51 protein-coding genes (2 of these 51 cut by a window edge) are annotated in these 57,671 nt (G+C 67.8%); 15 read left to right on the top strand and 36 right to left on the bottom strand.

Going from position 1 to position 57,671, the window contains the following annotated elements; translation table 11 throughout:
* From ACYVN4_RS40670 to rpsH, 10 genes are all read right to left on the bottom strand, one after another.
* Window positions 1–484: the beginning of a hypothetical protein gene (locus tag ACYVN4_RS40670; RefSeq protein ID WP_460728824.1), read on the bottom strand. It extends 1,277 nt beyond the left edge of the window; 484 of the gene's 1,761 nt are visible here — the first part of the coding sequence; the start codon lies at window positions 482–484; the stop codon falls past the left edge of the window.
* Window positions 485–672: 188 nt separating this feature from the next.
* Window positions 673–1,473, bottom strand: coding sequence for a type I methionyl aminopeptidase (map, locus tag ACYVN4_RS40665; protein ID WP_460728822.1), 801 nt, complete (start codon window positions 1,471–1,473; stop codon window positions 673–675).
* Window positions 1,474–2,019 carry an adenylate kinase gene (locus ACYVN4_RS40660; RefSeq protein ID WP_379353885.1) on the bottom strand — a complete coding sequence of 182 codons (546 nt, stop codon included), beginning with the start codon at window positions 2,017–2,019 and terminating at the stop codon, window positions 1,474–1,476. It abuts the gene before it with no gap.
* The gene (gene secY, locus ACYVN4_RS40655; protein WP_460728819.1) at window positions 2,016–3,338 is read right to left on the bottom strand and encodes a preprotein translocase subunit SecY; all 1,323 of its coding nucleotides are present in this window, start codon (window positions 3,336–3,338) and stop codon (window positions 2,016–2,018) included. The genes ACYVN4_RS40660 and secY overlap by 4 nt, the downstream gene beginning before the upstream one ends.
* Window positions 3,339–3,501: 163 nt before the next feature.
* Complete coding sequence (rplO, locus tag ACYVN4_RS40650; RefSeq protein WP_460728817.1) at window positions 3,502–3,951, bottom strand: 50S ribosomal protein L15; 450 nt, start codon at window positions 3,949–3,951, stop codon at window positions 3,502–3,504.
* Window positions 3,948–4,133: a 50S ribosomal protein L30 gene (rpmD, locus tag ACYVN4_RS40645; protein ID WP_460728815.1), complete on the bottom strand. Its 186-nt coding sequence runs from the start codon at window positions 4,131–4,133 to the stop codon at window positions 3,948–3,950. The genes rplO and rpmD overlap by 4 nt, the downstream gene beginning before the upstream one ends.
* Window position 4,134: 1 nt before the next feature.
* A complete protein-coding gene (rpsE, locus tag ACYVN4_RS40640; protein ID WP_379353893.1) occupies window positions 4,135–4,785 on the bottom strand; it encodes a 30S ribosomal protein S5 in 651 nt (216 codons plus the stop codon).
* 31 nt (window positions 4,786–4,816) lie between these two features.
* Window positions 4,817–5,224, bottom strand: a complete 408-nt coding sequence (gene rplR / locus ACYVN4_RS40635; protein ID WP_460728813.1) for a 50S ribosomal protein L18 — start codon at window positions 5,222–5,224, stop codon at window positions 4,817–4,819.
* 3 nt (window positions 5,225–5,227) lie between these two features.
* Complete coding sequence (gene rplF, locus ACYVN4_RS40630; protein ID WP_460728811.1) at window positions 5,228–5,767, bottom strand: 50S ribosomal protein L6; 540 nt, start codon at window positions 5,765–5,767, stop codon at window positions 5,228–5,230.
* A gap of 14 nt (window positions 5,768–5,781) precedes the next feature.
* Window positions 5,782–6,180 (bottom strand): 30S ribosomal protein S8, encoded by a 399-nt coding sequence (rpsH, locus tag ACYVN4_RS40625; RefSeq protein WP_460728810.1) that lies wholly within the window; start codon window positions 6,178–6,180, stop codon window positions 5,782–5,784.
* Between the two features lie 307 nt (window positions 6,181–6,487).
* Between rpsH and ACYVN4_RS40620 the strand changes: the two genes are divergently transcribed.
* Window positions 6,488–7,027 carry a hypothetical protein gene (locus ACYVN4_RS40620; RefSeq protein WP_460728808.1) on the top strand — a complete coding sequence of 180 codons (540 nt, stop codon included), beginning with the start codon at window positions 6,488–6,490 and terminating at the stop codon, window positions 7,025–7,027.
* A gap of 7 nt (window positions 7,028–7,034) precedes the next feature.
* On the opposite strand, the gene ACYVN4_RS40615 is transcribed toward ACYVN4_RS40620, so the two are convergent.
* Window positions 7,035–7,814, bottom strand: coding sequence for an LppU/SCO3897 family protein (locus tag ACYVN4_RS40615; protein ID WP_460728806.1), 780 nt, complete (start codon window positions 7,812–7,814; stop codon window positions 7,035–7,037).
* A 186-nt stretch (window positions 7,815–8,000) separates the two neighbouring features.
* Here ACYVN4_RS40615 and ACYVN4_RS40610 point away from each other — a divergent pair, with 186 nt between their 5' ends.
* From ACYVN4_RS40610 to ACYVN4_RS40590, 5 genes are read left to right on the top strand one after another with little or no spacing between them, the layout of a single operon-like run.
* Window positions 8,001–8,354, top strand: a complete 354-nt coding sequence (locus ACYVN4_RS40610) for a YbaB/EbfC family nucleoid-associated protein (protein WP_460728804.1) — start codon at window positions 8,001–8,003, stop codon at window positions 8,352–8,354.
* A 23-nt stretch (window positions 8,355–8,377) separates the two neighbouring features.
* On the top strand, window positions 8,378–8,671 hold the full coding sequence (locus ACYVN4_RS40605) for a hypothetical protein (protein WP_460728802.1): 294 nt from the start codon (window positions 8,378–8,380) through the stop codon (window positions 8,669–8,671).
* Window positions 8,668–9,915: a DUF6973 domain-containing protein gene (locus ACYVN4_RS40600; RefSeq protein ID WP_460728800.1), complete on the top strand. Its 1,248-nt coding sequence runs from the start codon at window positions 8,668–8,670 to the stop codon at window positions 9,913–9,915. Before ACYVN4_RS40605 ends, ACYVN4_RS40600 begins: the two co-directional genes overlap by 4 nt.
* Before the next feature lie 4 nt (window positions 9,916–9,919).
* Window positions 9,920–10,417, top strand: a complete 498-nt coding sequence (locus ACYVN4_RS40595; protein ID WP_460728798.1) for a hypothetical protein — start codon at window positions 9,920–9,922, stop codon at window positions 10,415–10,417.
* Window positions 10,414–11,034 carry a hypothetical protein gene (locus tag ACYVN4_RS40590; RefSeq protein WP_460728796.1) on the top strand — a complete coding sequence of 207 codons (621 nt, stop codon included), beginning with the start codon at window positions 10,414–10,416 and terminating at the stop codon, window positions 11,032–11,034. The genes ACYVN4_RS40595 and ACYVN4_RS40590 overlap by 4 nt, the downstream gene beginning before the upstream one ends.
* A gap of 79 nt (window positions 11,035–11,113) precedes the next feature.
* Here ACYVN4_RS40590 and ACYVN4_RS40585 read toward each other — a convergent pair whose 3' ends face one another.
* From ACYVN4_RS40585 to rplN, 4 genes are read right to left on the bottom strand one after another with little or no spacing between them, the layout of a single operon-like run.
* Window positions 11,114–11,299 (bottom strand): type Z 30S ribosomal protein S14, encoded by a 186-nt coding sequence (locus ACYVN4_RS40585; RefSeq protein ID WP_029923637.1) that lies wholly within the window; start codon window positions 11,297–11,299, stop codon window positions 11,114–11,116.
* 3 nt (window positions 11,300–11,302) lie between these two features.
* Entirely contained in the window at window positions 11,303–11,866 is a 564-nt protein-coding gene (rplE, locus tag ACYVN4_RS40580; RefSeq protein ID WP_452401306.1) for a 50S ribosomal protein L5, read from the bottom strand.
* A 1-nt stretch (window position 11,867) separates the two neighbouring features.
* Window positions 11,868–12,182, bottom strand: a complete 315-nt coding sequence (gene rplX, locus ACYVN4_RS40575) for a 50S ribosomal protein L24 (protein WP_067574588.1) — start codon at window positions 12,180–12,182, stop codon at window positions 11,868–11,870.
* A 2-nt stretch (window positions 12,183–12,184) separates the two neighbouring features.
* Window positions 12,185–12,553, bottom strand: coding sequence for a 50S ribosomal protein L14 (rplN, locus tag ACYVN4_RS40570; RefSeq protein WP_379353923.1), 369 nt, complete (start codon window positions 12,551–12,553; stop codon window positions 12,185–12,187).
* A 313-nt stretch (window positions 12,554–12,866) separates the two neighbouring features.
* On the opposite strand from rplN, the gene ACYVN4_RS40565 reads away from it, so the two are divergent.
* Together ACYVN4_RS40565 and ACYVN4_RS40560 are read left to right on the top strand one after the other, a co-directional pair.
* On the top strand, window positions 12,867–14,903 hold the full coding sequence (locus tag ACYVN4_RS40565; RefSeq protein WP_460728793.1) for a M13 family metallopeptidase: 2,037 nt from the start codon (window positions 12,867–12,869) through the stop codon (window positions 14,901–14,903).
* A 113-nt stretch (window positions 14,904–15,016) separates the two neighbouring features.
* Entirely contained in the window at window positions 15,017–17,071 is a 2,055-nt protein-coding gene (locus tag ACYVN4_RS40560; protein WP_460728791.1) for a M13 family metallopeptidase, read from the top strand.
* 6 nt (window positions 17,072–17,077) lie between these two features.
* Here the strand turns inward: ACYVN4_RS40560 and ACYVN4_RS40555 are convergent, their stop codons facing one another.
* Entirely contained in the window at window positions 17,078–18,502 is a 1,425-nt protein-coding gene (locus tag ACYVN4_RS40555; protein WP_460728789.1) for an aminotransferase-like domain-containing protein, read from the bottom strand.
* Window positions 18,503–18,566: 64 nt separating this feature from the next.
* Between ACYVN4_RS40555 and ACYVN4_RS40550 the strand changes: the two genes are divergently transcribed.
* Window positions 18,567–18,893: a cupin domain-containing protein gene (locus ACYVN4_RS40550; RefSeq protein ID WP_460728787.1), complete on the top strand. Its 327-nt coding sequence runs from the start codon at window positions 18,567–18,569 to the stop codon at window positions 18,891–18,893.
* A gap of 9 nt (window positions 18,894–18,902) precedes the next feature.
* Here ACYVN4_RS40550 and ACYVN4_RS40545 read toward each other — a convergent pair whose 3' ends face one another.
* Both ACYVN4_RS40545 and ACYVN4_RS40540 read right to left on the bottom strand, forming a co-directional pair.
* On the bottom strand, window positions 18,903–19,238 hold the full coding sequence (locus ACYVN4_RS40545; protein ID WP_460728785.1) for an MmcQ/YjbR family DNA-binding protein: 336 nt from the start codon (window positions 19,236–19,238) through the stop codon (window positions 18,903–18,905).
* A 39-nt stretch (window positions 19,239–19,277) separates the two neighbouring features.
* Entirely contained in the window at window positions 19,278–20,261 is a 984-nt protein-coding gene (locus ACYVN4_RS40540) for an ABC transporter substrate-binding protein (RefSeq protein ID WP_460728783.1), read from the bottom strand.
* Between the two features lie 177 nt (window positions 20,262–20,438).
* Here ACYVN4_RS40540 and ACYVN4_RS40535 point away from each other — a divergent pair, with 177 nt between their 5' ends.
* A complete protein-coding gene (locus ACYVN4_RS40535; protein WP_460728781.1) occupies window positions 20,439–21,539 on the top strand; it encodes an AMP-binding protein in 1,101 nt (366 codons plus the stop codon).
* On the opposite strand, the gene ACYVN4_RS40530 is transcribed toward ACYVN4_RS40535, so the two are convergent.
* Window positions 21,524–21,859, bottom strand: a complete 336-nt coding sequence (locus tag ACYVN4_RS40530; RefSeq protein ID WP_460728779.1) for a hypothetical protein — start codon at window positions 21,857–21,859, stop codon at window positions 21,524–21,526. The genes ACYVN4_RS40535 and ACYVN4_RS40530 overlap by 16 nt on opposite strands.
* Window positions 21,860–21,944: 85 nt before the next feature.
* On the opposite strand from ACYVN4_RS40530, the gene ACYVN4_RS40525 reads away from it, so the two are divergent.
* Both ACYVN4_RS40525 and ACYVN4_RS40520 read left to right on the top strand, forming a co-directional pair.
* Window positions 21,945–23,249 (top strand): glycosyltransferase family 4 protein, encoded by a 1,305-nt coding sequence (locus ACYVN4_RS40525; protein WP_460728982.1) that lies wholly within the window; start codon window positions 21,945–21,947, stop codon window positions 23,247–23,249.
* Window positions 23,239–25,362, top strand: a complete 2,124-nt coding sequence (locus ACYVN4_RS40520; protein WP_460728777.1) for an amylo-alpha-1,6-glucosidase — start codon at window positions 23,239–23,241, stop codon at window positions 25,360–25,362. Before ACYVN4_RS40525 ends, ACYVN4_RS40520 begins: the two co-directional genes overlap by 11 nt.
* Before the next feature lie 10 nt (window positions 25,363–25,372).
* On the opposite strand, the gene ACYVN4_RS40515 is transcribed toward ACYVN4_RS40520, so the two are convergent.
* From ACYVN4_RS40515 to ACYVN4_RS40470, 10 genes are read right to left on the bottom strand one after another with little or no spacing between them, the layout of a single operon-like run.
* Window positions 25,373–26,137, bottom strand: a complete 765-nt coding sequence (locus ACYVN4_RS40515) for an ABC transporter permease (protein ID WP_460728776.1) — start codon at window positions 26,135–26,137, stop codon at window positions 25,373–25,375.
* On the bottom strand, window positions 26,134–26,916 hold the full coding sequence (locus ACYVN4_RS40510; RefSeq protein ID WP_460728774.1) for an ABC transporter permease: 783 nt from the start codon (window positions 26,914–26,916) through the stop codon (window positions 26,134–26,136). Before ACYVN4_RS40510 ends, ACYVN4_RS40515 begins: the two co-directional genes overlap by 4 nt.
* On the bottom strand, window positions 26,913–27,887 hold the full coding sequence (locus ACYVN4_RS40505) for an ATP-binding cassette domain-containing protein (protein ID WP_460728772.1): 975 nt from the start codon (window positions 27,885–27,887) through the stop codon (window positions 26,913–26,915). Before ACYVN4_RS40505 ends, ACYVN4_RS40510 begins: the two co-directional genes overlap by 4 nt.
* Before the next feature lie 40 nt (window positions 27,888–27,927).
* A complete protein-coding gene (locus ACYVN4_RS40500; RefSeq protein ID WP_460728770.1) occupies window positions 27,928–32,523 on the bottom strand; it encodes an amino acid adenylation domain-containing protein in 4,596 nt (1,531 codons plus the stop codon).
* Window positions 32,524–32,537: 14 nt separating this feature from the next.
* The gene (locus tag ACYVN4_RS40495; RefSeq protein WP_460728769.1) at window positions 32,538–38,492 is read right to left on the bottom strand and encodes an amino acid adenylation domain-containing protein; all 5,955 of its coding nucleotides are present in this window, start codon (window positions 38,490–38,492) and stop codon (window positions 32,538–32,540) included.
* A gap of 34 nt (window positions 38,493–38,526) precedes the next feature.
* Window positions 38,527–41,667 (bottom strand): nocobactin polyketide synthase NbtC, encoded by a 3,141-nt coding sequence (gene nbtC / locus ACYVN4_RS40490; RefSeq protein ID WP_460728767.1) that lies wholly within the window; start codon window positions 41,665–41,667, stop codon window positions 38,527–38,529.
* Entirely contained in the window at window positions 41,660–42,970 is a 1,311-nt protein-coding gene (locus ACYVN4_RS40485; RefSeq protein ID WP_460728765.1) for a beta-ketoacyl [acyl carrier protein] synthase domain-containing protein, read from the bottom strand. The genes nbtC and ACYVN4_RS40485 overlap by 8 nt, the downstream gene beginning before the upstream one ends.
* Window positions 42,971–42,975: 5 nt before the next feature.
* Entirely contained in the window at window positions 42,976–43,731 is a 756-nt protein-coding gene (locus tag ACYVN4_RS40480; RefSeq protein WP_460728764.1) for a thioesterase II family protein, read from the bottom strand.
* A gap of 12 nt (window positions 43,732–43,743) precedes the next feature.
* The gene (locus ACYVN4_RS40475; protein ID WP_460728762.1) at window positions 43,744–44,685 is read right to left on the bottom strand and encodes a methionyl-tRNA formyltransferase; all 942 of its coding nucleotides are present in this window, start codon (window positions 44,683–44,685) and stop codon (window positions 43,744–43,746) included.
* A gap of 57 nt (window positions 44,686–44,742) precedes the next feature.
* Window positions 44,743–46,032, bottom strand: coding sequence for a SidA/IucD/PvdA family monooxygenase (locus tag ACYVN4_RS40470; protein ID WP_460728760.1), 1,290 nt, complete (start codon window positions 46,030–46,032; stop codon window positions 44,743–44,745).
* Between the two features lie 207 nt (window positions 46,033–46,239).
* On the opposite strand from ACYVN4_RS40470, the gene ACYVN4_RS40465 reads away from it, so the two are divergent.
* On the top strand, window positions 46,240–46,707 hold the full coding sequence (locus ACYVN4_RS40465; protein ID WP_460728758.1) for a hypothetical protein: 468 nt from the start codon (window positions 46,240–46,242) through the stop codon (window positions 46,705–46,707).
* Between the two features lie 66 nt (window positions 46,708–46,773).
* Here ACYVN4_RS40465 and ACYVN4_RS40460 read toward each other — a convergent pair whose 3' ends face one another.
* The 3 genes from ACYVN4_RS40460 to ACYVN4_RS40450 all read right to left on the bottom strand — a co-directional run bounded on the left by ACYVN4_RS40460 (window position 46,774) and on the right by ACYVN4_RS40450 (window position 51,357).
* Window positions 46,774–48,510, bottom strand: coding sequence for an ABC transporter ATP-binding protein (locus ACYVN4_RS40460; protein WP_460728756.1), 1,737 nt, complete (start codon window positions 48,508–48,510; stop codon window positions 46,774–46,776).
* On the bottom strand, window positions 48,507–50,492 hold the full coding sequence (locus tag ACYVN4_RS40455) for an ABC transporter ATP-binding protein (protein WP_460728754.1): 1,986 nt from the start codon (window positions 50,490–50,492) through the stop codon (window positions 48,507–48,509). The genes ACYVN4_RS40460 and ACYVN4_RS40455 overlap by 4 nt, the downstream gene beginning before the upstream one ends.
* Window positions 50,493–50,586: 94 nt before the next feature.
* On the bottom strand, window positions 50,587–51,357 hold the full coding sequence (locus ACYVN4_RS40450) for a DUF4190 domain-containing protein (RefSeq protein WP_460728752.1): 771 nt from the start codon (window positions 51,355–51,357) through the stop codon (window positions 50,587–50,589).
* A 95-nt stretch (window positions 51,358–51,452) separates the two neighbouring features.
* On the opposite strand from ACYVN4_RS40450, the gene ACYVN4_RS40445 reads away from it, so the two are divergent.
* Window positions 51,453–52,385: an RluA family pseudouridine synthase gene (locus ACYVN4_RS40445; protein ID WP_460728750.1), complete on the top strand. Its 933-nt coding sequence runs from the start codon at window positions 51,453–51,455 to the stop codon at window positions 52,383–52,385.
* 46 nt (window positions 52,386–52,431) lie between these two features.
* Window positions 52,432–53,214 (top strand): CPBP family intramembrane glutamic endopeptidase, encoded by a 783-nt coding sequence (locus tag ACYVN4_RS40440; RefSeq protein ID WP_460728748.1) that lies wholly within the window; start codon window positions 52,432–52,434, stop codon window positions 53,212–53,214.
* 123 nt (window positions 53,215–53,337) lie between these two features.
* Here the strand turns inward: ACYVN4_RS40440 and ACYVN4_RS40435 are convergent, their stop codons facing one another.
* The 4 genes from ACYVN4_RS40435 to ACYVN4_RS40420 all read right to left on the bottom strand — a co-directional run.
* Window positions 53,338–53,748, bottom strand: a complete 411-nt coding sequence (locus ACYVN4_RS40435; RefSeq protein WP_460728746.1) for a hypothetical protein — start codon at window positions 53,746–53,748, stop codon at window positions 53,338–53,340.
* Between the two features lie 201 nt (window positions 53,749–53,949).
* Window positions 53,950–56,136: an MMPL family transporter gene (locus ACYVN4_RS40430; protein ID WP_460728744.1), complete on the bottom strand. Its 2,187-nt coding sequence runs from the start codon at window positions 56,134–56,136 to the stop codon at window positions 53,950–53,952.
* A gap of 52 nt (window positions 56,137–56,188) precedes the next feature.
* Window positions 56,189–56,719, bottom strand: a complete 531-nt coding sequence (locus ACYVN4_RS40425) for an EXLDI protein (RefSeq protein WP_460728741.1) — start codon at window positions 56,717–56,719, stop codon at window positions 56,189–56,191.
* Window positions 56,720–56,934: 215 nt separating this feature from the next.
* Window positions 56,935–57,671: the 3' portion of a LysR family transcriptional regulator gene (locus ACYVN4_RS40420; RefSeq protein ID WP_460728739.1), read on the bottom strand. The gene runs 205 nt beyond the window's last position; 737 of the gene's 942 nt are visible here — the last part of the coding sequence; the start codon falls outside the window, past its right edge; it ends in the stop codon at window positions 56,935–56,937.

The raw sequence follows: 57,671 nt of genomic DNA, 5'->3' as shown, positions 1-57,671 counted from the left end.
GGGGCGCGATATCGCCGTGCACCAAATCGTTGCGCTCCAACGCCTCGAAGAGTTCGCAGAACCGGATCGCCACCGCGACACGGTATTCCGCGTCGATCGGCTGGTCGGACGCGTAGAGCTGGTCGAGCGTCGTGGGGGTGCGGTCGGATCGTAGGAACTCGCCCGGGACCGCGGGCAGGATCACCCCGGCGAGCGCACCGTCCTGCCACACCGCATCGATCGGCCAGCTGATCGTCACCGGCGAGCCGTCCGCCCGCGCTTCCGCACCGAGCACGATCCCGCGCCCGGTGGCCGCCACCTTCGCGACCCGATCGTGCTCCTCGGGATCGGTCAGCGGCAGGGTGTAGGCCCGATACAACCGTTCCCGGCCACCCTGATCCCGGCATTCGTGCAGCCACGCGCGGCCGTAGCCGACGCTGACCGCGGCACCGGCGACATCGTAGACATCCCCCGACGAGCCGCTGACCCGAAATCGATCCTCCACCCGAGATTCCGAGGGAGCGTTCGAATACGCACCAGCATCACGATCGGCCACGGTCCCCTCCAACTCCATCCCGCTCGCGGCCCACCGTATCGGGCACCCCCCGTACCACGCCAACCGAGCCATCGGGCCGAAACGACCGCACCCGCCCCAGCCAGGCTGGAGCGGGTGCGAAAAGCGTTGTGCGGAGGCTACTCCGGGCGCAGGGTCAGGATGCGCGGGCCGTCCTCGGTGACCGCGACCGTGTGCTCCCAGTGCGCGGCACGGGTGCCGTCGTCGGTGACGACGGTCCAATTGTCGTCCAGCTCATGGGTTTCCGTGGTGCCGAGGGTGAGCATCGGCTCGATCGCCAGCACCGAACCGACCACCAGCTGCGCGCCCTTGCCGGGTGCGCCCGCGTTGGGCAGGAACGGATCCATGTGCATCTCACGGCCGATGGCGTGGCCACCGTAACCGGAGACGATGCCGTACTTGCGGCCGTGCAGCTTCTCCGCGGCGTAGGTGCCCTGCTCGATGGCGTGCGAGACATCCGTGAGCCGGTTGCCGGCGACCATGGCGGCGATACCCGCCTCCATGGACAGGCGGGTGGCCTCCGACAGCAGGCGGTCCGCCTCGATGATGTTGCCGACGCCGAAGGTCCACGCCGAATCGCCGTGCCAGCCTTCGAGAATGGCGCCACAGTCGATGGAGACCAGGTCGCCCTCGACCAGCACATCGTCCTTGGACGGGATGCCGTGCACCACACGGTCGTTCACCGACGAGCAAATCGAACCCGGGAACCCGTGATAGCCCTTGAACGACGGAATCGCCCCGGCCCCACGAATCACCGACTCGGCCACTTCATCCAATTCCAGGGTGGAGACCCCGGGCTTGGCGGCAGCCCGCACAGCCACCAGCGCCTGACCGACGATAGCGCCGGCCGCCGCCATGGCGTCCAGTTCACCGGCGGTGCGGAAGGGCACCACCTTCTTGCTCTTACGGCCGAAGACCATTCAGCGCCCCAGCGCCTTCAGCGCCCGCGTGTTGACCTCGTCGATCTCGCCGACGCCCTCGACGGAGACGACCTGACCGTCGTAGTGCTCGAGCAGCGGCTCGGTCTCCTCGCGGTAGACGCGCATGCGGTTGCGGATGACCTCTTCGGTGTCGTCGCCGCGGCCACGGGCCAGCATGCGATCGACCACCACGTCCTCGTCGACCACGAAGGACAGCACGGCGTCGAGAACCTTGCCCGACTCCTTGAGCATCTTCTCCAGCGCCTCGGCCTGATCCACGGTGCGCGGGTAGCCGTCCAGGATGAAGCCGTTGACAGCGTCGGGCTCGCCGATGCGCGCCTCGACCATGCGGTTGGTCACGTCCGAGGGCACCAGGTTGCCGGCGTCGAGGTACTGCTGCGCCTCACGGCCCAGCGCAGTCTGCTCCGCGATGTTGGTGCGGAAGAGGTTCCCGGTGGAGATGTGCGGAACACCGAGCTTTTCGGACAACAGTTCGGCCTGCGTGCCTTTACCGGCGCCGGGCGGTCCGAGCAGTACGAGTCTCACTTCAGGAACCCTTCGTAGTTACGGTTCATCAACTGGCTCTCGATCTGTTTCACGGTATCGAGGCCGACGCTCACAATGATCAGCACGGAGGTACCACCGAACGGCAGGCTCGTCATCCCGCCGCCTCCGGAACCGATGCCCAGCAGCAGGTTCGGCAGCACGGCGACCGCACCGAGGTAGATGGAGCCGGGCAGGGTGATCCGGCTCAGGACGTAGTTCAGGTAATCGGCGGTCGGCTTGCCCGGGCGGTAGCCGGGGATGAAGCCGCCGAACTTCTTCATCTCGTCCGCGCGCTCCTCCGGATTGAAGGTGATCGCGACATAGAAGTAGGTGAAGAACACGATCAGGGCGAAGTAGATGGCCACGTAGATCGGGTTCGTCGGGTTGACCAGATACTTCTGGATCAACTCCTGCCACTTGGCGGTGTCGCCCGAACTCTTCCGGGTCAACTGCGCCAACAGGTTCGGCAGATACAGCAGCGAGGACGCGAAGATGACCGGGATGACACCCGCCTGATTCACCTTCAACGGCAGATACGTCGAGGAACCGCCGTACATCTTGCGGCCGACCACGCGCTTGGCGTACTGCACCGGAATTCGGCGCTGGCCCTGCTCGACGAAGATGACACCGACGATGACAAGCAGCGCGGCGAAACCGACCAGGATGGTGGTCATCAAGCCACGGCTGTCGTAGATCTGCTTGCCCTGCGCAGGCATTCGCGCCGCGATACCCGCAAAGATCAACAGCGACATACCGTTACCGATGCCGCGCTCGGTGATCTGCTCGCCGAACCACATGACCAGGGCCGCGCCCGCGGTCATGACCAGCACGATGATGATCATGCCGAAGATCGAGGTGTCGTCCAGAATGGGCTTGTGGCAGCCCTGCAGGAGCTGACCGCGGGAAGCGAGCGCGACCAGACCGGTCGACTGCAGCACCGCCAACGCGATCGAGAGGTACCGGGTGTACTGGGTCATCTTGTTCTGACCCGCTTGACCCTCTTTTCGCAGTTCCTCGAACCGCGGGATGACGACGGTCAACAGCTGGATAATGATGCTCGCCGTGATGTACGGCATGATGCCGATCGCGAACACGGACAGCTGCAGCAGTGCGCCACCGGAGAAGAGGTTGATCAGCTGGTAGATCCCGGCGGAGTCCCCGCCGTTGACCAGGTTCACACACTCTTGAACGTTCTTGTAACTGACGCCCGGCGAGGGCAGCGAAGCACCGAGCCGGTAGAGCGCGATCAGTCCCAGCGTGAAGAGAATCTTCCGCCGTAAGTCCGGGGTCCGGAAAGCCGACACGAAGGCGGAAAGCACAGATCCTCCTGGCTAACGACATGGGTCAGGACACGGATTCAGCGATGGGGCTGGGTTAGCCACAATGAGCCGAGAACCATGACGGTGTTGGCAGACAACACTTGAACTCTAACAGCGACACCGGGCGAGCTCGCGACTCGCCCGGTGCCATTGCTATTTCAGGTTACCGTCCGGCCAGAACGGTGGTGCTACCACCGGCGGCGACGATCTTCTCCGACGCGGAGCCGGAGAACTTGTCGGCCGAAACCTGCACGGCGACAGCGATATCGCCCTCGCCGAGCACCTTCACGAGCTCGTTCTTGCGAACGAGACCCTTGGCAACCAGCTCGGCCTTGCCGATGGTGCCGCCCTCGGGGAACACCCGAGCGATGTCACCGACGTTCACGACCTGGTATTCGGTGCGGAACGGGTTGGTGAAGCCCTTGAGCTTGGGCAGACGCATGTGAATCGGCATCTGACCGCCCTCGAAGCGGACCGGGACGTTCTTGCGAGCCTTCGTACCCTTGGTACCGCGGCCCGCGGTCTTACCCTTGGAACCTTCACCGCGACCCACACGGGTCTTCTCGGTCTTGGAACCAGCGGCAGGACGCAGGTGGTGAATCTTGATGGTCATGCGGAAACCTCCTCAACAGCAACGAGGTGGCGCACGACGTTGATCAGGCCGCGGTTCTGCGCATTGTCCTCGCGCAGCACGGTCTGGCGGATCTTGCGCAGCCCGAGGGTGCGCAGCGAATCCCGCTGGTTCGACTTGGCGCCGATGCTGGACTTGATCTGGGTCACTTTGAGCTGTGCCATATCAGTGCGCTCCCTGTCCTGCACGCGCACGCAGCATGCCCGCCGGAGCCACATCCTCGATCGGCAGACCGCGACGCGCGGCAACCTCTTCCGGACGCTGCAGCATCTTCAGGGCAGCAACGGTGGCATGCACAACGTTGATGGCGTTGTCGCTACCGAGCGACTTCGCCAGAACATCATGGATACCGGCACATTCGAGCACCGCGCGGCACGCGCCACCGGCGATCACACCGGTACCGGGCGAAGCCGGACGCAGCATGACGACACCGGCAGCCGCCTCACCCTGAACCGGGTGGGTGACCGTGGAGCCGATCATCGGAACGCGGAAGAAGTTCTTGCGAGCCTCTTCGACGCCCTTCTGGATGGCCGCGGGAACTTCCTTGGCCTTGCCGTAGCCGACGCCGACGAGACCGTTGCCGTCACCGACGATCACGAGGGCGGTGAAGCTGAAGCGACGACCACCCTTCACGACCTTGGAGACGCGGTTGATCGCGACGACGCGCTCGAGCTGGTTCTTCTCGGCGGCATTGTCCCGACGATTGTCGTCGCGACGGCCACGGCCGCCACCACGCTGATCGCGGTCGTTACCACCGTTGTTGTTCTGTCCGGCGGGACCGTTGTTTCCGCCGTCACGCCGCTGACGTCCCGGCATCAGACGTTCCCTTCGTTCGCAGAGTTGATCATCAGAACTTCAGCCCACCTTCACGGGCGGCGTCGGCGAGGGCCGCGATACGGCCGTGGTAGTCGTGACCACCACGGTCGAACACGACCGCATCGACGCCGGCAGCCTTGGCGCGGGCGGCGATGAGCTCGCCGACCTTGGCGCCCTTGGCGGACTTGTCACCCTCGACGGCACGCACATCGGCCTCGATGGTCGACGCGGCGGCAATGGTCTTGCCGACGGAATCGTCGATCAGCTGGGCGTGCAGGTGACGCGAGGAGCGGTTGACCACCAGGCGCGGACGCTCGGTGGTGCCGACGACCTTCTTGCGCAGACGGAAGTGACGACGCGTCTTCGACAGACGACGCGCGGTCGAGACGTCCTTACCGACCGGCTTGCGGGCGAGCTTCTGCTTTTCGGTTTGTGCCATGGCTTACTTACCCGTCTTTCCGACCTTGCGGCGAACGACCTCGCCGGCGTAGCGGATGCCCTTGCCCTTGTACGGATCGGGCTTACGCAGGCCGTGGATCACCGCGGCGATCTGGCCGACCTTCTGCTTGTCGATGCCGGACACCGAGAACTTGGTCGGGGACTCCACCGCGAAGGTGATGCCCTCGGGAGCGTCGACCGGAACCGGGTGGCTGTAGCCCAGGGCGAACTCGAGGTTCGAGCCCTTGGCCTGCACGCGGTAACCGACGCCGAAGATTTCCATCTTCTTCTCGTAGCCCTTGGTCACGCCCTCGATCATGTTGCTGATCAGGGTGCGGGTCAGGCCGTGCAGCGAGCGGTTCTGACGCTCGTCGTTCGGACGAACGACCTCGAGTTCACCGGACTCCGCCTTGACGACGGTGATCGGCTCGGCGACAACGTGGGACAGAGTTCCCTTGGAACCCTTGACCGACACGTTCTGGCCGTCGATGTTCACCTCGACGCCGGCGGGAACCGGGATCGGCTTCTTACCGATACGCGACATTGTTCCTACCTCCCTTACCAGACGTAGGCGAGGACTTCGCCGCCCACGCCCTGCTGCTTGGCCTGACGGTCAGTGAGAAGACCCGAGGACGTGGAGATGATCGCCACGCCGAGGCCGCCGAGCACCTTGGGCAGGTTGGTGGACTTCGCGTAAACCCGGAGGCCCGGCTTCGACACGCGACGGACGCCCTGGAGGGAGCGCTCACGCGAGGGGCCGTACTTCAGGTCGACGATCAGGTTCTTGCCGACGGTGGCATCTTCGATGCGGAAGTCGGCGATGTAGCCCTCGCGCTTGAGGATCTCGGCGATGTTCACCTTGATCTTCGAGTGCGGTGCCTTCACCTGATCGTGGTACGCCGAGTTGGCGTTGCGCAGACGGGTCAAGAAGTCTGCGATCGGATCAGTCATGGTCATGTTTGACCGTTACCTTTCTCGCCGCGGTTCCCATTCAGCACCGTCAGTGATCGGCGGTCGTGGGCCTACGACAATTCGGGGCGGTTCCAGCCGGGAATGCCCGACCGGAGTTAGCGCTTGCGCCCAGGGCAAAAGACAGAGCTGTGCCCGGGCAACCGGTCTAGTGTAGACAACCCCTGATCAGCGACCAAATCGAGGTCCGGGTCACAGTGCCGCGGATGCCGCCGGGTTCGGTATCGTGCGAACAAGATCTTTTCACCATTCCTGCCTGATGCCATCCGCGAGAGCTACAGGTAAAGGGGCAAGCGTGAATCGTCGAGTCGCCGCTATGATCTCCGCGCTGGCCGCCGCGGCCACCGGACTCACCGTCGTGGCCTGCGCCAGCACCATCGACGGCACGGCCGTCGCCGATCAAGCCGAGGTGACGACCTACCGATCCTCGGTCGCCGCCGCCTCCAGTTCGGCCGCGGCCGCCACCTCCGCCGCCCTGGTCACCCACCAGAACGCCGTCTGCGGCGTTTTCGTCGCCGACGCCCTCGATGTCGCGGGCAAGATCCACACCGCCAACCAGCGCATCGACGACCACGACATCACCGCCGCCCGCACCGCCATCACCGACGCCGCCAACGCACTCAACAGTGCGGGCACCGAGGTCTCCGACGCCCTCGCCAAAAACCCCACCCCGGCCGACTTCGCCGCCGCACTCACCGAATACTCCAAAGCCGCAACGGCTTTCGGCGGCCAAATGACCAGACTCGGCCTGGGCACCAGCAACGACGCCGACTTCGACCCCGCCCAGGACCGCTACTTCACCGCCAAGGACGCCGCCCTCACCCAGTGCTCGTGAACGCGGATCAGCGGGCGGAGCCGAGGCAGAAGGCCTTGGGCATGATTTCGCCGGGCTGTTGGTAGGAGTAGGTGGCGATGGAGCCGGAGACGTGGTCGCACAGTGACGTATCCAGCTGGGAGCTCAGGATTTTGTATTCGGCGTCGGGGCTGGAGCAGGCGGTGATCTCGACGTCTTCGGCGCCGGACTTCTTCAGGCAGTCACCGATCTTGGCGTTGTCGATGGTGAGGGTCGGGTCGGAACCCTTTGCGATCAAACAGAACACGATGCCGGTGCCGAAGGCGCCCATCCCCTTCTTGGCCTTCAGCAGGTAGCTGTAAGTGGTCTGGGTGCCCGCAACCTTCTTGCAGGCCGCGTCGGGCATGAACTCGGTGGTGTCGAGGCGGTCCAGCACCCGATAGACGGCGGTGGCGTCACCACAGTCCGCCTTCAGCGGATTGTTGCCCTTGGTATCGGTGAGGCAGTCACCCTTCTGCGCAGCATTCGCCGCATGCGCGGGATCAACCCCCTTGATCCCCACACAGATCGACCCCTTGCCACTGTCGGTGTAGACGTACTCCGTCCCCGCCACATCCACACACCGGTCGTGCGCGTTCCCACTCCCCGCCCGATCCAGCACCACGAACCCGGCATCCGCCGACGAACACGACACCTTGTCGAACCCGTCATCCCCGGACTTCTTCAGGCAATCCCCGTGGCTCACCGCATCGGAGGAACCCCCGATCAGCCCGCACCCACTGGTGAACAAGGCCAGTAGCACCGCCGAAACCGCAACCGCCCAACGCATCCGGATCCCTCCCCCACGACCAACCAGTTCAGACGAGGCGTCACGGTAGCGTGCCGGGGAGACGCGGACCAATCGAACGACCTGTTCGGTCATCGCCGCAGTTGCCGCGGGCTTGCCGAATTCAGTAATGTCCGTTTTGTCCGCAAATAGCTGTGGGCGTGCGCAACTGGCGATAAGGGGGTCCCGTTGAACGACGGCGAGCTGTTGGCGGAGAAGGTCAGGCAGGCCGATGAGGCGATCCTTCGGATTCGGGGGCAGGCGCAGGCGTCGGAGGGGCTGGTTGTCGTGGAGTCCGATGCGTATGGGGCGATCACGGACCTGCGGATTTCGCCGTATGCCATGAGCGCGGACGCCGAGCGGCTCGCGAGCGTCATCGTGCAGTGCCATCGCACCGCCAGGCAGCGCGCCGAGGCCGAGGCCGGACGCGTGCACGCGGAGCTCGAGAAGAATGCTCGCCGCGCCGCGAGCGCCCCGCCTTCTGCTCCGGCCGCGCCGGATTGGGAAGAGCCTGCGCCGCTTCGCATTACGTTCGGGGTCTAGGCGTGGAATTCGATACCGCGAAGATGCGGCAGCTCGCCACCGACCAGCGCACCGCCGAAGGGACCATCGCCAAGCTCGCGGAGGCCGGTCCGGGAGGCCGGTCCGGCGTCGCCATCAACGATCGCGAATCGGCGCGAAACAAGTTGCCGCACTGCGACCTTGCGACCCGCACCGAGGAGTCACTGAAGGCGATGGATCGCGTTCTCGCATTGCATGCCAAGCGACTGCGCGAGTTCGCCGACGTGACCGACAGCGCGGCCAATGCGCTCGACAAAATGGAAGAGATCAATGCCGACGGATTCAAGGCGATCAAATGAGTGACGAGGACAAGCTAAAGATCTCCGAGGTCCTGGCGTGGGATCTGTCGGCGCTCAGCCTCGTGGTCGGCAAGGTGCAGCAGGCGTCGACCACCCTCGACCAGCAGGTCACCAACGCCGACGGCAAGGTTCAGCAGTCGGGCGACTACTTCGGGGAAAAGGCCGGAGAGGAGGCGCGCAAGGTCTCGACCACATTCAAAACCGATGGGCACGCGACCGCCGACTCGTACCAGAACATGGCTCGAGCCATCGACGACGCGAACCACGAGTTCGCGGTCAAGATCGCCACCCTGCGGTCGGTGGTCAAGGAGGTCGAGGAGTCGAAGTGGGATTTCACCTACAAGGACACCACCGGTGACGTGTACTCCCGCAAATCCAACTGGCAGACCGCGACCGGCACCTCGCCATACGGAGCAGCGGCGGTCGCGCTGAAGACGGCCGCACAGATGTCGTTGAGCGGCGATCTCACGCAGGCGTTCTACGACGTCAAGGAGATCGACAAGCTTGCGGCGCAGGCGGTGGCGCGCTGTCTCGAGACGCTGACCGATTCGGTGAAGCTGGCCGTGGTCCCCATGCCCGCCGACGCGGATCTGGCGCGAATCCTGAAGGAGTACCAGACGTCCGTGTCGGAGCAGGGCACCACACTTTGGCCCGACAGCACGCTGCTGAATATCCTCCGGGTGAAGTATCCCGATCTGGAACCCATCGAGATGACCGCCGAGGAGGCGGCGGCGCTGAATGATCTCGCCAATCCGCTCAACGGCGGAAACCCGGTCAATGCCTACAAGTTCTTCGAGATCAAGAACGACGCGGAGGCGTTGGGCGGCGCGAAGGATCGGATGGCGAACAAATACACGATGGAGAACAGGGATTCACATGCCGACGGTCAGGCGGACGCGCTGCGGCACTCGTATTGGAACGCGCGAATGACCCAGGAGTTCGGTGCCGAATGGACCGAAAAGTATGCGACGGCGCACGAGAAGACCGGAGGCAATCCACCGGCCCGCGAGGCGATGGATCTCTACAACAACGAACGCGGACGCATCATCGCGCAGTCCAACCCGGGCGCCAGTCCGGAACAACTGAAGACCGAGATCATCAATTCGATCGACCGGGGCGAGATGGTCGTCATCTATCAGCCCACGGAAGACTTCGTGCCTCAGCTCGCGAAAAGCAATGTCCCGGTTAAGGATACGGGCATCATCGCGGGAGCCGACATTCCCATGCCCACCGGAAAATTCTGATCTCATGAGGATCCTGCGGCTCGCGTTGATCACGCTCATGCTGTCGGCTACCGGCGCATGCTCACTCGTCTCGCACGACTCGGGCCGGGCTGCGTGCGCGGGAGAGTTCGACCTCAATAGCTTGAAGGAACCACTCGGCTCGAGTCCCGCCCTCGGTCAGGAACTTCGGCGTGCGGTGCACGACAAGAACCCGGTGCGCTTGGACGAGCTCACCGGAGCGGCCGGATGGACCGAAGACTGGGATCTCATGGCGGACGTGGCGTCGAACACCCCGGAGGCCGAACTGAACGGAATCGTGCAGACACCCGGGCATTGCTGGAAAGGTCTTCCGGCAGTGCAGACACCGGTCCCCGAGGGCTTCTACCTCTTCTTCAAGGACCGTGTTCCCGTCCAGAAAGTCGACTGGCGCGGCGATTCCAAGCCGATCAATCTCAGTTACGGTGTTTCGCTGAATCCCCAGTCCCAGTTGGTCGCCAGCGGTCGCGGGCTCGGCCCGGCATGACCGCGCCGCCGGGGCACTGGCCGCCGCCTCCCCAGATGCCGCCACCGCCTCGGAGACCATCCCGCGAGTTCGTCGTTCTGTTCGCGTCCCTCGCGCTGGTGCTGACGGTCGTGATCGGCCTCGTCGTGGCCGCCGGTCTCTACTGGAAATCCCAGCACGACCTGCACCGAAGGCCGGTGGCAGCGCCCCCGTCGTGGGGCGATTACTACAGCCTCGCGTTCACCTTCTACCCGGTGACCCCGTTGAAGCCCGACGACAAAGGCTTTGCGGGCGCGCGTTGTTCGGCCGTGGGCACCGTCACGGTGGCGCCGGGCGATCCGGTGCCGCTGCGCCAGCTCACCTGCCTCGACGACCACGACGTATCGACCTGGTTCACCGAATTCGCCGATCCCGCCGACCTGAAGCGCTATGTCGCCACGCACTGGGTGCGCGAACGCAGTCACGACAGCCCCGGCAGCACAATGGCATTGCTGCGTCCCAGTGGCCCGGCGACTCCTTACAGTCTCGCCGCGCACCCGGGCATGGAACTCGGCAAGCAAACCGTGCTGATGGAAGCCTCGGGCGACACCTTCGACCGTCTCTACCTCGACTGGTGGGTCTGGGCCCAGATCCGCTGAAACGCCGAAGGCCCCCACCGAGACGGATCTCGGTGGGGGCCTTTGGGTTTGGTGTTACGTGGTCACCAGGACCGGTGAGTCACCAGGACGACTTGTGGACGCCCGGGAGCTCGCCGCGGTGAGCCATCTCGCGCAGGCAGACACGGCACAGGCCGAACTTGCGGTAGACGGCGTGCGGGCGGCCGCAGCGCTGGCAGCGGGTGTAGGCACGCACCGCGAACTTCGGCTTGGCGTTGGCCTTGTTGATCAGAGCCTTCTTAGCCATGGATCAGTTCTCCTTGAACGGGAAGCCGAGGTGCTTGAGCAGCGCGCGGCCTTCTTCGTTGTTGGTGGCCGTGGTCACCACGGTGATGTCCATACCACGCGGACGGTCGATCTTGTCGACGTCGATCTCGTGGAACATGGACTGCTCGGAGAGACCGAAGGTGTAGTTGCCGTTGCCGTCGAACTGCTTCGGCGACAGACCGCGGAAGTCGCGGATACGCGGCAGCGCGATGGAGATCAGACGATCCAGGAACTCCCACATGCGGTCGCCGCGCAGGGTGACCTTCGCGCCGATCGGCATGCCCTCACGCAGCTTGAACTGCGCGATGGACTTGGTGGCCTTGCGGATCTCGGGCTTCTGGCCGGTGATCAGGGTGAGGTCGGCGACCGCACCGTTGATCAGCTTGGCGTCACGGGCGGCGTCGCCGACACCCATGTTCACGACGACCTTCACGACGCCCGGGATCTGCATCACGTTGGCGTAGTTGAACTCTTCGTTCAGGGCCGGCTTGATCTCGGCGCGGTAGCGCGTCTTCAGACGCGGCTGCACCTTGTCAGTCGAAGTCATCTCAGATGTCCTTCCCGTTGCGACGGGAGATGCGGACCCGCTTGCCGTTCTCATCGGTGCGGTAGCCCACGCGGGTCGGCTTGCCGTCGGAGTCGACGACCATCACGTTGGAGGCCTGGATCGGCGCTTCCTGAGTGACGATGCCGCCCGAGCTGGCGCCACGCTGGTTCGCGGAGTTCGCGACGTGCTTCTTGATGCGGTTCACGCCCTCGACCAGGACCTTGCCGGTCGCCGGGTAGGCCTGAATGACCTTGCCCTTGGCGCCCTTGTCCTTGCCCGAGACGACGATGACCGTGTCGCCCTTGTGCACCTTCATAGTTAGAGCACCTCCGGCGCCAGCGAAACGATCTTCATGAAACGCTTCTCGCGCAGCTCACGGCCGACCGGGCCGAAGATGCGGGTGCCACGCGGATCGTTGTCCGCCTTGATCAGCACCGCGGCGTTCTCATCGAACTTGATGTACGAGCCGTCAGCGCGACGGCGCTCCTTGACGGTGCGCACGACGACGGCCTTGACGACCTCGCCCTTCTTGACGTTGCCACCCGGGATGGCGTCCTTCACGGTGGCGACGATGATGTCGCCGATACCGGCATAGCGACGCGACGAACCACCGAGAACGCGAATGCAAAGGATTTCCTTGGCACCCGTGTTGTCGGCGACGCGCAGTCGCGACTCCTGCTGAATCACTTCAGCTCCTCCTAGACCTGGACGAAATGCACGCCGGATTGCCGACCCGACGGGCATGGTCAGTTGCCCTTCAAACGCACGCCTGCCAGCGGTTTCACACCAAACTGGAGATCAACCACTGTGGGTTCGCGGCCGAAGTGCGGGGCAGAGCTCCCGCAGGCAACCGGAACAGTTTAGCGAACCCCCAGGTCGGACCCAAATCGGGGTACTGGACACGCGCCCGCGGCGGATTCAGGTCTTCCTCAGTCGAGGCTACTAGCGTCGGCTCGAGCAACGTCCGAGCTATCCGATCAGCCGATATGAGGAGATCCGCGTGACGTCCGAGCGTCCTGCTCTCGACCGCCGCAAGTTCCTGATCGCCCTGGGTCTCGTGCCCACCGTGGCCGTGCTGGCCTCCTGTAACAAGAACGACAAACCCAAGCAGCTGATCGGACCGGACATGTCCGGTTCGAATCCGGCGATCCGGCCGCAGGACGACCTGTACCGGTTCGTCAACGGCAAGTGGCTCGACGAGTACCAGCTGCCACCGGACAAGGTGTCCTTCGGCACCTTCGACGAGGTGCAGGAGCGGGTCGAGCAGCAGCTCAAGGACATTATCGAGGGGATCCACAACCCCAAGGCCGGGTCGAACGAGCAGCGGATCCGCGATCTCTACGACGGCCGGATGGACAAGGACGCGATCGAGCAGCTCGGCATGACGCCGCTGCAGGATCTGTTCGATCAGATCGACAAGGCGGCGACCAAGGCCGATCTCGCGCACGTCATGGGCGGGCTACCCGGGGTCGGACTGATCGGGATCGGCGTCGGGCCCGACCCGAAGGATTCCAATGCCTATCTGCCGTCGGTGTCGCAGGCGGGGCTCGGGCTCAGCGAGCAGTACTACCGCAAGCCCGAATACGCCGACAAGCTCGCCAAGTACCGGACGTACATGCAGCGCATCGCGGCCGGTGCCGGGTTCGCCGATCCGACCGCGCTGGCCGACCGGGTGGTGGACCTGGAGACGCGGATCGCCGGATTCCATTGGGACAACGTGAAACTGCGGGACACCGATGCCACCTACAACCTGAAGACGTGGGCGGAATTCACCGCGCTGGGTCCGCAATTCGATTGGGATCCTTGGCTTTCCGGCACCACCGACCGGCCGAAGAATCTGTTCGACAAGGTCGATGTGGGTGAGCCGTCGTTCATCACCGGCGCGGCGCAGCTGTGGGCCGACGTCGATATCGCCGCCTGGCGTGAGTATTTGAAGCTGGGCCTGGTGCGCGCGTTCGCGACGTACCTGCCCAAGGCGATCGCCGATCCGAACTTCGACTTCTTCGGCAAGGAGATGTCGGGCCTGAAGGAGCGGCCGGAGTTGTGGCGGGCGGCGGTGTCCACCGTCAACGGCACGGTCGGCGAAGCGCTCGGAAAGCTGTACGTGGACAAGCATTTCCCGCCCGAGGCCAAGCAGCGGGCGCTGGAGATGGTGGGCGATCTGCGGGCCGCCTACAAGGACAACTTCACCAATTCCAGCTGGATGTCGCCGCCCACCCGGCAGGCCGCCATCGTCAAACTCGACAAGATCGACGCCAAGATCGGCTACCCCGACAAGTGGGAGGACTACTCCAAGCTCACCGTCACCCGCGGCAAGCTGGTCGAATCCCTGCGCGCCTCCGACACTTTCGACGCCAAGCGCATGTTCGACCGGCTCGGGACGCCGGTGGACAAGTCGGAGTGGGGGATGCCGCCGCAGACGGTCAACGCCTACTACAACCCGAGCGGCAACGAGATCGTGTTCCCCGCGGCGTTCCTGCAGCCGCCGTTCTTCGATCCGGATGCCCAGCCCGCGGTGAACTACGGCGCGGGCGGCGCGGTCATCGGGCACGAGATCGGGCACGGGTTCGACGACCAGGGCTCCAAGTACGACGCGGACGGCAACCTGCAGGACTGGTGGACGCCCGAGGACAAGGCGGCGTTCCAGGCCAAGACGCAGCAGCTCATCGACCAGTACAACGCGCTGGTGCCGGCCGGGCTGCCCGCGGATCAGCATGTGAACGGGGAGCTGACCGTCGGTGAGAACCTGGCGGATCTGCGCGGGCTGGAGATTTCGCTGGCGGCCTATCGCATGGTCGAGAAGCGCAAGGGGACGGCCACTCCCGATTACAAGCCGATGTTCGAGTCCTGGGGTCGCACCTGGCGGACCAAGATGACGAACGAGGCGCTGGAGAATCAGCTCGCCAATGATCCGCATTCGCCGGCCGAATTCCGGTGCAACCAGGTGGTGAAGAATCTCGGCGAGTTCTACAGCACGTATGACGTGAAGGAAGGCGACAAGGAGTACCTGCCGCCGGAGCAGCGCGTCACCCTCTGAATTGCTTCCCGCGAGCACGCTGAGCGAACTCCCAGGAACGTGACACCCCGCGCGAGGCTGCCATCCCCGGTAGCCTCGCGTCGGTATCGCAGCTTCGGGGAGAGGTAGTGCCTGTGAGTTCGTCGGGTCGTCCGGCCGGTTTGGACCGTCGTCGTTTTCTGATCGCGCTGGGTCTGGCGCCGGCGGTCGCCACGCTGGCGGCGTGCGGGCACGATACGAAGAACTCGGTCGCCTCGACCCAGCTCACCGGACCGGACATGTCCGGGTCCGATGCCGCGGTGCGGCCCCAGGACGACCTGTACCGGTTCGTCAACGGCAAATGGCTGCAGGACTATTCGCTGCCCGCCGACAAGGTCTCCTTCGGCACCTTCGACGAGGTCGGCGATCGGGTGCAGGGGCAGCTCAAGGACATTATCGAGGGCATCTCCGATCCCAAGCCCGACACCACCGAGCAGAAGATCCGCGATCTGTACGACGCGCGGCTGGATGTCGACGGCATCGAGAAGCTGGGTGTCACGCCGCTGGCAGAGATGTTCGCCGATATCGACAAGGCGGCCGGTAAGCCGGATCTGGCCAAGGTGATGGCCGCGCTGCCGATCGGCGGGCTGATCGGGCTCGGCGTCTCGGTGGATCGCAAGAACTCCAGTGCGCACATCGCCTCGGTCGGGCAGTCCGGCATCGGGTTGAGCGAGCAGTACTACCGCAAGCCCGAATACGCCGACAAGCTCGCCGGATACCGGACGTTCCTGGAAAAGATCGCCACCGGTGCGGGTTTCGCCGATCCGGTCGCCATGGCGGGCCGGGTGCTCGATCTCGAGACGAAGATCGCGGCCGGATTCTGGGACAACATCAAGCTGCACAACACCGAGGCCAGCTACAACAAGATGTCGTGGACCGACATGGTGGCGCTGGCACCGCAATTCGATTGGGATCCCTGGCTCGCCGGCACCACCGATCGGCCCAAGAGCCTGTTCGCGACGGTGATCGTGGCCGAGCCGTCCTTCATCACGGCGGCCGGAAAGCTGTGGCAGGACGTGGATATCGCGGTGTGGCGCGAGTACCTGAAGCTGTCGGTGGTGCGGGAATTCGCGCGCTTCCTGCCCAAGACGATCGCCGACGCCAACTTCGAGTTCTTCGGGACGGTGATGAGCGGGCTGACACAGCGGCCCGACCGGTGGAAGTCCGCGGTGGGCACGGTCGACGACACACTGGGCGAGCAGCTCGGAAAACTTTACGTGGACAAGCATTTCCCGCCCGAGGCCAAGCAGCGGGCGCTGGACATGGTCGCCGACCTGATCGCTGCCTACAAGGACAATTTCACCAACTCGACCTGGATGTCGCAGCCGACCAAGGACGCCGCGCTGGTCAAGCTCGGCAAGATGGGCGTGAAGATCGGCTACCCGGACAAGTGGGAGGACTACAGCGGGTTGAAGATCACCCGCGGGCAGCTGATCGAATCCCTGCGTGCCGCCAATGTTTTCGGCAACAAGAAGATGTTCGACAAGCTGGACAAGCCGGTCGACAAGACCGAATGGGGCATGACGCCGCAGACGGTGAACGCCTACTACCAGCCGGTCAACAATGAGATCGTCTTCCCGGCCGCGTTCCTGCAGCCGCCGTTCTTCGACGCGAATGCCGAAGCGGCCGTGAACTACGGCGCGGGTGGCGCGGTCATCGGGCACGAGATCGGGCACGGATTCGACGACCAGGGCTCGAAATACGATGCCGACGGCAATCTGAAGGACTGGTGGACCGCCGCGGATCGGGCCCAGTTCGACGAGCGCACCAAGAAGATCGTCGACCAGTACAACGGCCTGGTGCCGCAGGGGCTGGATCCCGCGCATCACGTCGACGGCACGCTGACCCTGAGCGAGAACGTCGCCGACAATCGCGGGCTGCAAATGGCTTTCGCCGCCTACCGCATCAACCAGAAGCGGGCGGGGGTCGAAAACCCCGACTACAAGGACATGTTCGAGTCCTGGGGTCGGAACTGGCGGGCCAAGCAGACCACGCAGTACACCGAGAACCTGATCGCCAACGACCCCCACTCCCCCGACGAGTTCCGCGCCAACGAGGTGGTGCGCAACCAGGCCGAGTTCTACGCCACGTTCGGGGTCAAGGACGGCGACAAGCTCTTCCGGCCCGAGGACCAGCGCGTCACCTTCTGATCTGGATCAGATGGCCAGCGGCGGCGGGACGGTCGGGCGGCGCGCGGGCGGGTGATAGGCCCGCCACGCTGTCGCGAGCCGATCGGCGGCCGCCGCCAGGACCTCGTCCGGGTGCCGGAAGTGCAGGCGAATACGGTCCTCGCTGCCGCCGCTCGGGTCGAGGCCGGTGCCCGCGAGAATCGCGGCGCCGTGCCGCAGGGTGGTCTGGGCAAAGGATGTGCCGTCGCCGTAGGGCAGCCGCACCCAGAGGGTCTGACCGCCGGTGACCGGCGGCACTTCCCAGTCCGGTAGTGCCACTGCGAGTTTCGTGCGCAGCAGGTCGTGGCCGGTGCGCAGGCGGGCGGCCCGCTGCGGGGCGGTGGCGTCGATGGCGGGCACCAGGCTCGTCGCGACCAGCTGGGCGGGCAGATTCCCGCCCAGGTCGTGCACGGCCCGCAGCCGGGTGAGGCGGGCGATGACCGGTTCCGTCGCCCGAATCCAGCCGACTCGCAGTCCGCCCCACAGGTTCTTGCTCAGGGAGCCGATCGAGATGACGGTGTCGGCGTCGGCGGCCAGGGGTGGCGGGTTCGCGGTTCCGGGGAATCCGAGGTCGGCGGTGATCTCGTCGGCGATCAGTGGAATATCTTGCGCCGCAGCGATATCCGCGATCCGCTGCCGTCGCAGTCCGGAAAGCACCGTGCCGGTGGGGTTCTGGAAGGTCGGGGTCAGGTAGGCCAGCACCGGCTGGCGGGCCCGCACCGCCGCCTCGAACCCGCCGAATCCGATCGGGAGGGTGGTGAGCACCGCCGACTCCTCGTGGAAGGCCTCCAATGCGCCCGGGTACGTGGGTGTTTCGACCAGCACCCGGTCTCCGGGCCGCACGAAGGCACGGGCCAGCAGCGACAGTGCCTGCTGGCCGCCATTGGTGACGAGGATGTGCTCGGGTCGCGTTGGTGCGCCCAGCCGGGTGTAGCGATCGGCGATCGCCGCCCGCAGCGGCGCGTAACCGGCCGGGTGATAGCCGATCTCGGCCGTCATGGCCGCCAGCACGGGAACCATCGCGGCGTAGGCGTCGGTCACGATCAGCGGCGGCGCTTCCGGTGCGGCGCAGGCCAGGGAGATCAGATCCGGGTGCGGCTCCAGCAGATTCAGGAACATGGGCGCGCTGGTGGTGTCGGGGGCGGGCTCGACGGCCGTACCCGCCACCCGGGTGCCGCTGCCCCGCCGCCGTTCGATCCGCGCCTCGGCGGCCAGCAGATCGTAGGCGGCGATCACCGTATTCCGGCCCACCGCGAGCTGTTTCGCGAACACCCGATCCGGTGGCAGCAGCGCCCCGGCGGCCAACTCACCGTCATCGATCAGCTGTCGCAACCGGCTCGCCAGCAGCACGTACAGCGGCCCGCGTCCCGACGACCAGCGCCCCAGTCGTTCGGTCACCTCGATTGGATCCATAACGGAACCAATCCTGCCGCATTGGCCCTGCCCTCACCACCGCGAGCCGCCGACGATTGACCCCATGACCGAAACAGCCACGTCGATCCCCGCCACCATCGCCACCCTCCCTGGCCCGTTCCAGCAGCGAGAACTGGCCCGCGTCAACGACTCCGTCGTACGCGTAGCCCAGATCCATGGCGAATTCCCCTGGCACCACCACGACGAAGACGAACTCTTCCTCTGCTGGGACGGCACCTTCCGCCTGGAACTCGAGGACCGAGACCCCGTAACCCTCACCCCCGGTGACCTTTTCACTGTCCCCCGCGGCATCCGTCACCGCCCGGTAGCCCCCGAACCCGCGCACGTCGTCCTCATCGAGCAGCCCGAAACCACCCAGTACGGCAACTGATCACCGCTTTCAGGCGGGATCGACCAGTTCCCGGGGTGCGGCCTGGCGCCACGAGTCGGTGATGATCGCCTCCAGCTCCTCGGTGTCGTCCAGGGCGGCCAGCCGCACCCGCACCCACGCGTTCATCACCTCGTGCGATGCGATCCAGAACTTGTCCGGCTCGGCCTGCACCAACTCGTCGCGATCGGCGATCGGGCAGCGCACTGCCATCGAGGTCTCCCCTTCGGGCAACGTCAGAAACAGCTTCCCCGCCACCCGAAAAGTGGGCATCTCCCACTCGAATCCCTCTTTGGTGCGCGCCAGCGCAAGCGCCACCGCCCGTACCTCGTCCCCGCTCACCGTCATGCCCCCGATGTTGCCAGGCGAGTCCGACAGGCGTCGGTGCTATTTGGCGGCGTTGGTGAAGGCGGGGTCGAGTTTGTCGAGGAGGTAGGGGAGGGCCAGCGGGGTGGGCTGGTTGATGGCGCTGATTTCTTGGACGGTGAGGAAGACGACGGCGTTCTTCTTCACCGCGGGGAGGTCGTTGTATCCCGGTAGGGCTCGGTACTTTTCGTCCATGCCGGGCGAGAAGCCGGCCAGCAGCAGGTCGGAGGTCAGCTCGTCGAGGCGTTCCGGGGAGAGGGCCAGGCGGCCGCCGTTGCCGCCCTGAGCGACGAGGGCCGGGGGGATGGTCATGCCGAGTTGGGTGAACAGGCGGGTGGAGCCGTCGTCGGGGGCCGTCAGGACCATGAGCTGGGTGGGGCCGGCGAGCCAGGAGCTGGTGAAGGTTTTGCCCTTCAGGCCCGGATTGCGTTGGGAGATGCCGTCGATGCGGGCATTGAGGTCGGTGACGAGTTTGTCGGCGGCGGGGGTTTGGTGCAGCACCTGGCCGAGGGTGCGGACCAGGTCGGGCCAGGGGGTGATGGCCTGCTTGCCGAGGCCGGGCAGGGTGGGGGCGACCTTGGACAGGTCGCCGTAGGTCTTGGCGTCGGCGATGAACGAGTCGGCCAGGATCAGGTCGGGGTTGAGGGCGGCGACCTGTTCGGCGAGATTGCCGGTGGTCTGCAGCGCCTTGGACTGCGCGAGTGCGGCGGGCTCCCAGGGCGGCGCGCCCTTGCTGAGCACCGCGATGTTGTCGATGTAGCCGACCGGGGTGACGCCGAGGGCCTGCACGGTGTCGAGCCACTGGTTGCCGAGGGCCACGATGCGTTTGGGGGTGCCGTTGACGGTGGTCTGGCCGAGGGCGTGGGTGATGGTGACCGGTTCGCCGCCGCCGGAGCTGTCGTCGCTCGAGGATCCGCAGGCCGTCAGTCCGAGGGCGAGGACGCCCGCCAAGGCGGCCAGGGCCGCCCGCACGCTGCGGGATCGCATCGAGAACGCCGACTTCATCGTGACTCTCCTGTCTGCACATGCCCGCCCACACGGCCGAGCGGTAGGTGAGCCTAGCCTAATTTTCTCGGCAATCGGTGAGCGTCGTCGCCGATTCGATCCCGATCGGGGTGGCCTATCGTGCTCTCGATCGATTAGGTTAGGGTTGGATAAGTTAGTACCCGGGGGTTTGGAACGATGGAGCGTGCGGTGCCGGAGATGTTGTCCGCCGTCGAGCATCACCGGCTCGTGGACGAATGGGCCAACGGCGTCGAACTGTACGACGTGCCGTCGGTGCCGATGCTGATCGACTGCGGTCGGCGTGTGCCCGCGCTGCGCACCGCGGTGCGCTGCGGCGACCACATCCTCACCTATGCCGAACTCTACGAACGTCTCGACGGCGGTGTCACCGGAACCGCCGGACCCACCCTCGACGATCTGGCCCGGCTGCTGTGCGATATCGCCGCGGCCGCCGAATTCGGCGCGGTGCTGGCCGAATTGGGTCCGCAGGGCACCGGCCTGAAGCCGGTCGCGGTGGCTGCGGCCGCCGACGACCGCCGGGCCGTGGCCGCCGATCGCCGCGACTGCTCGATCGACAAGGCGTACGGCTCACCGGATGTGCGCCTGCTCGCCAGCCGCTGGGACACCACCGACGCCGCGGTCGAACTGCTGGCCGTGCTGGCCGACGGCGCGACCCTGGTGCTGGCCACCGCCGCGCAGCGCGGCGACGCGGCCGCGTTGGCCGAACTCGTCGCCCTGACCGCCCCGACCCACGTCGTCGCCGACACGGGCACGCTGGCGGGCCTGGCCTTCCTGCCCTCCCCCGCGCTGCCGTCAGTGCGGCGCTGGGATGTCTTCGGTTCCGACTGTCCCGCGGCGCTCGCGGAGCTACTGCGCGGGCTGGCTCCCGGCTCGTGCACCGGATTCGCCTACAGCACACCGGAATACGCGGGTGTCGCGGGCCGCGGACCACTGGACGGATCCGGCCGGGTGCGCCCGATCCCGGGTGCGCGGCTGCTGGTGCTGGACGAGTCGCTGCGGCTGGTGCCGCCGGGTCGGTCCGGCCGGGTGTATGTGGGCGGTGCGGCGCTGGCGCTCGAACTCGACGGTGCCGCCGAGGGTTTCGTCGACGATCCGTTCGTGCCGGGCGGTCGGCTGGTGCGCACCGACACCCACGGCGGTTGGACCGCCGATGGCTGGCTGCTGCTGGACATGATCGAATCCGCCGCGCCCGCCGGCATTTCCGAGGTGACCATCGACTCGGATTACCCCGCGGCCGGCGGTTACGCCGCGGCCTGAGCCGAGCCTCCGCGCTGCGGCATTCGCATCGGGCTTTCCGCACGGAAACCCCCGAACAATTCCGATCCGTACTTTTCAAGTGATTCCCGGCGATAGTGTGGAATCACCCATTTGGCCGCCGAGCGCGATGACGCCTCGGGGTGCCCCCAGGCCTTGATCTCACCGCCGGGCACCAGTCGGCGCGACGATCGCCAGGCGTTCAACTCGGAGCGTGCTGCCGTGCGGCACCAGCGCTTTTCGATCTCCTTCGGCCCCGGCTTCGGGTCGGTGTCCCGCTGTCCGGACGCCGACGATCGCAACCCTGGAAGAAGGGCCGTCATGAGCGCCGAGTTTGCGCCGCTTCCCGTTCCGTCCACCGCCGCAATCGAATTCCCCTCCGTCGAGCGCGAGCGGCTGCGCATCGCGATGGTGGTGCCACCGTATTTCGATATCCCGCCCAAGGCGTACGGCGGGGTGGAAGCGGTGGTGGCGGATCTGGTGGACGCGCTGGTGGAGCGCGGGCACCGGGTGACGCTGCTGGGTGCGGGCGTGAACGGCACCAAGGGGGAATTCCGATCACTGTGGGACCGAGCGCAATCCGAGCGGCTCGGCGATCCGTTCCCGGAGGTCGTGCACGCGTTGAAGGCGCGGCGAGCGCTGGAGCGCCTGGCGGCGACCGAGGGCCTGGATCTGGTGCACGACCACACCTTCGCGGGTCCGCTCAATATGCCGGTCTCCCGCGAACTGGGTTTGCCGACCGTGGTCACCGTGCACGGACCGGTGGACGGCGACCCGTACGTCTACTACCGCGAACTGGGCACCGACGCGCACCTGGTGGCGATCAGCGATCGGCAAAAAGCCATGGCCCCGGACCTGAACTGGGTGGGCCGCGTCCACAACGCACTGCGGGTCGAGGATTGGCCGTTCCGCACGGACAAGGACGACTACGCTCTGTTCCTGGGCCGGTTCACCGCGGACAAGGCGCCGCATCTGGCGCTGGCGGCCGCGCATGCGGCGGGAATGCCGCTGATCCTGGCGGGCAAGTGCGCCGAGCCGCCCGAGGTGCGCTATTTCGAGAACGCGGTGCGGCCGTTGCTCACCGAACGCGATCACCTGTTCGGCATGGCCGATGCCGTGGCCAAACGCGCATTGTTGTCCGGTGCAAGCTGTCTGGTGTTCCCGGTGCAATGGGAGGAACCGTTCGGCATGGTGATGATCGAGGCGATGGTGTGCGGGACGCCGGTGGTGGCGTTGCGCGGCGGCGCGGTCGCCGAGGTGATCGTGGACGGTGTCACCGGTCGCGTCTGCGACGATCCGGCCGAGTTGCCCGCGGCCATGGCCGAGGTCCGCGGCTACGACCCGTACGCCATGCGCGCCCACGTCGCCGCGCATTTCGGCGCGGACACGCTGGGAAGCGGATACGAGGAGATCTATCGGCGGGTGGTGCGCGAGCATCGGCTGCACCGCCTTGCCGTGTCCCGTCATTCCGGGGTGACGATCGGGCAGCCCGGGGCGTTGGTGGTCGGGCAGCGGGCGGCGGGTACCGGGCCCGGTCGGGCGATCGCGGCCACGGTGCTGGGTCGCGGTACCACGCATTCCGGGCATCCAGATGCCTTGACCGGCGGTGAGCTGACTCCGGGCCGTAAACCTGTGTCGGACAGTGGTTCCAGTTCGAAGGCGATGTCGCGGCAGCGGCGGGTGCCGCGGCGAAAGGGTCTGCATGAACAGTGACACTCCGAACGCGCTCAATGCCGGGGAACCGAGCGTGGGCGGTGGCGGCGGGGCGGTCACCCTGGTGGAGGGCAGCACGTTCTGCCTCTCCGATCATCGGGGGGATATCGAGCACGGAACGCCGTACGGCCTGTTCTTCCGGGACGCGCGGGTGCTGTCGCGCTGGGAGTTGCTGTTGGACGGGCAGCGGCCGGAGCCGCTGTCGGTATTGAGTCCGGAGGCGTTCACCGCCCGGTTCATACTGCGCCGGCCTCCCCGGGCCGGCGCAGCGGACAGCACGGTCTTACTGGTCAGGGAGCGGTTGGTGGCCGACGGGCTGCGGGAGACCATCACGGTGGAGAACCTGGGTCGCGAGACCACTGCCGTGGACCTGCAATTGCATGTGGACGCGGATTTCGTGGATCTGTTCGCGGTCAAGGAAGGCCGGGGCGGCAATGCGCGCGCCGAGGTGATCGCCGGGGATGTGGAGTTGCTGCTCAACGATCGCTCCGACCGGTCCCGGGGTTTGGCGGTGTCGTCGTCGGAAACGCCCGTGGTGCTGCCGGGTTCGCTGTCGTGGCGGGCGGTGGTCCCGGCGGGCGGCAGCTGGCAGACCGAGATCGTATGCCAGCCCACCATGGGCAATCAGCCGATCCACGCGCCGCTGCGGCCGGGTGAGCATTACGAGGCCAGCGCGCCCAGCCGCAAGATCGCGGCCTGGCGCGATACCGCCGCCACGATCACCGCGGCGGATCCGCAGCTGACGTGGGTGCTCGAACGCACCGAAAGCGACCTGGGCGCTTTACAGATCCACGACGACGCGCGCGGCGGGCGGCCGTTCGTGGCCGCGGGCGCGCCCTGGTTCATGACGCTGTTCGGCCGGGACTCGCTGCTCACGGCATGGATGGCGCTGCCGCTGGATGTCGGTCTGGCCGTGGGCACCCTGCAGCAGCTGGCCGAAATGCAGGGCCAGCGGGTGGATCCCATGACCGAGGAGGAGCCGGGACGCATCATGCACGAGATGCGGCGCGGCCCGGCCAGCGGGCAGGTGCTCGGCGGTGAGACCTATTACGGAACCGTCGACGCCACACCGCTTTTCGTCATGCTGCTGGCGCAGGCCCGGCGCTGGGGTGCGGACGTGGACGCGGTCCAGGCGTTGCTGCCCGCCGCGGACGCGGCCCTGGCCTGGATCGACGACTACGGTGATCGCGACGGCGACGGGTTCGTGGAGTACCGGCGGGCCACCGACCGCGGGCTGATCAATCAGGGCTGGAAGGACAGTTTCGACGGCATCAACGATGCCGCGGGCCGGTTGCCGGAGCCGCCGATCGCGCTGTGCGAGGTGCAGGGCTACGTGTACGCGGCCACGCTGGCCCGGGCGGAGCTGGCCGAGGAGTTCGGCGACACCACCACCGCCGGGCACCTGCGGGATCGGGCGGCCGAGCTGCGCACCAAGTTCGCGGAGGCGTTCTGGCTGCCCGAAAAGGGCTGGTTCGCCATGGCTCTGGATGCACACAAGCGTCAGCTCGATGCCTTGAGCAGCAATATCGGCCACTGCCTGTGGTCGGGCATCGTCACCGACGAGCATGCTGCCATCGTGATCGGCAAGCTTGCCTCGCAGGAGATGGACAGCGGATTCGGTTTGCGCACACTGGCTTCCAGCATGGGCGCCTACAACCCGATGAGCTATCACAATGGTTCGGTCTGGCCGCACGACACCGCGATCGCCGTCGCGGGTCTACTGCGCTACCGGCACCTGCCCGGGGCGCTCGACCTGGCCACCCGGCTGGCCGACGGGCTGCTCGACGCGGCGGTGGCGTTCGGCGGCCGATTGCCCGAATTGTTCTGTGGTTTCCCGCGTGCCAAGTTCGCGGCGCCGGTCCCCTACCCGACGTCCTGCTCGCCGCAGGCGTGGGCGAGCGCGGCGCCGCTGCTGCTGGTGCGGTCGTTCCTGGGCCTGGATCCCGATGTCGGGCACCGCACATTGACCGTGCTGCCGCATCTGCCCGCCCGCTGGGGGCGGGTCGAGCTCACCGATCTGCGGCTCGGCGGCGTGGTCGTCGACCTGGCCGTGGAGGGGAATCGGGTGACCGCCACCAACCTGCCCGACGATTGGCGGCTGATCACGCACTGATCCGGTGGGTTCAGCTCTGGGCGGCCGTGCGGATGCCGCGTACGGCCAGCGCGCCGAAAACCGCTGCGAGACCGGCCGACCAGGCCAGGGTTTGCAGGATCGGGGTGGCGACGGGGCCGCCCAGGGTGAGGTTGCGCATGGCTTCGATGGCGCAGCTCATGGGCTGGGCACGGACGATCGGTTGCAGCCAGCCGGGGTAGTTGTCGACCGGGACGAAGCCGGAGTTGAAGAACAGGCCCAGCAGGGTGATCGCGGAGAAGAGCTGAACCACCTTGTTGCCCATGCTGGTGACGCCGACGGTGATCACCATGGTGGAGATGCCCGGGATGAGTAGAACCGGGATCAGCACCGAAGCCAGTGCGGCCCAGGGACCTTGGTGGAAGCGCAGGCCGAGGGCCATGCCGAGGGCGACGATGACGACGGTGCCCGCCAGGGTGCGGCCGCATTCGGCGAGCAGGCGGCCGAGCAGTCCGGCGGAACGGTGGACGGGTAGCACCCAGAAGCGGCGCAGCAGGCCGCTTTCGCGTTCCGCGTAGAGGGACAGGCCGGTGCCCATTGCGCCGTACATGGCGCCGGTGATGGCGATCATGGGGACGAAACCGTAGCTGGCGTCCGCGCCGGAAGGGCCGGTGAGCACCTTGTCCAGGACCAGTTCGTACATGAGCAGCAACAGGATCGGGAGGATGAGGGTGGAGGTGAGCACCTCCTGTTCGCGGGGCCAGCGGCGCATGAGGCGACCGGCCTCGACGAGGGTCTGATCCAGCAGGGTTCTCACCGCCGCCGCCTTTCCACTTGTACCGACAATGCGGTGAACACGACGATGAGTCCGGCGCACCAGGCGGCCGAGATGGCCACGGCGGCAGGGAATTCGCCTTCGGCGAGGCCGCGCAGCGCGGCGGCGGCCTGGGAGACGGGTTGATTGCGCACGAACGGCTGGATCCAGCCCGGGAACGCCTCGGCCGGGACGAGACCGGTGGACATCATGGTGAGCAGCAGTTGCGGGGCCAGCAGGGCGGATGCGCCGATCTCCGGTTTGCCGGTGGCGACGCCGAGCGCGTCCGCGCCGATCACCACCGCGGCCGCGAAAGCCAGTGCGAGCAACAGGAATCCGAACGCTCCCGCCGCGTCGTGGAAACGAAACCCGAAGGCGTACCCGATCACCAGCGCGCCCGCGATGGCCGCACCCGCCCGCACCAGATTCGCGGACATGCGCGCCGCCATGGGCAGCCACGGCCGCACCGGCATCGACCGCAGCCGGGTTCCCATGCCACTGAAGGTGTCTCGCGCGGCCCGGTCACCGGCCGACATGGCGGTGAAGAACATGCCCTGCAGCACGATGACGGGTAGCAGGTACTGGGCGTAATCGATGCCACCGGCCTCCTCCATGGACCGGCGCAGCGGCACATAGAAACACAGGAAGAAGATCATCGGCGCGAAGAACCCGAACGGGATATCCCCCTCACGCAGGGCAGCGCGAATAGTGCGGCCGCTCAATGCCTTCCATTGCAATGACGCCGGAACACGGAATTCGGGAGCGTCTGTTCGTGCGGTCATGCGTTGACTCCCGCGGACTGCGGGCGGGTGAGCTCGATGAAGACCTCGTCGAGCGAAGGGCGGCGCAGGGCGATGTCGATGAGGGCGATGTCGGCGGCGGTGGTGCGGCGCAGGACTTCGGCGAGGGTGGCCGCGCCGTCGGGGGCGGGAAGGGCGACACGGTCGGCGGATTCCGGGACGGTGAGGTCGCCGAGGCCGTCGAGTGCCGTGCGTACCCGTGGCACGTCGGCGGCTTCGACCGGGACGACCTCGCAGTAGCTCGCGCCGGAGCGGGCCTTGAGTTGGTCGGCGGTGCCTTCGGCGATGACGGTGCCCTTGTCGACGACGATGATGTTGTCGCTCAAGGCGTCCGCCTCCTCGAGGTACTGGGTGGTGAGCAGGATGGTGACGCCCTGCTGTTTGAGTTCGCGCACCAGCGACCAGAGGCTTTGGCGGCTGACCGGGTCGAGGCCGGTGGTGGGTTCGTCCAGGAAGACGACGCGCGGTTGGCGCACCAGGCCGCAGGCGATGTCGATGCGGCGGCGCATGCCGCCGGAGTACTGGCCCACGCGGCGGTCGGCGGCCGCGGTGAGATCGAAGCGTTCCAGCAGTTCGTCGGCGCGGTGGCGGGCCGGCTTGGGGCGCAGGCCCATCAGGCGTGCGAACAGCACGAGATTCTCACGGCCGGTGAGCACCTCGTCCAGGGCGGCGTATTGGCCGGTCAGCATGATGGAGGCGCGCACGGCGTCGGCCTCGCGGACGACATCGTGCCCGGCCACCAGGGCCCGGCCCGCATCGGGGCGGACCAGGGTAGACAGCACCGAGACCGTGGTGGTCTTGCCCGCGCCGTTGGGACCGAGCACGCCCAGGACGCTGCCGGTGGGTGCGCTGAAGCTGATGCCGCGCAGGGCGTGGACCGCGCCGAAGGATTTCTCGACGGATTCGACGACAATGGCCGCGTCCGTGGTGGATTGCGACACCTGGTTCTCCATCCTTGGGTTATTCGGGTCAGGCGGGGCTGGAATGCACCTGTCAGGCGGGGCTGAGCGCGGCATGGGCGGCCGTGAGCGCCGCGACGGCCCGCTGCCAGATGTCGGCGATCCGCGCGATATCGGTGTCGTCGAAAAGTGCTGCGCTCCAGCGGAAGAGGACGACCAGCTGTGGGCCCTGCGCGCCCGGATAGATCGCGGCAATGAGATCGAGGGCGTAGCGCAGCGGCATATCCGGCTCGGGCGCGATCGGGAGTCGCTGATGCAGGGCCAGATCCGTGACGGGTGCGAAGGGCGCGTCCGTGCCGGTGCCCGCGGTCAGGTCCATGCGGCCGAGGTAGTCGAAGAGCACCTGTGGTTCCGCGTCGGCCGTCAGTTCCGGTGCGCTGCCGTCGTAGCGCAGGGTGCCGTAGTCCAGGCCCTTGTTGGGCACCATGTGCAGCTGTGCCGCAACGGTTTCCAGCAGCACGGTGGCGGCGGCCGGATCGGCCTGCGCGCGGGCCACGTCGATGCCGGAACCGGCGGCCAGGCGCAGCGGGTAGACGCTGGTGAACCAGCCGACGGTGCGTGCGGTGTCGGCCTCGGCTGCTACCCGCGCGTCCTCGCGGCCGTGACCCTCCATGGCCACCAGTGCGCCCGCCGTGGTGTCCTGGCCGCGTTCGGCCCGCCAGGTGTTGAGCGTGAGCACCCAGGCGGCGAGCAGGAATTCGTGGATTCCGGCGGCTCGGTCACCGTGACCGGTGGCCGCGAGGAGGTCGCGGGTCGCGTCGGAGTCGGTGAAGGACGGGGTGATTCGGTACGAGTCCCAGGTGTCGATGCGCGGATCCGGTCGGCGGTGGCCGAGCGGGGCGTCACCGCCCGCCAGCTGTCCGGCCCAGAAATCGCGCTGGGACTGTACTTCCCGGCCCGAGCCCCGGGTAGCGAGCAGCTGACCCCAGCGCCGGTAGGACGTGGATTCGGTTGCAAGGCGCGGTGTCTCGCCCGCTTCGAGCTGCTGCCAGGCGTCGGCCAGGTCGCCGAGGATGATGTGCCAGGACACCGGATCGACCGCGAGATGATGGACGGTCAACAGCAGCACATCGCCCGCTGGGCGGCGGAATCGCACCGCCTGCAGCATGATCCCGGCCGCCGGGTCGATGCGATCGATGGCTTCGCGAGAGTGAAGTTCCAGTGCGCCACCGAGATCGGCGTCGACAGGGACCTCGGTCAGCACGTCGGAAGCCCGCACGATACCGGGTTCCCGGGTGATCAGACGGGGCTCGCCCTCGGTGTGGTGGAGCCGGGCACGCAGCATGTCGTGCCCGTCGAGCAGGGCCTGCAGCGTGGATTCCAGTCGTGTGGACTCGATTCCGGCCGGGAGCGTCACCAGCGTGGAGAGCGTGAGCCGCCGGTAGCCGCCGAACTCGTACATCCACCGCATGATCGGTGTGACGGGCACTTCCCCGTATTCGGTGAGCTGTTCCGACTTCACCGACTCCCGCAATGCTGCACGGGCATCCACCGCCGCGGCGAGGTCGCGCACGGTCGGGGTGGCCAGCACCATGGCCGGGCTGATCGGTATTCCGGCACGACGGGCCTTGTCCACCAGGGAGATGGCGACGATGCTATCGATGCCGAGGGCCAGGAAATCGTCGTCGATGCCGATGGTGCGGCCGCCCAGCACGGTGGCGAAGGCGGCGCACAACGCGCGTTCGGTGGCGGTGCGCGGCACGGTCCCCGAACCGGATTCGCTGAGCAGGCTCAGCCCGGCAGCGGTGAGCGCTCGCACGTCCAGCTTGCCGTTCGGGGTCACCGGCAGAGCGGCGAGGGTGACGATGCGGGCGGGCACCATGTAGGCCGGTAGATGCGCGGAAAGTGCTGCGCGTAAGGCGGTCCCGTTGGCATCGTCGGCCACCGCGAAGCCGACCAACGTCGGCCCGGTGGGCCGCGTGACCACCACGACGGCGGCCTCGCGCACACCCGGCAGGCGCAGCAAGGCGGACTCGATATCGCCGATCTCGATGCGGTAGCCGCGGATCTTGACCTGATCGTCGGCGCGACCCAGGTAGGCGATCTCACCGGAAGGCAACTGCCGCACCAGATCTCCGGTGCGGTACATGCGCACGCCGGAACCGAACGGGTCAGCAACGAAACGGTCGGCGGTCTGCGCGGCCCGACCGACATAGCCGCGGGTCAGCTGCGCGCCGGACAGGTAGAGCTCGCCGACCACACCGCGCGGAACCGGGCGCAGCGCGGAGTCGAGGACGTAGCCCGCCATGCGATCGACCGGGCGGCCGATCACCGGGACCAATCCGGCCTGCGAAAGCTCCTCGAGCCCACCGGTATTGATGGTGGCGACGACCGCCTCGACGGTGGTCTCGGTCGGGCCGTAGCAGTTGTAGACGGCCGCATCCGGCAGTGCGCGCAGCCGTTCCCACAACGCTGGCCCGATGGCCTCGCCACCCAACGCCAGCACGGTGAGATGATCCCCGTCGACCAGTCCGGCCGCCTCGAGCTGCGCGAACATCGACGGTGAGGTGTCGATCATGTCGACCCGATGCCGGACGATCCCCTCGACCAGCCCCTGCGCGTCCCGCATCTCGGTCTCGTCGAACAGGTGCACCGCATGCCCGTCGAACAACCCGATCAACGGCTGCCAGGACGCGTCGAAACTCAGCGACCAGGCATGCGCGATCCGCAAGGCCCGCCCCAGCCGCGCCCGCGCCGGGCGGTACACCCGGTCCCGGTGATCGGCGAAGTAGGAGGCCAGCGCGGCATGAGTGCCCATGACGCCCTTGGGTTCCCCGGTCGACCCGGAGGTGAAGATCAGATAGGCGCGGGTCTCCGGATGCACCGGGCGCGGCGAGACAGCCCGTTGCGCGGCAATTCGTTCGGCGGTGGCGGTCTCGTCCAGCACCAGGAATTGCGTCGACTGCGAGAGGTCCGCCGTGGCGGCCAGCACCGGCTGGCTTGCCGCGACCGTCACGACCATCTCCGGCTCGGCCTGGCGCAGCATCGAGGCGATCCGCGTGGCCGGGGCCGAGATGTCCACGGGCACATAGGCCGCGCCCGTGTACAGCGTGGCGAGGATGGCGACAATCGAGTCCGCCGAGCGTGGAAGTGCCAGCGCCACCACGGATTCCGGCCCGACGCCGCGCGCCTCGAGCTCGGCAGCCAGCCGTCCGGCCGCCTCGTGCAGCTCACGATAGGTGTAGTGCGCGGTCGCGGTGCTCAATGCCGACGCCTCGGGCGCGGCCTCGACCTGGCGCAGGAACAGCTCCGGCACCGAGGCAGGCATGGCCCACCCATCCCGCTGCCCAGCAGGATCCACGGCTCGCTCCGCAGGAAGGAGGACGTCCAGAGCGTCCGGAGTCGAATCGGCGTGATCGGGGAGTTGGCGCAGGACGGAGATGATGCGGGCGCCGAGGTCGGGGATCGGGAGGTGCGGGAGGGCTTCGGCGATGGCTTCGAGGGCTACGACGAGGCGGTTGTCTTCCAGGTGGGAGACCACCGAAAGGGGGTAGTGCACCAGGCTTTCCATTGCGACGGGGAGGAAGCGGGTGCCGTTGGTGGTGATCAAGGGGTCGGTGGCGGCGCCGATGGGGGCGTTCTCGAAGACGAACAGGACGTCGAAGAGGGGGCCGTGGCCTGCGGTGCGCTGGATGGCGGACAGGCTCAGGTAGCCGGCGTCGCGCATGGCGGCCTGCTCGCGTTGCAGGGTGCGGCACTGGTCGCGGACGGTGTCGGTGCGGTTCAGCAGGACGCGGGCGGGCACGGTGTTGATGAACAGGCCGATCATGGTTTCCACGCCGGGCAGCGCATCCGGTCGCCCGGAGATGGTGGTGCCGTAGACCAGGTCGCGGCGGTCGGTGAGCCGGGAAAGCACGACGGCCCAGGCGAATTGGATGACGGTGCCGAGGGTGAGGCCGTTGGTGCGCGCCCAGCGGATCAGGCGCCGGGTCTCCTCGGGGTCGAGGTAGTGGCGGGTGCGCTGCGGGATGACGGTGCCCACGGCGGCCGCACCGGCATCGGCGAGCATGAGCGGGCCCGACAGCGGACGCAGGTAGTCGGCCCAGGCCCGGTCGGCGGCGGCGGTGTCCTGGGCGGCGAGCCAGCCGATGTAGTCGCGGTAGGGGCGGGGCGCGGGCAGTGCGTCGGCCACGCCCCCGGCCTCGTAGACGGCGATGAGTTCGCGGAAGAACACCGCGACCGCCCAGCCGTCCATGAGGATGTGGTGGGTGGTGAGGATCATGCGGCGGCGCTCGCCGGGCAGCGTCACCAGGGTGACTCGCAAGGCCGGGCCCTTGCCCAGATCGAAGTTGTGCGCCCGGTCGGCCGTGGCGATCGCGTCGAATTCCTCGGGCCGCGCGTCGATCTCGGTCCACGGCAGGTCCACCCAGGTGGGCACGATCTGCACCGGCTTGGGCAGATCCTGATCCCAGAAGGCCGCCCGCAGATTCGGATGCCGCATCAGCAGCGCCTCGACGCTACGGCGCAACACCGGGATGTCCACCGGTCCGCCGATATCGATGACGAACTGCATGGTGTACAGGTCGACGCCGCCGTCGGCCAGGCGGGCCAGCGAGAACAGGCCCTCCTGCAGCGGGCTCAGCGCCAGCACGTCCTCGATCTCGGCGGGCTTGGACCGGGCGACGGTCACGGGCTGATCCTCTCTCACTGCGCGCCCTTCCAGGCGGCGCCGAGCGCGGCCAGGGCATCCTGGCCGAGGCCGGAGGCGCTCATCGGGGCGTGGGCATGAACGTCGGAAATCGCACTGGGCGTGGATGATTCGGCAGTAGCCGCAACGGCTTCCGGCGTGCTGCCACCGAAGGCCGCCGATATCTCCGCCGCCGACACTCCCGCCGCCGCGGCGATATCCGCCGTGGTCACCCCGGCCGCGAGCGCCGCGTCGACGGCGGTCGCGAGCTCGGTGACGGTCATGCACTCGAACACCAGCTGCGGCGAGAGCGGTAGCCCGATCTCGTTGGCCCGCACCGACCATTGAATGGAGATGACACTGTCCCCGCCGAGCGCGAAGAAGTTGTCCTCCCCGCCGACCTCGTCGACTTCGAGCTCCAGTAGTTCGGCCAGAATGGCGCACAGCCGCGCCTCGGTGTCGACTCCGCCTGGGGCACCGGTGAATTCAGCGGCACCCGCCGTGGACGACGGGCGGGCGACGGCCCGCTCGCGCTCGATGGCGAACTCCAATTCACCGTGCACGGTCCAGCGCGCTCGATCAGCGCTGGGCACCAGGGCTTCTCCGGTCACGGACCCGACGTGCACGGTGCCCACCACTCCCGGCGGGACCGGACGCTGATGGTCGTCCAGGACCAGCACCCGCGTGCCCGAGGCCGGGACGGCGGTCGCCGCGCCGGTCAGCGACCCGCGCGCCACCACCCCCGGGAATCCGGGCACCGCATACGCGTAGGTGGCCGTGGAATCCGACGACAGCGCCGGTAGTAGATCGGGAAGCGCTGCGGGCCAGTCGGTTCCGAGCACCTCCCAGTGCCGCACCGACGGCAGCATGGACACGCCGGTGTGCACGAACCGGGCCAAGGTACCCGGGTCGGCAGCCACCCGGGATGGCGTATACCGCGTGATCAGGTCCACCAGGGCGGTCGGATCGTCCCGTTCGGCTTCGGCGGCGATGATCGCGGTCGCGCCGGTGGTGATGGCCGACAGCAGTTCGGTGACGAGTGCGGCGCTGTCCCAGGCCGCCGCCACCAAGTGGCGATCCTCGAACCCGTCGGCGGCGGAGGCACTTTCGATCCTCGACCGACGGTCCACGGCCCATCCGCCCGCGACAGCATCGGCCAGCAGGCACGTCACCTTGGCGGCGAGCCCGGTGTCAGCACCGCTCCGATCGCCGGTGGCGGCGCCGCCGATGGTCCGCGTCGCCCACCCTGCGAGCTCACCGTAGGTGAGAACGTCGTCCCCGCACCGCACGGCGGGCCGCCCGGCGGGAATCGCACGGAGACGTTCGAGCAACTCCGGGTCGGCAAGTGTTTCGGCGGCGGGACCGGTGGCCCAGTGCTCGAGCACCTTTCGGCGTTCGAGCTCCGGCATCACGTCGAGGTCGCTCAGGGCGAGGTCCGGGTTGTCGGCGAAGGCGGTCAGGACCTGGAGCATGCGCTGGGCCAACAGATCGCCGGTGGTTGCTTCGTAGAGGTCGGTGTTGATGATGACGCTGGCGTCGAAGCCGCCGTCGGTGCCGGCGAAGAAGTTGATGCTCAGGTCCAGGAGGGAGATGTCGAATTCGATGGGGAGGACCGAGATTTCGGCTTCGCCGAGGCCTGCTTCGCCGGCGGACCAGTCTTCCGCGCGGAAGTGCATCATGGCTTGGAACAGGGGGTTGCGGGAGCGGGAGCGGGGCGGATTGACCGCTTCGACCACGCGTTCCAGCGGGACGTCCTGGTTGGCGTAGGCAGCCAGCGCGGTATTGCGGGAGCGTTCCAGCACGGTGCGCAGGCTCGGGTTGCCCGAGAGGTCGTTGCGGAGCACCACCATATTGGCGAGCAGGCCGACCAGGTCGGAGGCGACCGGATAGGACCGGCCCGCGACCGGGGTGCCGAGCGGAATGTCCACTCCCCCACCGAGTTTGTGCAGCAGGGTGACGACGGCGGCCTGGTAGAGCATGAATTCCGACGCGCCCGCGGCCTCGGCCAGCGTCCGGAGCCGATTTCGCAGCTCGGCGGGGACGGCGAAGGCGGTCATGCTGCCCTGCTTGCCGAGGACGGCGGGGCGGGGATGGTCGTGGGCGGGGTTGATCTCGTCGGGCAGGCCGGTGAGGGTGTCACGCCAGTAGTCGATGCGGTCCTGGTCGGCGCTCACCAATTCCCGCTGCCAGAGCGCGAAGTCGGCGTAGTCGAGGGCGAGCGGCTCCCAGCGCGGTGCACTGCCGGTGTCGATGCGGCTGCGGTAGGCGACGGCCAGGTCGGCCAGGATGGTGCGGAAGGACCAGTGGTCGGCGACCATGTGGTGCACCAGCAGCGAGATGGCATGCGCATGCCGGTCCAGCACGAAGACCTTGGGGCGCACCAGCAGTTCGGATTCCACCGCGAAGCAGTATTCGGCGGCCTCGGCCAGTTCGGCGGGCAGGCGGTCCGGATCGTCGAGCACCGTGACCAGCACGTCGATCGGCCCGGCCGGCAGCACCGACTGATACGGCACGCCCGCGTCCTCGGGGAAGACGGTGCGCAGCGCCTCGTGCCGGGCCACCACGTCACCGAGCGCGGCGGTCAGCGCGGTGAGGTCGAGCGGGCCGTCCACGCGCATGGCGAACGGGATATTGCCGACGGCGCTGGGGCCCTCCAGTTTGCGCTGGAACCACATGGCCAACTGCGAGAACGACAGCGGAACCCGTTCCGGCCGCACACGTCTGGCCAGGCTCGGGGTCGCGGCTCGCACTACGGCGGCCGGGGCGGCCTCGATAAGCGCAGCCAAGCCCGCGACGGTGGGGGTGTCGAAGGGAGCGCGCACATCGAGTTCGACGCCGAACTCTTTGCGGATCACCACGATCAGGCGGGTCGCCAGCAGCGAATGCCCGCCCAGCTCGAAGAAGGAGTCGTCCGCGCCCACCCGGTCGCGGCCGAACAGCTGCCCGAACACGGCGGCCAGCCGGATCTCGACGGCGGTGGCGGGTTCCCGGTAGCCGCGCGCGGCCCGGCGCTCCGGCGTGGGCAGGGCGCGCTTGTCCAGCTTGCCGTGCACGGTCAGCGGGATGGTGTCGATGACGGCGACCGCGGCGGGGACCATGTACTCGGGCAGCACCGTCGCGGCATGCGCGCGCAGCTGTTCCGCGTCCACGGTCGCACCCGCCGCGGGCACCACGTAGGCGGCGAGCATGGCGCCGACCGCCGGGTCCTCGGTGGCGATGACCACGCAGTGGCCCACGCTCGGATGCCCGCCGAGCACGGCCTCCACCTCGCCGAGCTCGATGCGGAAACCGCGCACCTTGACCTGTTCGTCGGCGCGGCCGACGAATTCGATCTCACCGTCGGCATTGCGGCGGGCCAAATCGCCGGTGCGGTAGAGGCGGGCGCCGGGCACTCCGGCCGGGCCGCCGAACGGGTCGGCGACGAAACGTTCCGCGCTCAATCCGGACCGGTTGAGGTAGCCGCGCGCCAATTGCTCGCCGCCCAAATAGATTTCGCCGACGACCCCGGCCGGGACCAGTTGCAGCGCCTCGTCGAGCAGGTACACGTAGACGTTGCGGTTGGGGGTGCCGATCGGCACGATGCGGGTGCCCTGCGGGCCCACCACGTCCTGGTGCGTCGCGCACACCACGGCCTCGGTCGGACCGTAGTGGTTGCGCAGTTCCGCGTCGAAGATGCCCGCGAACTTGTCGGCGATCTCGCCCGGCAGCGCCTCGCCGCCCACCGGGACGTGCCGCAGCGCCCACCACTGGCTCACCTCCGGCAGCAGCAGGAAGGTGCTGAGCATGGACGGCACCATGTGCAGCACGGTGACACCGCAGCGGGTGATGACCTCGGCCACGTACGGAATGTCGCGGAACGCATCGGGTTTCGGCACCACCAGGCGCGCGCCCGCGGTGAAGGTGACGAAGATGTCGAGCAGCGAGGCGTCGAAGCTGACCGAGGAGGACTGCAGCAGGCGGTCTTCCGCGGTCATGCCCCATTCGGCGACGAACCCGTCCAGGTGTTCGGCGATCGCGCCGTGCGGCACCGGGACACCCTTGGGCTTACCGGTCGACCCCGAGGTGTAGATGACGTAGGCCAGATTGCCGGGGACCAGCGCGCGCAGGCGGTCGGCATCGGACGGATCATGTTCGGGGAGTTCGGCCGCCGACAGTTCGGCGGCATCGAGCTCGACGCGGCCCAGCACCAGGCGGGGGCGGGCGTCGGCGACCAGATAGTCGATGCGGTCGTCCGGGTAGGCCGGATCGATGGGCAGGTAGGCCGCGCCGGACTTGAGCACGGCCAGCATGCCGACCACGAACTCCACCGAGTTGGACAGCCGCAGGCCGACCAGGTCCTCAGCGCCGAGGCCTTCACCGATCAGCCAGTGCGCCAGGCGATTAGCGCGGCAGTTGAGCTCGGCATAGGTGAGTTCGACACCGGTGTCGGGGGCGACGACGGCCATGGCGTCGGGTGCGGCGGCGACCTGATCCTGGAACAGGTCGACCATCGTGACCGGCGCGGTGGCGACCAGCTCGCCGTGCGAGAGCGCCAGGATCCGCGCGGCATCGGCGGCGCCCAGAATGTCCAGGTCGCCGATGCGCTTGCCGGGCTCCGTCAGCGCCGCGTCCAGCAATTGCGTGTAGTGGCACAGCAATTGGTCGATCAGCGGGCCGTCGAGCTGGTCGAGCTGGTATTCGGCCTCGAGGTACGCGCCGGTCGGCTCCAGCACCACGGCCAGGCTCAGCGGCAGCTGCGTCACCGGGCTGCCCAGCTCCAGCAGGGTGGCCTCGATACCGGGCAGGGCGAAACCGTCGGCGCTCTTGCGGACACTGAAGCCCAGGCGCACCAGCTGATCGAGGCCGTCCTTACCGCCCAGCCGCTCCGGATTGGCGGCGCGCACCACCGCATCGATGCCCGCGCCCTGATGCGCGAAGGCACCGAGGCAGGTGTCGCGGACGGCGTCGGTGAAGGCGGCGAAGCTGCCACGCGGGGTGAGGGTGGCGCGCAACAGCAGGGTGTTGCCGAAGTAGCCGATCAAGGATTCGGCAAGGGCATTGCGGCGCACCGTGACCGGCACCGAGACCAGGAAGTCACCGGCGGCGGTGTAGCGGTGAACGACGGCCTCGTAGGCGGCCAACAGCACCATGAACGGGGTCGCCTGATGCTCACGGGCGAACGCGTCGACCCGCGCCATCAGGTCGGTGGACAGTGCGAGGGTGCGGCGCTCGGCCTGCCTGGAGCCGGAATCGCTACCCTTGCCCGGCAATTCGAGCGACTCGGGCAGCGGACGCAGTGCGTTGCGCCAGTAGTCCAGATCCGCGTCGGAGCCCGTCGTGTCGGCTCCGAAGACCTCGACGTCCACGAATTGTCCGGACAGTGTGCCGAGTTCGGTGCTGCCGTACGCGGCATTCACCTCACCGAAGAAGACGCCCCAGGAATCGTCGTCCCAGCAGATGTGATGGGCGACCAAGATGAGAGCGAAATCGTCGGCGGCCAGCCGCACCAGGGTGAGGCGCAGCGGCGACTCCGCCGACAGGTCGAAGGGACGGCCGAATTCCCTGCGCGCCAGCACTTCCAGCCGTCGTAAGCGACTGGCCTCGGGCAGCTCACCCAGGTCGTGGGCCTCCCAGCCGGGCGCGAGATCGGCGTGCGCGAGCTGATACGGCTCGCCGTCCTCACCGAGACCGTAAGTGGTGCGCAGGATGTCGTGCCGCTCGGCAACCGTGCGCACCGCTCGCCGCAGGCGCTCGCCATCCAGCTCACCGGTCAGCCGGTATGCCACACAGATATTGAGGGTGGTGTCGGCCGGGTCACGGGTCTGTAGGAACCACATGCGCCGCTGCCCGTCCGACAGCGGGTGCCGCTCCCCCGCGGTCGCGCGCGGCGCGGCGACGGGCGTGGCGGCCGCCGCGGCGACACCGCTCTCGGCTATCCGCCGGCGCAGCAGTTCCTTGCGGCGCTCCAGCAGGGTGTTGGCATCGTTCGCCATGTCTCGTCTCGCTCCTGAAAGATTGTCGTGCGAACTACGCCTGCGAACCGGCCATCAACCGGACGACATCGTCGAGTGACGCGCCGCCCAGGATCGCCGCCACCGGCAACTCGCGGTTCAGCTCGGCCTGCACCCGCTTGCGGAAATCCAAGGCCTGCAGGGAATCCAGGCCCAGGGCCACCAGCGGGACGGAAGTATCGAAGGCTTCGGTGCCCGCGCCCATCACCTTCCCCAGCTGCCGCCGCACCTGATCGGCCAGATTGCCGGGGGCGGTGGTTGCCTCCGTCATTCCGGCGTGCTTTTGGCCGGAATCCAACGTCTCGTTGTGTGGATCCCGGCCAAGAAGCGCGCCGGGATGACGAGGGGACTCGGTGGCGACAGCCGCGGCAGCCCCCGATTCGGTAGCGGCTGCCGCCACCACGCTGTCCAGCAGCGGGCCCTGGCCGATCGCGGCCATGAGCGCCTGGACGTCGTTCCAGTCGGCCGCGGCGACCAGGCGGTTGCCCGTGCCCGGGTGGTCGGCGTGCTGGGTGAATCCCACTGCCAGGGCGTCCGCGGCACGCATCGGCGTGACACCGGCGGCCTGGACCGGGCCGGTGCCGACCGCGTGCAGCGGGCCCTCGAGATCCCAGAGACCCCACTGCATCGCGACCGCGTCGACACCCTGGGCGCGCAGGCGGCGCGCCAGCACGTCGAGCATCCGGTTCACGGTGGCGTAGAGGATCTGCCCACGACCACCGAAAGTCGCTGCGGCAGAGGAACACAGGATGATCCGGCAGTCCAGGGCTCGCGGCCAGGCGCCCAGCAGGTGCTCGGTGCCGTAGATCTTGGAACCGGCCATTTCACGGAAGTTCTCGGGCGTGACGTCAGCCAGTTCGGCGCGGACGTAATTGACGCCGGCGTGCACGATGACGGTCGCCGAGATCTCCTGGCGTTCGGCCAGTTCCGTGACCGCCGACTCGTCGGTGACGTCGCAGGTCTCGACCACGATCGCGGTGTCGCCCAAGGCCCGGATCGGGCGCAGGCGGCGGGTGACCGCCTCGGTCTCCCCGGACCGGCTGAGCAGGGTGATCCGGCGCGCCCCCCGACGGGCGTAATGCGCGCAGAATTCGATGCCCAACGTGCCGGTGCCACCGACGATCACGACGTGCGACAGGTCCGCGTCCGGAACCGGGCCCGGCTGTGCGCCATCGACTTCCAGCCGCTTGGCATAGACCGCGCCGTCCCGCAGCGCGAGCTCCGGCTCGCTCTTGACGTGCACGGCGCGCACCAGCGCGGCAGCCTGACTCGCATCCGTCTGTCCGGCCGCGAGATCCACCCGCCGGAACGCGATACCCAGCGACTCCATCCCCAGGCACCGGTATCCGGCGGTGACCGCGCCGTGGAACTGGTGCGGCACCGGATCGTTCGCGACGACCTGTTCGCCGCCCACGGTGACCAGCCAGCAGTTGGTGACCCCGGCCAGCTCCGGCAGCCACGACGGCTGGGCGAAGAACGCGGCGGCCTCCTCGACGGCGGCCGACGCGTCGAGCTCACCCTGCTCGGGCAGCAGGATCACCACGGTGTCGTAACCACCGGCGGTCGCGTCCGGACCCTGGACGCGAGCCGAGCCGCCGTGATTGTGGGCGGCCGTGCAGAGGGCGGCGGCCAGCTCCGGGTTGGCTCCGGTGTGGTCGACGACCAGCAGGTCACGCGGGAGGACGAGGGAGCGCTTGTCCAGCCGGACCCAGTTCTCGACCAATCGGTGCGGAAGACGGTGGGTCGACTCCGGAATCGGCTGTCCGGCCGGGGATTCGATCGCGGCCCACAAGCGCTGCGGGTTCATGACGGTGTTCGGGAAGTCGCGCAGCGGGAGGGTCACCGCGTCCGTGGCGCGCAGGGCCTGCCAGTTGTAGGCGAGGTCCGAGACCGCGACGGTGGCCAGGCTTCGGGTGAACTCGCGCAGGGTGTCGGCGGTGCGCAGGGACGTGCCGAGGACGCGGAAGTCGCGGGGCGGCAGGGCCGGGTCCTGGGGGACGAGGCCGAGGTTCTCCTGGACCGCCAGTTGCAGGGTGGGGTGTTCGGCGACCTCGACGAAGGTGTCGATGCCGTCCACGGCGGCGGCCACGATGGCGCGGTCGAAGCGGACGCGGTTGCGCAGGTTCCAGTACCAGTACTGCTCGTGCTCGAGGTCGGGGGTGATCTCGGTGCCGAGAGTCGCTCCGTAGCACGGAATGTCGCCCGCGGTAAAGGTCGGCGCGCTCATCTCCTCGCCCAGGAACTGTTCGAAGGCGGACCGCAGTTCGGCCACGATCGAGGTGTGCGCCGGGTAGGCGACCTGGATCTCCCGGGCGAACGTGCCCTGCCCCTGCGCGATGGCGACCAGATCGACAATGGTCTCGCGGTCACCCGAAATGGCCAGGATGTGCGGCGAATTCACCACCGACAGCTCGGCCCAGCCGGAGTGGCGGGCCAGCAGGGCCTCCACCGCCTCGCGGTCCATGCCGAGCACCGCCATCGAATACCCGCGCGGGGAAATGCGTTCCACCAGCCGGGCCCGCTGGGTGACGGCCATGACGGCGTCGCGGCGGGTCATCACCCGCGCCACCCAGCCCGCCGCCAGCTCGCCCTGACTGTGGCCGACGGCCGCGGCGGGCTCGACCCCGGCGGCCCGCCACATGGCGGCGAGTCCGGTCATGTGGAACATCAAGGCGGGCTGCACTTCCCACACCGTGTCCTCGAATTGCCCCTCGTTGCCGAGCAGATAGTGCAGCGGCTGGGCGTGACCGTAGTGGTCGAGATGCAGTGCGGCACAGGCATCCACCTCCGCCCGGTAGGCGGCGGACAGCCCGTAGTACAGCGCGCCCATGCCGGGACGCTGCGAACCCTGGCCGGGGAACACGAAGCCGATGCGGCGCGCGGTGGCGGTACCCGACACCACGGCCGGATGTTCCGCGTCGTCGGCGACGGCCGCCAGCGCGCCCAGCAGCTCCGCGCGATCCGACACCATGGCCAGCGCCCGGCGGCGGCGCGCCATCCGGGTGCGGAACAGCATGTCCGCCACTCGATCCGGTGTGACCTCCGGCCGGTCTTCCAGGTAGCGGGCCAGCTGTGCCGCCTCGGCACGCAGCCCGGCGGGGGTCTCGGAGGACAGCAGGACCGGGACGGTGCCGTCCGGGAGACGGTACTCAGACATGAAGATCCTCCGGAACGGGCATGCCGAGCACGGCATGCGCATTGGTGCCCGCGACGCCGAACGAGGAGACGGCCCCGTAGCGGACGCCCGCGCGGGGCTCCCACGGGGTGAGTTCGGTGGCCAGGCGCAGGCTGGTGGCGTCCCAGTCGACCCGGTCGGTGGGGTTGTCGGCGAACAGGGTCGGCGCGATCTGCCCGTACTGCCCGCACAGCAGCACCTTGATCAGGCCGAGCATGCCCGAGGCCGCCTGCGCGTGACCGAGGTTGGACTTCACCGAGCCCAGCAGTGGGCCGGCGGCCCGATCCGGGGAGCCGTAAGCGTTGGCGAGAGCGGTCAATTCGAGCGGATCACCGACCGGCGTACCGGTGCCGTGGCCCTCGATCAAGCCGATGGCGTCGGCGTCGACACCCGCCGCGGCGAGAGTCTTTTCGATGAGCCGCTGCTGCGCGTTCGCACTCGGCACCGCCAGCGGCGCACCCTTGCCGTTGTGATTCACGCGGGTACCCAGCACCCGGGCGTAGACCCGGTGCCCGAGTGCACGCGCCCGCGACTCCCGTTCCAGCACAACCACACCCGCGCCCTCACCCCACACCGTGCCGGTGGCATCGGCGGCGTACGCGCGCAGGTGCCCGTCGACGGCAAGCGCATTGTTCTTGGAGAACTCGTAGAACGCGGCGGGCGACCCCATCACGCAGACACCACCGGCCAGCGCCCATTCGCACTCGTCATTGCGAATCGCGTTGGCGGCCAGGTGCAGTGCGGTCAGCGACGACGCACACGCGGTGTCCACGCTCATCGACGGCCCGACCAGACCGAGCCCGTGCGAGATACGCCCGGCCACCGCGCCCAGCGCCGTCCCGGTCACCCGGTAGCCGCTGTAGTCGGTGACCGCGGCCGCGATCGGCCCGTACTCGTTGATGGACGCGCCCATGAAGCAGCCCACCTCGGCCCCGTCCAGGCTGCCGGGGTGCAGTCCCGCGTTCTCCAGCGCCCGCCACGCGACCCGCATGCCGACCCGCTGCTGGGGATCCATCGACACCGCTTCGCGCGGCGTGATCCCGAAGAACATCGGATCGAATTCTGTTGCACCGTCGAGGAATCCACCGGAGTCGGCGACCCGCCCCCAACCCTCCATCCGATCCAGCGCCAGCAGCTGCTCCAGGGGCCATTCGCGATCGCGGGGGAACGCGCCGAGCAGCTCGCGGCCCTGCGACAGGGCAGCCCAGTAGTCGGGCAGCGTCTCCACGCCGCCCGGCGCTTCGATCGCCATGCCCGCGATGACGATGGGATCCGAGTGCGTCATGCCGCTCATCCGACCGGGTTCAGCGACGGGGCCAGCAGTTCGGCGATGCCGTCGGTGTGCTCGTTGAGGTAGAAGTGCCCGCCGTCGAAGACGGTGACGTCGATCTCCCGGGCGCTGTGATTCGCCCAGCCGTAGAGGTCACGCGGCGTCACGAACGGGTCCTCGACACCGCCGAGCACCTGAATCTTGGCCTGCACCTTGATATCCGGCGCACAGGTGTAGGCGTCGAAGGCCCGGTAGTCGGCCTTCACCACCGGCAGCGCCAGGCGCATCACCTCGCGGCTGCCCAGCACGTCCGCGCCGGTGCCGTCCAGACGGCCCAAGTGGTCGAGGATCTCGTCGTCGTCGGTGGGATGCGGTGGCAGCTCGGCGGCCTTACCCGGCGATACCGCCGCCGACGGGGCCAGCAGCCGCACCTCGCGGCCCGCCGCCTCGGCGGCCCGCACCAGTTCGAAGGCCACCATCGCGCCCATGCTGTGCCCGAACACGGTCAACGGCAGGCCGTGATCATGCTCGGAGGCAACATAATCCGCGTATGCGCCCGCGCCGATCTCCGCCAGCGAGGTCAGTGCCGCTTCGCGCGCCCGGTCCTGTCGGCCCGGGTACTGGAAGACGACGACGTCGAAATACTGGCTGAAGATCTTCGAGAACGCCCGGTAGCTGGACGCGCCCGCACCCGCGTGCGGGCAGATCAACAGCGGCGGAAGACCCGCCGCCGCGGGCTGGTGGAACTGCCGGACCCAGCCGAGCTGTGCTGCCATGATGGGGAACTCCTACTCCGCCGAATCGGTCAGATAGCCACCGCGCGCGAAGAATTCGGCCGCGTCGTGTTCGCGGCCGTCCGCGGTGCGCACCCGGGTGATGACCAGGGCGTGGTTGCCGCCGCGGTAGGCGTCGGGTCCGCAGACCACGGCCGCGCCACCATCGAGCACGACGACCCGGCCGGGTGTTCCGCCGCAACGGAATTCGGCGATGCGCGCGGCCAGCACCTCGACCCGCGCGCCGCGGTAGTAGGTGAAGGCGGGCGGGTACGGCGCGGACAGGGCGCGCACGAAACGCTCCAGATCCGTCGCAGGCCATGACCAGTCGATGCGGCTGTCGCGGTCGGCGCGCTTGTGGAAGTAGGTGCGCTCGGCCGGGTCCTGCGGAGTCCATACGGCGGTGCCGCTCTCGACCGCATCGAGGGCCTCGTTCACGGCGTCCGGGATGAGTTCCATTCCGGCCAGCACCAATTCGGTGCCGGTGACCTTCGGCCCGATGGGCAGGCGCTTCTGCACCAGGATGTCGCCGGTGTCGAGGTTCTCGTCCATGCGGTGCACGGTCAGCCCGGTTTCGGACTCCCCGCTGATCAGCGCCCACAGCACCGGCGAGAATCCGGTGAAGCGGGGCAGCAGCGAATCGTGCAGGTTCAGCGTGCCGTGCGGGGGCAGGTTGTAGAGCTCCTCGGGCATCCAGGTGTACCAGCTGTTCACCACGATGACGTCCGGCTCGGCCTGCTTGACCAGGTCGATGGTCGCGGCGTCGGCGCGCTCGGTGAGATGCACCGGAATCCCGTGTGCGCGAGCCAGTTCCTCGACCGAATCCGACCACATGGCCTTGTAGGTGGACTCGGCGGCCGGATGCGTCACCGACAGCACCACCTCGTGCCGCGAATCGATCAGGGCCTGCAGGGTTTTCCGACCCCAGGTCTGGAAGCCGAACGAGACGATGCGCATCTAACGGAACCTCATCCTCAGAAACCTCATGATTACTAGAAGTAAGCTAAGCCTAACCTACTTGCCAATCGAACTGTGGGCCACACCCACCCCCACGGGACGCACCCGCTGCGGAACCGAGGCCAGCACCCGGTCCGAAAGTGCGCCCAGGCAGCTCAGATTCGGGAAACCCGGACCCTGCGCCAGCGCCGCCAGATTCGGCAGATAGAGCTTGGCCTCCAGACCGGAGACCGCCAGGTCGTAGCCGATCGCCGCCTCCAGGCGGGCCTGATCCACCGGGCCGCCGACGGCCAGCTCCAGCAGGTCCGCGGCGTCGGTGTCGAAAAGCTCCAGGAACCACAGGGATTCGCCACCGGTGGCATCGACCACCAGATCGAAGGTGTGCAGCTGGTCGGCCCGGGTCTCGTTACGCAGCGTCAGCGCGACAGCCTCGTCCTGCGCGGCCACCCGGACCACCCGGCCCTGCAGATGGTGAACACGACTGTCGGCGAGCAGATTCTCCTGCACCCGCACCGAGAACACACCACGATCGGTGCGGCGGATGACATCCCGGCGCTCGTCCACGCTCAGCGCGGGCCACTTGATCGGATCGCTGTAGAGCGAGTTCTCGAAATAGCTTTCGCCGCGGGTGTAGATGGTCGCCTTCGGCGAGATCACCGACACGGTGAGCACATCGTGACGCACCAGCTCGTCCATGGCCGAGCCCGCCGTCTCACCGCCACCGATCACCGCGGCCCGCGAGGACAGCGGAAGTTGGCGCTTGGCGGCCAGATCCCAGAAGTCGGAGATGCTCAGCACGCGCGGATGAGTGGCGAGGGCGCGGCGGCTGTTGCCCGGACCGGTGATCATCAGGCGATCCGCGTCCAGGGTGCTGAGCCGGCCGTCGGCGTCGGCCACCGTGACCAGCCAGCCGTCGGCGGCCGCGGAAATCCTTGTGACCGCGCCCATCACGACCTCGACGCCGCTGCGGCGGGCGACCCACTGCAGGTAGTCGGCCCACATGGTGTGCTGCGGACTGGGGCGACCGCGGTCGATCCACTCCGCGTAGGTGCCGTGCTCGACCAGGTAGGCGGTCCAGCTGAAGGCGCGCATGGCCTCGTCGATGGCGCGATTGCGGCCGCGCGCCCAGGTGGAGTGGTACGGGAAGCCGACATCCTTCTCCGGGCTGGTGCCCAGCCGGTGGCGGCCGTCGGTCCAGCCGCCGCTGGGCAGCCAGTTGCCGCCCACCGCATGCGATTCCACCACCACGACGCGCGGGGCGGGCAGGCCGAGTTCACGCAGCACGTGCGCCTTGGCGGCGACGGCCATGGCCTTGGGTCCGGCTCCGACCACGAGAAGGGTGTCCACTGATGCTCCTGAAGTGTGATGGCAGCCACTGTCCAGCTACCCCCATGGTGGTCGCGTCGAAATGACCGATCGGGGAACAGGATCGGGCGTCACACTTCCAAACCGTGGGGTCCTATGTTTGCATAGGCTTACCTTATATTGGTCAGGTACCGGGTCCAGCGCAACCCCTTGGACCGGACACCTGACCGAAAACGATGGGAATCCCGAATGATCAAGTCCATGCGCCGTGTCGCGGCCGCCACCCTCGCCGTGGCCGCCGTCCTGGGCGGCACCGCCGCCACCCTCGTCCCCGCCTCGGCGGCTCCGGTGATCGTGCCGGTCAAGGCCACGAATCCCAGTGTGGGAGAACTACAGTCGAAGCTCGCCCTGGTGCTGAACACCGGCGCTTCGCGGGCCGCGCGCGCCAACGAACTGGAGGCGGGCGAGGCCGGAATGGGGCTCATCGATCAGGTCGGCACCGTCATCGCCGCCGCCCCGCCGAGCTTCAAGTGGTCCGTGCAGGGCCCGGTGAACGTCTCCGGCGACACCCTGACCGCGGGTCTGCAGACCTCCATCGACGGGTTCGACCCGTGGAACTTCACCCTCACCTGGCGTGACATCGACGGCACCTGGAAGCTCACCCGCGACGGCGAGTGCACGGTCGCCAGCATCGCCATGCTGCCCTGCAGCTTGTAAAGACTCGAGCAACAGCGAATACCGGGCATCGCATTGCGGTGCCCGGTATTTCGTGTGTCTAGACGATCAGGCCGTGGCGGCCGCCAAGCGCCAGCCCGCGGCCCGGGTGCGCTCGTTCCAGAACGCGGCATAGCGCCCGTCCAACGCGAGCAACTCGGCGTGCGTGCCGCGCTCGACGATGCGACCGCCATCCATGAACAGGATCTGATCCGCGTGGGCGATGGTGGCGAGTCGATGCGCCACCACCAGCACCGTTCTGCCCCTGGTGAGTTCGTGCACACCGCGCACCACGACCGCCTCGTTCTGCGGATCCAGCGCGCTGGTGGCCTCGTCCAACAGCACGATCGGCGCATCCTTGACCAGGGCGCGCGCGATCGAAACCCGCTGGCGCTCACCGCCGGACAGTGCCGAGCCACCCTCGCCGACGGCGGTCTGCCAGCCGTCGGGCAGGCGCTGGGCGATCTCGTCGACCCGCGCCACCGCACCGGCGCGCAGCACTTCCTGATCGGTCGCGTCCGGTCGGCCCGCCCGAATGTTCTCCAGCACCGAGCGATCGAAGAGATAGACGTTCTGGAAGACCAGGGCCAGCTGATTCAGCAGGGTCTCGGTCGGCTGTTCACGAACGTCATTGCCGCCGACCACGACCCGGCCGGAATCGGTGTCGTGGAAACGGGCGACCAGGCGCAGCAGTGTGGACTTGCCCGAACCGCTGGGACCGACGATCGCGGTCGTGGTACCGGGCGCGGCGGTGAAGGAGATATCCGACAACACCTGCTTGCCGGAGTCGTAGCCGAAACTCACACCGTCGAACTCGACCTGCGGTGCGCCGACGGTGACCGGTGCATCGGGTTGCGGCAGTACCGGTTCCGCGAGCAGCGCGGTCACCCGGTCGGCGGCGGCCGCCGCGGTGCGCAGGGCGCCGCCCAGCTGCGCGGCCTGGGTCAGCGGCTCGATGAAGCGAGAGCTCACCGCGATCAGCGCGATGGCCGCGGCGACCGAGATCGCGCCGTCGGTGGCCCGGCCCACCACCAGGTACACCAGCACCAGGAAGATGGCCTGCACCACCAGCGCGAACACGATCAGGCCGGGGACCGCTGCGACGAGCATGCCAACGGCGGCCTTGCGCTGCCGGGCCAGCGCCGCGTCCAGGGCGCGATTGCCCGCGCCCACCGCACCCAGTGAACGCAGAACCGGTTGCGCCTGAGCGAATTCCAGCACCCGGGCATTGGCCTCGGTCGCGGCCTCGTGCATGCGCTCATCGGCGGCCGAGTAGGAGCGGTTCGCCCACAGGTTCACCCCGAACAGCAGCGGCGCCGCCACCAGCATGGCCAGCGAGATGCGCCAGTCGACGAACAGCATGCCGACGGCCACGCCGAGCGGAACCAGCACGCCCGTCAGCATTTTCGCCAGCAGGTACGCGATCAGCCCCTGCACCTCGCGCACGTTCTCCACCACGACCCGCGACAGCTCACCGGCGTGCCGCCCGTCGAACCAGCCCAGCGGCAACGCATTCAGCCGATCCCCCAGCTCGGTCTGCAACCCGTGCTGCATCCCGACACCGATCCGCAAGCCCAGCAGCGACTGCAGATAGCCGAACACCACCACGGCCAGTACCGCCAGCCCCAGCCACAACGTCCACCACCACGCACGGCCGAGCTCGTTGTCGAACAGCGCCTGCAAAACCGGGACCAGCAGCACATAGGCCGCGGCCTGCGACAACGCCTGCGCCACAATGGCCAGCAGCAATCGCGGTGTCAAGTGGGCATAGTCGCCCGGCACCAGCCCCAGCACCTTGCGGATCATCGGTTTACCTCGCCATTCGTGTCGAAAGAGATCCCGTCCGTCATCCCGGCGTGTTCTTGGCCGGGATCCACAGCCACCGGGTGGATTCCGGCCAAAAGCACGCCGGAATGACGGGGTGGCTCCTCGGTCTCAGCGATGGACTCCAGGGCCGCGGCGTTGATCTCCCACAGGCGCTGGTAGAGGCCGCCCGCCGTGTGCAGAGTGGCGTGGTCGCCCTGTTCGACCAGGCTGCCGTTCTCCAGCACCAGGATTCGGTCCACGCCGGTGATGGTGTGCAGGCGGTGCGCGATCACCAGGACGGTGCGGCCGGAGACCAGCTCTGCCAGGGCGTCCTGGACCGCTGCCTCGGATTCCGGGTCGGCGAAGGCGGTGGCCTCGTCCAGCACCAGGATCGGGGTGTCGGCCAGCAGGGTGCGGGCGATCGAAAGTCGTTGCGCCTCACCGCCGGAGAGGATGGCGTCGACGCCGATCTCGGAGTCGTAACCGCGCGGCAGGGCCAGGATGCGGTCGTGGATGCGGGCGGCGCGGGCCGCCCGTTCCAGCGCCGCGGCGTCGGCGTCGGGGCGGGCCAGGCGCAGATTGTCGGCGATGGTGCCGCGGATCAGGCGCACGTCCTGGAAGACGAATCCGACCGTGCGATACAGCTCTTCGCTGGGGATATCGCGAATATCGCGACCGCCGAGGGTGATCCGGCCGGAGGTCACGTCGTAGAAGCGCGGCAGCAGTTTGGCCAGGGTCGATTTGCCGGAGCCGCTGGGGCCCACCAGGGCGGTCATGGTGCCGGGCGCCAGCTCGAGATCGATGCCGCGCAACACTTCGTGATCGTCGCGATAGCCGAAACGCACGTTCTCGAAACGGATCAGCCCGGCTGCCGCGTCGTTGGCGGCGAGTCCGCCTGAGCCGGAAGCCAATTCCGGCGTCGCCTGCAGCTCGTGCAGCCGCAGCGCCGCGTCCCCCGCTGTGCGCAATGCCTGCGCACCGTAGCCCAGTCCCAGCAGCGAACTGCCGAGCCCGAGCCCGACCAGCAGGAACGGCAGCAGATCCAGCGGCCGCAGCCAGTCCAGGCCGACACCCGCCAGCCCCGCCACCACGACCAACAGCATGACGAACACCGGCGCGACCACCGTGTCCGACAGCGATTGCACGGTCATGACCGGCATCTTCAACTGCCGCAGCCGCTCGGTCTGCGCGTCCACGGCTTCGCGGAACTCGCTGTGCGCCTTGCCCGCCCGGCCGAAGGCCCGCACCACCTGGATGCCGTCGACGAACTCGACGGTCGCCGCGCGGGTGCGCTGCTCGGCGGCGTTGTAGGCCGAAAGTCGTTCGCGGCCGGGCTCGTCCAGCATGGCGCGCATGCACAGCGCGTAGATCACCAGCGGGAGCAGCAGCACCAGCATCAGCCGCCAGTCGACGGTGGCCAGGTAGATCAGCGTCACCAGGGGGACCGTTACCGAGCCGATGAAGTCCAGCCGGGCGTGCGCCACCAGGTAGTGCAGCGCCTCCACATCGTCCTGCAGGTACTTCTTCACCTCCGAGGAGCTGCGCTCGCCGAACCAGCCCAGCGGCACCCGGGTCAGCTTGTCGGCCAGCAGTCTGCGCAGGCTCAGCTGGTAGCGGGCGTCCACGGCGTGCGACCAGGTCAGCGCGGCGGCATGCAGGACGGCCCGGGCCACCAGCACGAGCACGGCGAACAGCAGCAGCTGCCAGACCCGATCGGTGTCGGGTGTGGCCGCGAGCAGTTCCCGGCAGGCGGACACGATCAGCAGGAACGGCAGCACCGAGCACACCGCGGCGACCGCGACGATCAGTCCGGCAATGGTCAGCGGGCCGCTGACCGGGGCCAGCATCTCCTTGCGCGCCTGCGCCTCCCGCCGTCGCCGGGCCTTCGCCTCGGCCTTCGCGTCCGGCACTCCCCCGTCGGCTGCGCCCGGGCCCGGGTCGAGGGTCTGCGCCTCGACCGCGGGCGGTGACTCGACCGTCATCAGTCCGCCTCCCACCTTCATCTCCCCCGGCGCTCCCACGAACACCGGCGAGAAGATAGGTTAGGCTAACTTTTGCTGTGCGGCCATACCGACGTCAGCGCGGCACCCGGGCCGTCAGGTTCGTACCGTCGGTATTGCGGACCCCGCAGGTGATGCGACCATTGGTTTGATCCCACCGGGTCTGGGTGTCCGGATACAGCAGGATCGTCGTCAGCTTGTCGTAGCCCGGACTGCTGCCCAGCACCTTGTCGACCTGATCGTTGCAGGACGCGCTACCGCGCTGGAAGACCGTGTCCTTCGAGCCCGGCCAAGAACCGTCGAGATGCACCTGCGCGATCACCTCCATCTGATGCGCGGTGTTGCACGGCACCACGGTCAGGGTCCGAATACTCACGTCCGCCGCGAACTTCTGCACACAATCACCGACGCGGACCTCGTCGAGGGAGACCGTGGTCGGGCCGCTCACCGATGGCGGGCGGGTCGAATTATCGTGCGACGCGGAGTCTTTCGAGGCACCGAGCGCGGCGAGTCCGAAGATCGCCACCGCCAGCAGCACCGAAATTCCCGAGATGGCCAGGCCCGCGATGGCCAGCCCGCGGCCGCCCTGATTGCGCTGCTTGATCTGATTCAGCGCGATGATGCCGAACGGGATGCCGAGGAAACAGAAGCCCAGCAGGCTCAGCACGAACGACGCGATGGCGAGACCGTTGGTGCCCTGCGGCGGGACGCCCATCGGATATCCGGGCGGCGGCGCGTATCCGGGCGGATATCCTGGCTGGCCGTAACCAGGCTGTCCATACCCCGGCTGGCCGTAACCCGGCTGTGGAGCCTGCGGGTACTGCTGCTGATTCGGATCCGGATACACGAGACCCCTACTCGTTTCGGTTGGACCCGGACATTCCAGGCGTGGGCCAACCGTACCGCGCAGTCCGCCCAAACCCCCGGACTAGGGTTTGGCGAGTGAGACGCCGTCAGCAACCCCCGCTCCCCAAGCGGCACGGACTGGATCCAGCCCGGTTGCGACTGCCCGAAGAAGGCGACTGGGCGACCATCCGCGACCACCTCGTCGAGCGATTGCCACGCGTTCGCCCGGAACGGATCGACGAGCTGTTGCGCGAGGGCGGCATCGTCGACCTCTCCGGACCGATCGCCCTCGACACGCCCTACGTGCCCGGCGGAGCGGTGTGGTTCCACCGCGATCTGCCCACCGAGACCGAGGTCCCCTTCCCGCTCGGCATCGTCCACCGCGACGACGACATTCTCGTGGTGGACAAGCCGCACTTCCTCTCGACCATCCCGCGCGGGCAGCACATCCTGCAGACCGCCCTGGTGAAACTGCGCCGCGAACTCGACCTGCCCGATCTGGTCCCGGCGCATCGGCTCGACCGGGTCACCGCCGGGCTGGTGCTGTTCATCGTGAATCCGGCTCGGCGCGGGGCGTATCAGACCATGTTCCACAAGCGGCTGGTGTTCAAGGAGTACGAGGCGATCGCGGGCTACGACCCCGACCTGGAGCTGCCGCGCACGATCATCAGCCGGATCGTCAAGGAAAAGCAGGTGTTGCAGGCCTACGAGACCGAGGGCGAACCCAATGCCGAGACCCTCGTCGAACTGCTCGAGCACCGCGACGGGCTGGGCCGCTACCGGCTGCGGCCGCGCACCGGGCGCACCCATCAACTCCGGCTACACATGAACAGCCTCGGGATTCCGATCCTGGGCGACGACTTCTATCCGGAACTCACCGACAAGCCCGTCGACGACTACTCGCGGCCGCTGCAACTGCTGGCCGCGGGGCTGGAATTCACCGATCCGATCACCCGCGAACCCCGGCGCTTTCGAACCGCGCGCACGCTGCAAGCGTGGGACGACTATGCGGGTTGGCAGCGGGATTAACCACATTCGAAGCGATTTCCAAGAATTCGCTCGTACACTGGCCGCAATGTCTCGAAACGATAACGGCACGGTTGCGGCGCTGGCTGAGGTCCAGGTGCTCGACACCCAGCCCACCCCGCCCGGCCACAAGCTGCACGCCTACATCGATGTGGCTGTCGTCGTCATCGTTCTGATCGGAACGAACCTCATCGCCCACTTCACCAACCAGTGGGCCAGCATCGTCTCGGTTCCCATCGCCGCGGTGGTGCTGGTGGCCCTGGTCCGCCGCCGCGGACTGGGCTGGGCGGAACTCGGACTCTCGCCGCGACAATGGCGGCAAGGCTCGCTCTGGGCGCTGGCCGCGGTCGGCGTGGTGCTCGCCGCGGTGGTGATCGGGGCGGCGCTGCCCATCACCCGGCCGTTCTTCCTCAACAGCCGCTATGCCGCGGTCTCCGGCGCGCTCATCGCGTCCATGATCGTCATCCCGTTGCAGACCGCGATCCCCGAGGAACTCGCCTTCCGCGGCGTGCTGCACGGCACCCTGGATCGGGTGGTCGGCGCGCGCGGCGTATTCGCGGCGGGCTCAATGCTTTTCGGGCTCTGGCACATCGCCTCGTCACTCGGCCTGACCAGCGGCAACAAGGGGCTCACCGGATTCCTCGGGGGCGGCGCGGCCGGGCAGCTGCTCGGTATCGGGCTCGCGGTGATCGCCACCGCGGGAGCGGGCGTGGTGTTCACCTGGCTGCGGCGGCGCAGCGGCAGCCTGCTCGCGCCGATCGCCCTGCACTGGGCGGTCAATGGAGCGGGCGCGCTGGCCGCGGCGGTGGTCTGGCACGTGACGGTGCACTGACCCGAAACACGGTGCCCACCACAACGAAGGGGTGGGCCGACTGACCTGGGAACAGAGGATTGTGGTCAGCCGGCCCGGGACGGTTCAGAGTGGTCGGGCCACACCTGAACCGAGTCTTCGTCGCTACGAACCGAGGAAGCCCAGCGGTCCCGCGCCACAGGTGGCGCTGCCGGTGAGGGTGGGTTCGAGGACGTTCACTTTCAATTCCCACGCCGAGCCCTGCAGGGTCGACAGGGTGTGGGTGCCCGCGGTGTGCGGGGTCCACTGGATGCTGGCCTGACCGTTGGCCGGGCTGATCGGGCTGCCGCTGATGATGGCGCCGTTGTCGTAGAACCAGGCCTGGAACCAGCTGTCGTAGGTGGCGGTGATCTGGTAGACGCACCCCATGTAGACATTGCGGGCGTTCACCGACAGGCCGGTGGGTACGGCCGACGCGGTGGACGCGGTCATCGCCACGGAACAGGCCATCGCGGCCAAGGCGGTCACGCCGACACCGGCCCGCCTGGCTGCGCGCGCGTTCACGCACACGGTCATTCGAAACTCCTTGCTGCGGAACCACAGCTGCGGCTGCGGTCCGGCGAACTGTATCGGCTGTCCAGTTCTGCGCGTGGCACTTTTGAGAAAATACTGAAACGCGTTTCTGTCAGATCGTGGGCGGGTCGGACGGACCAGCACACAAGCCGGGCCCGCCGCTCCGAGAGCGACGGGCCCGGCCCTGCTGAACTCCGTGCCGAGCTACCGGCGAGCGGCGTCGCTCACCGCATCGGTGGGAAACTCCTTCTCCCAGTCCGGCTGCCCCTGGGCGTCACCACCGTGACCCGGCCACCAGGCCCGGCGGCCGACCAGCGCGGTCACCGCGGGAGTGAAGAACATCGCCATCACGAAGGCGGCAATCGCGATGCCGACCGAGATCGCGAAACCCATCGAGGTGAGCACGCTGTTGCCCGCGGCCATCATCGAGGCGAAGGTGCCCGCCAGGATGACACCGGCCGCCGCCACCGTGGGACCCGTGTGCCGCAGCGCCAGCGCCGCGGCGCGATGCGGATCGTGACCCTCGCGGGCCTCCTCCCGCAGTCGGGCCACCATGAGGATGTTGTAGTCGGTACCGAGCGCGACCACGAACAGGTACATGATCAGCGGCAGCGTGAAGATCAGCCCCGAATCGCCCTTCGCGTGCTGGAAGACCAGCACCGCCGAACCGAGCGTCGCCGCGAAACCGAGGAACACCGAGGCCATCAGGTACCAGGGCGCCACCAGACTGCGCAGCAACAGGGCCAGCACGATCATGATGAGAATCGCCGCGACCGGGAACACCACCGTGTAGTCACGGTTCATGGCGTGCTGGAAGTCGACGAATACCGAGGTCATGCCGCCCACCACGGCCGAGGTACCGACCGGGGCCGCCGAATGCGCGGTATCGCGCAGCGGACCCTTCACCGTCCGCAGGGCGGCGTCGGATTCCGGCTTGTCGGCAAGTGTCACTTGGTATTCCGCGACCGTCTTGTCGGCGGACACGGCGGGCTGCGGCCCGACCTCGCCCACGCCCTTCACACCGGCCAGGGCCTTGCCGAACGTGGTCATCTCGTCCGCGGTCAGCGCACCGTGCTGGCTCTGCAGATACACCTGCGAGGGCTGGGTGCTGCCGGCGGGCAGGCTCTTGAGCATCTCCTTGCCGTAGACCACCGATTCCGACGCGTTCGAGGTCGAACCCGAACTCAGGTCGAAGGTCGGATTGAAGCCGAAGGCGAAGACGCCCAACACGATCAGCACCGCACCCGAGGCCGCCGCGAACACCGCGGGACGCTTACCCAGCGCATTGCCGAGCTTCGCGAAGTTGGTGCCCGTCGACTCGTGCTGCCAGGCCTTGGAGGGCCAGAACACCTTGGTACCCAACAGCGAGACGATCGCGGGGATCAGCGTCAGCCCGGCCAGCAGCGTCACCGCCACCGCGATGGCCAGCGCAACACCCATCGACCGGAACATGCCCAGGGTGGACAGGGTGAGCGCACCGAAGGCGATGATCACCGCCGCGGCCGCCGAGGTGATGGCCTCACCGACCCGGGTGACCGCATTGACCACGGCCGTCTTGGCGTCGTCACCGGCGCGCAGGCGCTCCCGGAACCGGAACATCAGGAACAGGATGTAGTCGGTGCCGACACCGAAGAGCACCACCACCAGCAGCGACGAGACCGAACTGTCGATCTTGAGATCGAAAGCGTCGCTGACGATTCCGAGCAGACCGTTCACCAGCGGCGACACCACCAGGAAGATCACCAGAATGGGCAGCAGCGCGATGATCGGGCTGCGGAAGATGATCAGCAACAGCACCAGGATCAGCAGCACCGTCGCGATGCCGATGATGATCAGGCCCTTCTTGCTGGAATCCTGCTGATCCAGGTTCTGCGCGGCCGTGCCGGTGATACCGGCCTTCAACTCGGTGCCGTTCACCTGCTCCTTCAGTGCATCCCGCAGGGACTTCACGGCATCGGTCTGCTTGGTGTCGTTCGGGCTGGTGACCTTGGTCATCTGCACCGCGACCACCTCGACGGCATGGTTCTCCGACGGGGGCACCGCCTGGACCGCGGTGACGTCCTTGATGGTGGGCGTCTGCCCGGTCAGACCCGACTGCTCCGACAGCTTGGCGGCGGCGGCCTGCACCGCGGCCGTGTCCGCATCGGTCATCGGGGCGCCGTCGGAGCGTTCGAAGACGATGAGCGCGGCCGGGGTATTGCTGTTGGGAAACGCCTTCTGCTGCAGGTTCATCGCCTGGATGGACTCGTAATGCGAAGGCAGGAAGTCGGATTGGTCGGTGGTGGCGGTCAGCTTCGGGGCCGTGGCGACGACCGCGACAATGGCGATCACCCAGGCGGCGATGACCAGCCACGGAAATCGGACGACGAAGCGCCCCAGTCGGGAGAACATGCGGGAGAAGTCCTTTCAGGGTTCGGCCGCGCTATTCAGCAATCTGCAGTTGTCAGATATCGAGGACCTGCGTGGACGGGTTCTCCACCACATCCGCGACGATCCGATAGACCTTCGCCGGGACCCGATCGCGCAACTCCCCCAGCGAATCCACGATCTCGAGGGTGAAGTCGCCATAGCCATCCTCGTCCAGACCGAGCATCTCGCGCCAGTTCTTAAATCCCTTGGCCCAGTTCATGATCGGCGAGTAGTCCGAGGAGTCGGAGTTGCCCTTGGCCAGCACGAACTCCTCGCGCTTCTCCTGAGCAGCGTGTTTGGTGGCGGTGGCGAAGTCGTTCCAGTCGATGATGTGGCTGTGCACGACCAGCTTGCCCTTGCGGGACTGGTAGACCCGGACGGTCTCGCTGCCCTCCTTGGTGACCCGATGCGCCTGCGAGAGCAACCGGCCCACGAAGCGTTGGGTGCGGCCGCCGCCGGGGCCGACTCGGACGGTGACCTCTTGCATCCCCTCGGGGAGGGTGTCGATCACCAGCTCGGTGGTGGCGTTGTCGGCGGTGTCCTGGGTGTCCTTGTCGAAGTCCACGGGGTGCTCCAAATCATCAGCGAATGCGCATATAGGCATGGTTGAACAACACGACGCTGTGGGTCGATATCCGCTGTGCCGCATTGCTTCTCAGGGTGCGCCGGACCGTACTATCCGTGCTCAGCCACTATAAGTAGACGTATACGTATAGCGCAACCCTGAGTTGACCCTGAACTTTCCCGGATCCGCCATCAGACCCGGGAACGAGGACGTGACTAGCGGCCGCGCCGCTTACCTTGGTTCTTCGCGCCACCCTGACGCGCCTTGGCCGCGGGCTTCTTGGCGGCGACCGGATGCTTCGGCTTCTTCGGCTGCTGCGGCTTCTTCGCCTGCTGCCCCGAGGGGGAACGCGTGCTGCGCTCGGACCGCCCGCGCACCACACCCACGAATTCCTCCACCAGCTCGGTCGTCCCGTCCACGGGCCAGGCCAGCACGATCTCGGTCGAGGGCACATCGGTGACCAGGCGGTAGACCAGATCCTTGCGGTGGTGCAGGCGCGCGATGGAATGCGGGACGATGGCCGCGCCGCTGACCGCCGCCACCAACTCCATCGTCATGGCCGCGTCATCCAGGTCCGCGGCGTCCTGCATGCGCTCGTCGGTCAGATCCTTGGTGGCGACCTGCTCGAACACGGCGATCGGATGATCCTTGGGCACCACCACGACGGGCACCTCCTTGTAGAGCGGGATGGCGCTGAGACCCTCCCGCTCGATGGGCAGGCGCACGAAGCACATGTCGACCGTCCCGTCGCGCAGCGCCTGTTCCTGTTCCTTCATCGGGATCGGGGTCAGTTCCAGCCGGATCTCCGGGAACCGCTCGGCCCAGATGCGCTCCCACTTGGTGACGGTGACGCCCGGGACGAACCCGACCCGCAGCCGCTCCGCCGTCTCCGGCTGCGACGCCGGTTCCGGCACGGCGGCCGCGATGATCTCGCGCGCCTCGGCCAGCACCG

It is taken from the genome of Nocardia heshunensis (assembly GCF_054782115.1).
This window is presented reverse-complemented; position numbering and strand designations above follow the sequence as displayed.

Coding starts and splice junctions, on each gene's coding strand:
- map (WP_460728822.1), bottom strand. CDS start 1,473: ATGGTCTTCGGCCGTAAGAGCAAGAAGGTGGTGCCCTTCCGCACCGCC.
- rplO (WP_460728817.1), bottom strand. CDS start 3,951: ATGACCATCAAGATTCACCACCTGCGTCCTGCCGCTGGTTCCAAGACC.
- rpmD (WP_460728815.1), bottom strand. CDS start 4,133: ATGGCACAGCTCAAAGTGACCCAGATCAAGTCCAGCATCGGCGCCAAG.
- rpsE (WP_379353893.1), bottom strand. CDS start 4,785: ATGCCGGGACGTCAGCGGCGTGACGGCGGAAACAACGGTCCCGCCGGA.
- rplR (WP_460728813.1), bottom strand. CDS start 5,224: ATGGCACAAACCGAAAAGCAGAAGCTCGCCCGCAAGCCGGTCGGTAAG.
- rplF (WP_460728811.1), bottom strand. CDS start 5,767: ATGTCGCGTATCGGTAAGAAGCCGATCCCGGTTCCCGCCGGCGTCGAG.
- rpsH (WP_460728810.1), bottom strand. CDS start 6,180: ATGACCATGACTGATCCGATCGCAGACTTCTTGACCCGTCTGCGCAAC.
- ACYVN4_RS40615 (WP_460728806.1), bottom strand. CDS start 7,814: ATGCGTTGGGCGGTTGCGGTTTCGGCGGTGCTACTGGCCTTGTTCACC.
- ACYVN4_RS40605 (WP_460728802.1), top strand. CDS start 8,378: ATGCGGCAGCTCGCCACCGACCAGCGCACCGCCGAAGGGACCATCGCC.
- ACYVN4_RS40600 (WP_460728800.1), top strand. CDS start 8,668: ATGAGTGACGAGGACAAGCTAAAGATCTCCGAGGTCCTGGCGTGGGAT.
- ACYVN4_RS40595 (WP_460728798.1), top strand. CDS start 9,920: ATGAGGATCCTGCGGCTCGCGTTGATCACGCTCATGCTGTCGGCTACC.
- ACYVN4_RS40590 (WP_460728796.1), top strand. CDS start 10,414: ATGACCGCGCCGCCGGGGCACTGGCCGCCGCCTCCCCAGATGCCGCCA.
- ACYVN4_RS40585 (WP_029923637.1), bottom strand. CDS start 11,299: ATGGCTAAGAAGGCTCTGATCAACAAGGCCAACGCCAAGCCGAAGTTC.
- rplE (WP_452401306.1), bottom strand. CDS start 11,866: ATGACTTCGACTGACAAGGTGCAGCCGCGTCTGAAGACGCGCTACCGC.
- rplX (WP_067574588.1), bottom strand. CDS start 12,182: ATGAAGGTGCACAAGGGCGACACGGTCATCGTCGTCTCGGGCAAGGAC.
- ACYVN4_RS40555 (WP_460728789.1), bottom strand. CDS start 18,502: ATGGATCCAATCGAGGTGACCGAACGACTGGGGCGCTGGTCGTCGGGA.
- ACYVN4_RS40550 (WP_460728787.1), top strand. CDS start 18,567: ATGACCGAAACAGCCACGTCGATCCCCGCCACCATCGCCACCCTCCCT.
- ACYVN4_RS40545 (WP_460728785.1), bottom strand. CDS start 19,238: ATGACGGTGAGCGGGGACGAGGTACGGGCGGTGGCGCTTGCGCTGGCG.
- ACYVN4_RS40540 (WP_460728783.1), bottom strand. CDS start 20,261: ATGAAGTCGGCGTTCTCGATGCGATCCCGCAGCGTGCGGGCGGCCCTG.
- ACYVN4_RS40535 (WP_460728781.1), top strand. CDS start 20,439: ATGGAGCGTGCGGTGCCGGAGATGTTGTCCGCCGTCGAGCATCACCGG.
- ACYVN4_RS40530 (WP_460728779.1), bottom strand. CDS start 21,859: ATGACGGCCCTTCTTCCAGGGTTGCGATCGTCGGCGTCCGGACAGCGG.
- ACYVN4_RS40525 (WP_460728982.1), top strand. CDS start 21,945: ATGGTGGTGCCACCGTATTTCGATATCCCGCCCAAGGCGTACGGCGGG.
- ACYVN4_RS40520 (WP_460728777.1), top strand. CDS start 23,239: ATGAACAGTGACACTCCGAACGCGCTCAATGCCGGGGAACCGAGCGTG.
- ACYVN4_RS40510 (WP_460728774.1), bottom strand. CDS start 26,916: ATGACCGCACGAACAGACGCTCCCGAATTCCGTGTTCCGGCGTCATTG.
- ACYVN4_RS40505 (WP_460728772.1), bottom strand. CDS start 27,887: ATGGAGAACCAGGTGTCGCAATCCACCACGGACGCGGCCATTGTCGTC.
- ACYVN4_RS40495 (WP_460728769.1), bottom strand. CDS start 38,492: ATGGCGAACGATGCCAACACCCTGCTGGAGCGCCGCAAGGAACTGCTG.
- nbtC (WP_460728767.1), bottom strand. CDS start 41,667: ATGTCTGAGTACCGTCTCCCGGACGGCACCGTCCCGGTCCTGCTGTCC.
- ACYVN4_RS40485 (WP_460728765.1), bottom strand. CDS start 42,970: ATGACGCACTCGGATCCCATCGTCATCGCGGGCATGGCGATCGAAGCG.
- ACYVN4_RS40480 (WP_460728764.1), bottom strand. CDS start 43,731: ATGGCAGCACAGCTCGGCTGGGTCCGGCAGTTCCACCAGCCCGCGGCG.
- ACYVN4_RS40475 (WP_460728762.1), bottom strand. CDS start 44,685: ATGCGCATCGTCTCGTTCGGCTTCCAGACCTGGGGTCGGAAAACCCTG.
- ACYVN4_RS40465 (WP_460728758.1), top strand. CDS start 46,240: ATGATCAAGTCCATGCGCCGTGTCGCGGCCGCCACCCTCGCCGTGGCC.
- ACYVN4_RS40460 (WP_460728756.1), bottom strand. CDS start 48,510: ATGATCCGCAAGGTGCTGGGGCTGGTGCCGGGCGACTATGCCCACTTG.
- ACYVN4_RS40455 (WP_460728754.1), bottom strand. CDS start 50,492: ATGACGGTCGAGTCACCGCCCGCGGTCGAGGCGCAGACCCTCGACCCG.
- ACYVN4_RS40440 (WP_460728748.1), top strand. CDS start 52,432: ATGTCTCGAAACGATAACGGCACGGTTGCGGCGCTGGCTGAGGTCCAG.
- ACYVN4_RS40435 (WP_460728746.1), bottom strand. CDS start 53,748: ATGACCGTGTGCGTGAACGCGCGCGCAGCCAGGCGGGCCGGTGTCGGC.
- ACYVN4_RS40430 (WP_460728744.1), bottom strand. CDS start 56,136: ATGTTCTCCCGACTGGGGCGCTTCGTCGTCCGATTTCCGTGGCTGGTC.